The organism is Streptomyces sp. NPDC020983 (genome assembly GCF_044333485.1).
Taxonomy (GTDB): Bacteria; Actinomycetota; Actinomycetes; order Streptomycetales; family Streptomycetaceae; genus Actinacidiphila.
Genome location: NZ_JBIRRA010000007.1, coordinates 395,178 through 449,587, shown reverse-complemented (window position 1 = coordinate 449,587; position 54,410 = coordinate 395,178). Strand labels below are relative to the sequence as shown.

The window sequence follows — 54,410 nt, the reverse complement described above, 5'->3', positions numbered from 1 at the left end:
CACTGCCTTGGTCATAGTGAAGACTCCCGAGGTGATCGTGGTGGCCCGTATCGATGTGGACCGAGCGGCGAGTCTTGAGACTATGAGCCTGCGAGCGAGACGCTCAATAATCGATCGTCCGCCCTGGCCAAGCGATCGTCTTCACCCGCAGACCAAGGGCATCGCCCTCCGTCAATGGCCTTCGCGTCGTGGGACCCGGCGACCCGTCGGGGACACCGCCGGTGAACGAGCGGGCGCTGAGCCGGTCGTCGGAGACGTACGTGCCGGTGCCACGGCCCTCGGCCGGCGCCTGCTGTGCGTCGCCGCTCGCTGCGAGTCCGCCGATCGGGGGTGTGCGCCGAGCCGGGCTGCCCGCCGGCAACGCACTTCAGCACCCTGCGCAGGGAATCGCCGATGCGCACCGTCGGCGGGAGGAACGGCGGCAAGCGCTGCTCCCTCTTCGGTACAGCGACCTGCACAGGCGCTGCCGCAACCGTCGTCGGCGCAGGCCTGCGGGCTGCGGGCTGCGGGCTGCGGGCTGCGGGCTGCCGCAGACTGAGCGACGCGGCGTCAGGCGGGCTCGGGCTCCGCGTCCGCGTGGCGCCGGTACCGGCCCGGGCTGACGCCGTACTCCCGCTTGAATGCGGCGGCGAAGGCGATCTCCGAGCCGTATCCGGCCTGACGTGCCACGACGCGCAGTGGGGCGTCCGATTCCCGCAGCGCCCGGGCGGCCGTGATCATCCGCCACCAGGTCAGGTAGGTGAGGGGCGGTTGCCCGATCAGAGCAGTGAACCGCCGGGCGAACGCGGCTCGCGAGAGACCCGCCCTGATGCCGAGTTCCTCGACCGTCCACGGGTGGATCGGGTCGTGATGAATGGCCGCCAGTGCCGAGCCGATCGCGGGATCGCTCAGCGCCGCGGCCCAGCCTGCCGTCCTCTCATCGTGTGATCTCTGGTCGAACCAGGCACGCAGGATGTAGAGCAACAGCGCGTCGAGCAGCGACGGCACGATGGCACCCGTACCCGGCTGCGGTCGGTCGATCTCGCTGCCCAGCAACTCCACAGCGGCGCGGAGCGACGAATACCGCCCGAGGTGCGCCGGCAGGTGGACGACGGGTGGAATCCCGGACAGCACCGGGTGTGCCCTGGTCCGGTCCAGCAGGTAGGCGCCGCACAGAACCACCGTGCTGGGGCCGGAGCCTTCGTGCCGCACCTCGCGGTACGGCGCCTCACCGTTGCTGAGCGGGAATTCGACGAGTGGCGACGACGGGTCGTCGGCGAGCCCGTGGACGCGGTCGCCGCGGACGAGCGCCACGTCGCCGGTGTTCAGCGCGATCGGTGGCTCCTGCGCCGGGATGAGCCAGCATGAGCCGCGCAGCACGACGTGAAAGCCCGCGCCCTCACCTGTGGGGAAACGCATGCCCCAGGGCGCGGGCAGCTCGTGCCTGATCGCGTGCGGCCTACCGGTCCGCATTGCGACGACCGCGTCGCTCAGGACGTCCACGTCGCCAGTATATGAACGGCAAGCGCGGTCGAGCGGGGAGAGCCTGGCCTCCGGCGGCCGCTGTCCCCCACCGGCCCAAGCTCTTCCGCACCCGCACCGGTGTCCTCGGCAACGGTCCGGCGCACGGCCCGCACGTGGCCGCACGCACGTGGTGTTCGCTGTCCGAACCGGCTGGGGCGTCCCGTTACCGCGTGCGGTGTGTCAGGAGGGCGGTAAGCCGCGCGGCGCCTCCCGCGGCAAGCCAGGCGTCGAAAGTGAGGGCACCCGGGTGGCGCCGTCGTGCCTCGGTGAGGTCTGCCCCGTATCCGCCGCCGTCGTTGAGAAACGCGATGACGGCTCCGAGGACAGGGTTGTGCTCGCGGAGTGCCGCAAGCGGTACGGGCAGGTAAGAGACCTGCTCACCTGTCGCGCGACTGATCGCGGCGGCGATCTCCGGCGGAGTGAGTTCGTCACCGGCGAGGGTGAGCGTACGCCCCAGGTACTCGCCCGGGGCTGCGAACGCCATGGCCACGAAGGCCCCCACGTCGGCGAGGGCGATCAGCTGCTCGGGCACCGTTGCCGCGAGCGGGGTCGCGAGCGTACCCGACCCCAGGCCGAAGGCCGGATCGGCGTAGTTCTCCACGAACGAAACCGGCCGCACGACCGTTGCGGGAAGGCCGAGTTGCCGGATGTACCGCTCGATGACCAGCTTGGCTTCGAATGCGGCCACTCCCGCGCTGCGATCCGCGCCCGCCACCGAGCTGTAAACCACGTGGCCCGCCCCTGCCGCCGCCGCGGCCTCCGCGACGGCACAACCCCAGCGGATCTCCGTCTCGTACGGCACGGGCGGGCTCCCCAGCGCACCCGGCTGCACACTGAAGACACCGTAGACCCCCTCCATCGCAGCTTTGAGCGATGCCGGGTCGGCGGCACTGCCGGCAGCGATCTCGGCACCGGCCCGGGCCAGCTCCCGCGCTGCGCGGCTTGCCGGCGTCCGGGTCAGCGCGCGCACCTGCCAGCCGCGGGCCAGAAGCCCGGCGACAACCGCCCCTCCCTGGTTGCCGGTTGCGCCGGTCACCAGAATCGTGCGCCGCGTGTGTGCGTCTGTCGTCGTCATACCCTTCCTCGATCTCTGGCGCGTAGGTCAGTGCGGGGCACCGGCAGTGGTCCGCACGGGATCACCACAGCCCCGGCGTCGAGCCTCGTCGCTGCCGCCCCGTCACGGAAGGTGGCAGATTCGCCGACGAGCGCGGGTTTCCTGCCATACGCTGAATCGCATGACGAACGGCCGTCCCGGCTTCATTCGCGTGGCGGCATACGCGCCGCAGGGCGTCACAACCCTCGCCCTGGGCATCGTGGCGGGCGTGTTCGGGCAGCGGCTCGGCACTCCGCCCTTCGAAACCCGGATTTGCACGGACCTGCCGGGGCCTGTACGCACCGACCTCGGCGTCGCCATCCCGGTGGAACACGGCCTTGAAGCCCTGTCCTGGGCCGAGTTGGTGCTGCTACTCCCCGGCGACGGATTCCGCGACGAGCCTTCCGCGCAGCTCCTGGACGAGCTGCGCGCCTCCTGCGGACGCGGCGTCACCGTGGCCGCGCACTGCACCGGCGTCTTCACCCTCGCGGCGTCCGGGTTGCTGGACGGTCTGGACGCCACCACGCACTGGCAGTTCTGCGACGCACTCTCCTCCCGCAGGCCCGCCGTACGCGTCCGCCCTGAAGCCCTGTACATCGACCACGGGTTGGTCGCCACCGGCGCCGGCGCCACCGCCGGACTGGACCTGTGCCTGCATCTGGTCCGCCGGGACCACGGCGCGACCATCGCCAACACCATCGCGCGCGGTCTGGTCAGCCCTCCCCAGCGCCATGGTGGGCAGGCGCAGTTCGTGAGCGCGCCCGTCCCGCAGGATGTCGACGACCGGCGGCTGGCCGATGCCGTCGACTGGGCACGGACCAACCTCCACCAGCGCCTGTCGGTGCCGGCTCTCGCTGCCCGCGCACTGATGAGCCCGCGCACCTTCGCTCGGCGGTTCAAGGCCCTGACCGGGACCACTCCGCACGCCTGGATCGTCATGCAACGCCTCGAACGGGCCGAACGCCTGCTGGAGTCGACGGACATGCCGATCCAGGAGATCGCCCGGCACGTCGGCTACGGCAGCGCGGCTGTCTTCCGCGCACAGTTCGCACAGCGTCGGGGCGTTCCACCGGGCACCTACCGGACGACTTTCACAGTGAAGCCCTGACCCCGTCAGGCCGTAGTGGCCGACGCAGTCGTCGCGCAGGGTCACCTGCGGCATCAACACATTCACGGCCACCGGCCGACTCACCCACGACGAGCAGTTCCCGCCCGCACCACATTGCGGGAGTGGCCGGAAAGCTGAGCGATTCCGACCTCGCTGAGAGCCGCGTCCTGGGCTCTGTCCGGCGGGTCATGTGACGGCCACCGCGCGCCGGGGTCATGGTTCGGTTCGTGGGGCGGGGCGATCCGGGACGAGGCCGAGCGCACGATCGACCGGCTCAAGCACTTCCGCGCCGTGGCCACGCGATCCGACTAGCGCGCCTTCGTCTTCCACGGCACTGTCACCGTGGCCTCCATCCGAACGTGGCTCAGCCCGTGCTCGGGCGGACAAAAGCGGTGGTCGTCCGATGGGCTTCCCTGCCACGATCTGGGTGTGACCACGTTGTTCCTGATGGTCGGCCTGCCAGGGGCCGGAAAGACCACGCGGGCTCGACAGCTCGCCGCGGAGCACGGCGCGCTGCGTCTGACGCCCGACGACTGGATGATTCCCCTCTTCGGCGAGGCGGAGCCCGACGGGAAGCGCGACGTGCTGGAGGGTCGCATGCTCTGGCTCGCCTTGGAGGCGGTCAAACTCGGCACCAATGTCGTTGTGGACTACGGATGCTGGTCACGGGACGAACGGTCTGCGGTCCGCTGGTTGGTGGAGGCCGAGGCGGCGTGTTTCCGCATGGTCTACCTGCCGGTGGACGACGAGACCCAGCGTGCCCGTATCGCCCACCGCTGGGCGACCACCCCCGAGCAGACGCTGCCGATGTCCGAGGCCGACATCCTGCACGGGCGTGCGCATTTTGAGGAGCCCGATGCGGCGGAACTGGAGGGTCGCAGGGTCGCGGGCCCCCCGCCCGGCTGGATCGACTGGCGGGAGTGGGCCGCCGACCGGTGGCCGTCGTTCGCCTGACGGCTGCGGCCCACAACAACTCAGCCGCGCCGAGTCTGCCTGCACCAGGCCGTTTCTTTCCGATTGCACCTGCCCGCTAACGTCCAGCAGTTCCTTCGCAGCAGGTCCGACACCAGGCCGAGCAGCAACCGCGCCGCCCGCAGGCGGGGTTCGTCACGGGCGAACCGGCATCACCGCGATCGGCGTGGCGAGTTTCGCGGCCGCCGTCACCAGCACCTACTGCCCTACTTCCTGCTGACCCGCCTCCACTGCGGTCCGACCGCCCGCGCCGGGGCTCGGCCCGCCTCGCCGGGCGGGGCCGAGGTCTCCGTGGGCGCGGGGCACCTCCTCAGCTTCGGCCGAGGAGGCGCTTCCAAAGGCTCCCGGCGGGCGCGGCATCCTTGGCGCAGGTGCAGCGCTGGGAATCGGGGACACCGGCCAGCACCTGGTCGATGTGCATTCCGCAGCCGCGGTAGGTGAATTTCCGGCACTTCTTGCAGACGGCTCGCTGGCACATGGGTACTGCTCCTTCGGTGTGTGTTCGGGTTGTCGGACCGAAATTCGGTTGAATCCGGTTCGCGGTTGGAGTGGCTGGGGCTCGACAGGCGCGGTGCGCGGTTCCACGGCCTCGGGCCCGGCATTCCGCGGCATGGCGCGCCGTCAGGCGAGCGCGTCGGTGAGCATGAAGCCGGCCACGGCCAGCAGGACGAACGCGAAGGTCCGCTGCAGCGTGCCGCCGCTGACCTTCGCTGCGAGGCGCCTGCCGTCCCAGGCCGCCAGGACCGCCGCTGCCGCGAACGGCCCGACCACTTCCCAGCGCAGGTCCCCTCCGGTACCGGTGCGGGCGGCCAGTGCGGCGAGTGAGTTGACGCTGATGACCAGCAGACTGGTACCCACGGCCTGCCTCATCCGCAGGCCGAGAACGCCGACCAGGGCAGGCACCGTCAGGAACCCGCCGCCCACGCCGAGGAACCCGGTCACCGCGCCGAGGCCGGCTCCGGCGGCCGCAGCCTTCCCCGGCCTGGCTCCGTGGGGCGCGTCGGGAGCGGGTGGCCGCAGCATCCGCAGCGCCGCGAGGGCCGCAAGGACGGCGAACGCGCCGATGAGCACCCCCTGCGCAAGGTGCGCGGCGGCCGCACCGGACACGAAGGCGGGGACGACGCCGGCGGCGGCGAACAGCGTTCCCGTCCGCCAGGCCACGTTGCCGTCGCGCGCGTGGGCCACCAGTCCCGTCGCGGAGGTGACGGTCACGATGATCAAGCTCGCGGTGGTGGCCGCCGCCGGGGTGAAGCCCATCAGGTAGATCAGCGCCGGGACGGCCAGGACACTGCCCCCACCGCCCAGTGCTCCGAGCGCCAGACCGACAACGGCTCCGGCGGCGAGGGCAAGGATCAGGACACTCACGCTGTCGAGCCGTGGTTCCCGTGCTCGTCGACGACCGGGTAACCGGCTGCGACCCACGCGTTCATGCCGCCTTCGACGTCCACCGCATCCGCGCCCTGCTGCGCGAGCAGCGTCGCGGCGTACTGTGAGCGATGCCCGCTGCGGCAGATCACTGCCAGGGGACGGCCCTGCGCCGCCGGCGGCAGCGCACCGCCCGCGGTCAGTCCGGACAGCGGCGCGTGCACGGCTCCGGGCGCGTGGCCGGCTGCCCACTCCTCCGCCTCCCGCACGTCCAGCAGCAGGGCCCGCGACGGGTCCCCGCTGGTCCGGGCGCGCGCCTCCTGCACGGGCAGGCGCTGGTCACTACTGCCGTGGAAAGACATCACGGTCCTTTCTCCTCGGGATCGTCCGACGGGTCTTCGCTCCGGCGTCGGCCGCGGTGCGACCCGGCCCGGAGCGGCCTGCCTGCGGGCAGGGCCCCGTCAGCGGGTGGTGATGGTGAGACCGGCCTCGGAGGCGGCGTCGAAGCTGTCGTCGACGGCGACCACCTCGCGGCCGGCCGCGTGCAGCAGCGAGGCGGCGAGGGCGGCCCGCATACCGGCAGCGCAGTGCACCCAGACGGTTCCGCCGGGCACCTCGCCGCTTCGGCGGTGCACCTCGTGGACGGGGATGTGGACCGAGCCCTCGATCCAGCCCTTCGCACGCTCGGAGTGGCGGCGCACGTCGAGAACCACGATGCCGGCGTCGTCCTGCTGCGCGAGTCCGGCGAAGGTCGAGCGGGGGTAGGACACCGGCCGCTGCCCGTCCCGTACCCAGCGCCGCGGTCCGCCGGTGGCCGCGGCGGCCGGGCGGTCGATGCCGACCCGGACGAGTTCCCGCTGGGCCGCCGCGAGCTGCCCGGCCGACTCGGCGAGCAGTGTGACCGGCTTGCCCCAGGGAAGCAGCCACGCCAGATAGGTGGCGAGGCTGCCGTCGGCCTCGAAGTTGAACGAGCCCTCCACATGCCCTTCGGAGAAGGCGACGCGGTTGCGCAGGTCGACGACCCACTCCCCCGCAGTCAGCCGCTCCGCGATCTCCTGCGGATCGGCGACGGCCGGCGCCGTCAGGTCCACGGGCGCCGGGCCTGCCGCGTTGATCGGGCCCATGTGCGCGTAGTAGGCGGGAACGTCGTCCAGTCCGGCCAGCAGACCGGCGACGAAGGTGTCCACGTCGGTGGTGAGGGCGGTGTTTCCCGCTTTCTCCCGGCCTATCGTGCTGTCCTCGGCGTCGGCCTGCGCGGAGGAGCAGAAGCTGCCGAAACCGTGCGTCGGCAGGACCGCCGTGTCGTCGGGCAGGGCTTCGGCGAGCCGGTGTGCGGAGGCGTGCTGGGCGCGCGCCAACTGCTCGGTCAGCCGTGGCTCGACCAGGTCGGGCCGTCCGACCGTGCCGATCAGCAGCGAGCCGCCGGTGAACGCCGCCACCGGACGGCCCTCGTCGCTCAGGACGTAGGCGGTGTGGTGCGGTGTGTGACCGGGTGTCGCGACGGCGGCCAGCGTCAGGTCCGCGTCGATGTCGAAGGTGTCGCCGTCCGCGACCGCGGTCCTCGGCACGGAAACCCGCGCACCAGCCGGAACCAGGTAGTGGGCACCGGTGACCCGCACCAGATCCAGGCCGCCGGAGACGTAGTCGTTGTGGACGTGCGTCTCCACCACATGGGAGATCCGCACTCCCCGCCGTGCAGCAGCAGCGATCACCTGGTCGATGTCGCGCGGCGGGTCCACCACGACCGCGGTGTGCCGGCCGCCGGCCAGATAGCTCCGGTTCCCCAGACCCTCCAGCGCGATCGTGTCGACGAAGAACACCTGGACGCTCCCTTCCGTACGCATTACCCCCCGGGGTATGTCCACCAGGCTAACATGTGTACCCCCTGGGGTATATTTCGATACGTTCACCTGCCGTCTCCCGAGAGCGGCACCCGCCGTCACGTCGCCCCCGCGGTCTGCGACCAGCCGGCGATGGGAGCGGCACGCCGCCACCGGCGCGCTCTTCGGCCACCAGCGATCCGCGCCACGCAGCGTGACCGACGGGTCGCACTGCGGCTGAACCGGCGTGTGCCGACCACCCCGGACGAGCACGTTGCCGTCCACGGAGCCGTTGACGACTCCAGATACCCCCGCGGGTATTTGCACCCCGAGCGCACCTCCCTTTACGGTGGAAATACCCCTAGGGGTATCTAGACGGTCTGACAGAGCATGACAGGAAGGCTTGTCCCATGACCACAGCGTCCTCCCCCGGAGTCGAGTCGTCGCACCGGCGACCGCCCTCCCGGTCGCCCGGGCCGTTCGGCCGCCTCGGCACCTGGTCGGCCACCCACGCCAAGTCGGTCTTTCTGCTCTGGGTGGTCGCGGTGGCCGTCCTCGGCGCATTCGCGCCGAAGGTGCAGTCCGCGCTGTCGGGCGCGGGGTGGCAGGCGAACGGATCCCAGTCGGTGGCGGTACGGCAGATCGCCGAGGAGCACTTCGGCGGCAACGCCTCGTCGGCGATCCAGATCGTGGTGCACGCCGACAAGCCGGTGAGCGACCCCGCGGTCCAGCACGTCATCGGCCAGGCCGAGGACATCGTGCGCGCCGACTCCCGCGTCGCGGCCGTGGTGCCGCCGCAGTCCGGCGCGACGATCAGTCCCGACGGGCGGACCGCGGTCGTCCTGGCGGGGGCCAAGGCGGATCCGAACGAGATGGTGCGCGCGGCCGACGACCTCAAGGGGCAGCTCGCCGCGCTCTCCGGACACGGCGTGACAGTCGACGCCACCGGTGCGTCCGTGCTGTGGAGCGACTTCAACAAGGCGAACCACGACGCGATGATGCACTCGGAGATCCTGTCCTGGCCGGTGACCATGATCATTTTGGTGCTGGCCTTCGGCTCCCTGGTCGCCGCCGGGCTGCCGCTGCTGCTGACCATGGCCGGGCTGGGCGCGTCGGCGGGCTCCCTCGTCCTCCTGACGCATCTGACACCGGTGTCCGTCTGGGCGATGAACTTCGCGATGATGTTCGCCCTCGCGCTGGGCATCGACTACGCCCTGTTCATGGTCATGCGCTTCCGCGGCGCACGAGCGGGCGGGGCCCGCAGTACCGTCGACGCGGTCGTGGAGACCATGGACACCGCCGGCAAGGCCGTCGCCCTGTCCGGTGCGACCGTCCTGGTCAGCCTGTCCGCGGTGATGCTCGTCCCCTCCCCCGCCTTCCGCTCCATGGCCGGGGGCATCATGCTCGCCGTCGCCTTCGTCCTGGCCGCCACCCTCACGCTGCTGCCGGCGGTACTGGCGAAGCTCGGGCCCCGCATCGACGCCGTGTCGCTGCCGTGGGTGAAGCCGGGCGAGCCCCGGTCCCCCCGGTTCACCGCCTGGGGCGAGCGCCTCTGGCGCCGGCCCGTCGCCTACGGCGCCGCCGCACTGGTCGTCCTGCTCGCGCTGGCCGCCCCGGTGATCGGCCTTCGCACCGCCATGCCGTCGATCAACGTGCTGCCGCACGACGCCTCGGCCCGCGCCGGCTACACAGCCGTGCAGCAGGCATTCGGCCCCGGCGCACCCGGGGCCCTGCAGATCGCCGTGCCGTCGGCCTCGGCCGACCAGGCCGCGAAGATCGCCCAGCACACGCCGGGCGTCGCCGCCGTCATGCCGCCGCAGGCCGCGGCCGACCACTCCGGGTGGTCGATGTTCCAGGCCGTCCCCAAGGTGGACCCGTCCGACCCCGCACTGTCCGGGACGGTGCACACCCTGCGGGCCGACCTGCCCCACGGCAGCCTGGTCGGCGGCGCCGCGGTGGAGAACCTCGACCTGCAGCACCTGCTGACCAGCAAGACGCCGCTCGTGATCGGCGTCGTCCTGGGCCTGGGCTTCCTGCTGCTGCTCATCGCCCTGCAGGCGCCGCTGATCGCCGCACTCGGCACCGCGGCCAGCCTGCTGTCCACCGGCGCCGCCTTCGGCGTCGCGCGCCTGGTCTTCCAGGACGGACACGGCGCCGGGCTGCTCGGCTTCACCTCGCAGGGGTTCCTCGACGGCTGGGCACCGGTGTTCTTCTTCGCGATGATCTTCGCCATCGCCATGGACTACACCGTCTTCCTGCTCGCCTCTGCCAAGGAGCACTACGAACGCACCCGCGACGTCAAGGACGCGATGGTCGGCGCCATGGCCCACTCCGGCCGCGTCATCTTCGCCGCCGCCGCGGTCATGGTCGCCGTCTTCTTCACCTTCGCCATTTCCGGGCCCCTGCCCCCCAAGGAGATGGGCATCGTTCTCGGCGTGGCCGTCCTGCTGGACGCCGTCCTCGTCCGGCTCGTCCTGCTGCCGGTGCTCCTGCGACTCACCGGGCACGCCGCCTGGTGGAGCCCGGACTGGCTGCGGCGGATCCTGCCCTCCGTGCGGTTCTCCCACGAGTGAACGGCCGTCGGCAGAAACGGACATCGCGCCTGGCCGGGTACAGGGCGACCGGGCGCAGGACGGGACGACAAGCCCGTCCGTATACCCCCTGGGGTACGATGATTGCAAGCGAAACTACCTGAGGAGGTGCGGTTATGGGGATAGCGGTGGATGAAGAGTCGATGCAGTCGGTACTGAATCGGCTGCGCCGCGCGCAGGGGCAGTTGTCCGGAGTCATCGCCATGATCGAGGCCGGCCGCGACTGCAAGGACGTCGTCACCCAGCTCGCCGCCGTCTCGCGCGCCCTGGACCGCGCCGGATTCAAGATCGTTGCGAGCGGTATGCGCCAGTGCATGGCCGTGGCCGACGGCACCGCGCCGCCCATGACCGAGGCCGAACTGGAAAAGCTCTTCCTCACGCTCGCCTGACCGTGGCGACCGCAATCGTGCGGCACACAGCGCACCCTTGCGGTCGCCACGCACCGTGTCCGGTTTCGGGCAGCCGTGGGCGCCCGGGTGACCCTACGGGCGGGGCAGCACGGGCGGGGTGCAGACGCGCCACCGGACGTCTGCCGTCCTACGCGCTCGAGCCCCCGGGCGGGGTGATGCCGTGGTGGATGAGGGCGAGGGTGCGGTCGGCGACGTCATGGGGATCGGCGCCGTGCTCGACGGCGGTCATGGCGGCCTGGACGAGGCCGCCGATGAGTCGGCCGGTGAGGTGGGGGGCCTCGGTGCCGAGCTCCGCGACGGCCGTGAGCAAGGGGGTGTGGTGGAGGTGGTGCAGTTCGTGCACCCGGCACCGGCTTCAACCGGCCGGCGGGCGACGGCGGTGACCACGGCCACTGCCCGGACGACGGTCACCACCCCGGCTAGGACCACGATCCGGCAGGCTGCGCCCGCGAGCCCTGACCGGCACCGTCAGGCCGAGCCGCAGCGCGAAAGGGTGCGACTCCCGCGTGAGGTGCCGCATGTCAGTTCCATGGACGGCTCACGGCCGACCGTGCACTCAGGGCTGGAGATCTCGCGTCCGCCTGCGGACTGTCGCACCTGCCACGTCAGGTGACGGGCGCCCGGCCGGGCAGGATTCCTGCCGGCCGGGCTTTCCCGTGCCGAATCCGTGTCCGGCTCCTGCGCCGCGTCGCGGACCGCTGTTCTCCCCCGGGTGTCCGGCGGGGAACAGCGGATGTCACCGCTCCCCCGAGGCCGACGCGGCCGGGGCTCAGCCGACGGCGATGAGCAGCGGTCCGCCGGGGACGGGCAGACCATGGCCGCCGGGGTAGCCGTACTGCGTGCGCAGGCCGCCGGCGTCGGTGAGGGTGAAGCCGACCGCGTACACGCCCGGCGCGAGAGCGGCGCGCAGAGGGACGTTCAGGACGAGCGGGTTGCCCGACGCGGACGAGACGCCGCTGGATTCGCCTCCGACGGGTACGCCTTGCGGGTCGTAGACGGTGACGCTGTACCCGTTCACGCCCACGAGGGACGTGACGTCGAGGGTGAGTCGGGCGGTATTCGGCAGCAAGTCCGCGGGGAACACCGTGCGGTCGAGTTCACCGCTGGCGCCGCCGTGTCCGGGATCTGCGTCGCCACCAGGTCCAGGGCGGGTCCGTGGAAGACCGTGCCGCAGGCGGCAGCGTCACCGGCGCCGTCGGTGAGGCCGATGCCCGAGACGGTGCACGCCCTCCCTGCTGCCAGGCCATTCCCCTCCCCGGGGCCTTCGGCCCGGCCTGGGTGTACTGCTCTGTGAGATCGGGGGCGCGGCTTGGACATCGTCTGAGTCGGTGCTTCGACGGTCGGCTTCCGAGACGGGTTGCGGACAGGACCCGGAGCGGACGGGCGGAGGGGGCCTACTCGTCGTCAGGGGCCCACTCTGCTCGGTATCCCGGGCGATCGGAGTAGCTGGTCAGCGCGAGGACGCGTACCGCCCAGTCACTGCGGAGGGCTTCGTCGTAGCCCCCGGGATCAGCGTGCTGCGGGTCGCGCCAGGCGGCGAGAAGGTCGCGCTTCATGGCCGTTGTGCGGGCCGGGGCGTAGAGCGCGGCGAGCGGGTTGCCGGGGGTCAGCCCTTCGGGCAGCCACGACTCGGGGGGCCGGCCCGCGGCTGCCGCCTCGTCGGCGTCGATCTGCTCGTGCAGCCAGGTGATCAGTTCAGCGGTCATGTCCGGCATGATTCCCTGTGCCACTGACAGTGGGTCTCGTCCACGTCTCAGTCATGGCACGTCGAGAGGACCCGGTGTCCCGCGCCCCCGCCTCGGCCCGGCAACCGCCGCACACCCGCGGGTGCGCCTGCCTGCCGCCTCGGCTCCCTTCCGCCCGCCGGCGCCCATCGCCGGCGGCCCGGGTCACAGCCTGTGCGTCCCCCTTGCCCGCGCCCTGCCCTGCCCAGGACACGTCGGGGTCCGTGGCCGAGCCGATCGCAGCAGAGGGGGGCGACGGCAGGCCGAGCCCTGCAGGCACCGATGACGCACATTGAGCTACCACTCGGTCATATTCGGTCAGATCGTCCCATCCGGCATGTGCCGGAGCAGATTGCTGAGAACATGCCAAGGGCTTCGCCGTAGCCGATCCTTCGGGCGTGCGGGTCGCCGGCTACCGCGGGGCCCACAGCCGGGTTGCGCGGTGGTGTGCGAGGACGGGCTCGGCCGGGTGTCAGGATCCCGCGGCAGAGCCTGTCGTGTGTGACCCGCACCAGTACCGGTTCCCGGGGCGCCTGCCGGCTCCCGCCGACGTGGTGCGGCCCGGAAGGAGAGACAGTGGTGTCTTCCCGCGTTCGACACAAAGGCCGGCCTTCGTCGCGGATACCGTTACGCCGTTTCCGGTCCTGGGCTGCGGCGGTGTGCTGTGCCGCTCTGGCCCTGACCGGAGTGACCGCACTTGCCGCACCGGCGCATGCCGCGACCGGAGACCGGCTGGCCTACGTCGCGAACCTGCGCGGCAACTCGGTGTCGGTCATCGACACCACCACCGGAGCGGTCACCGCCACGGTGCCTGTCGGCGCGGCTCCGAACTCGGTTGCCGAGTCCCCGGACGCCTCTCGTGTCTACGTCGCCAGCCAGGCCGCCAACTCCGTGTCGGTCATCGACACCGCCACCAACACGGTGGCTGACACCATCAACATCAACCGGCTCCCGAATGCCGTGGCCGTCTCGCCGGACGGCTCCCTGCTCTACGTGGGCCGGTTCATCAGCCCCGGCGTCGGCGGCGTCGATGTGATCAGCACCGCCACCGACACCGTCCTGACCACCGTCGCGGTCGGTAACCAGCCCACCGCGATCGCGTTCACGCCCGACGGTGCCAAGGCGTACGTGGCCAACTTCGTCGGCAGCTCCGTGTCGGTCATCGACACGGCCACCGCCACCGTCACCGCGACCATCAGCAGCCCCGACGCCCGTACGCCCGCGGCCGTGGCCGTCTCCCCGGACGGTGCCCACGTCTACACGGCCAACTACAACAGCAACACGGTCTCGGTCATCAGCACCGCCACCGACACCATCACCGCCCTCATCCCCTCCATCGGCGGACCGGAGGGCGTCGCCATCGCCCCTGACGGCGCACACGTCTACGTCACCGCCGCCGGCAGCAACACCGTCGCGGTCGTCGACACCGCCACCGGCACCACCACCGCCACGGTCCCCGTCGGCCCGAGTCCCGTCGGCATCGCGGCCGACCCGCTCGGCGGCAGCGTCTACCTCACGGAGGCGCTCGGCAACACCATCGGGGTCATCGACACCGCCACCAACACCGCCGCCCGCCACCTCCCGGCCGGCGACACCCCCTACGCCATCGCCCTGACACCCGCGCCGGTCGCCGTGACCTCAATCAGCCCGGACCAGGGGCCGCCCTCCGGCGGCGGTACCGTCACGCTCCACGGCACCGGCCTGGCCGGCACCCGTTCGGTCCTCTTCGGCGGCACACCGGCCACCGACGTCACCGTCGTGAACGCCTTCACCGTCACCGCGACGGTCCCGGCCCACGCCGGCGGCACCGTCGACGTCCAGGTCATAACCCCGGCCGGCACCAGCCCCACCTCGACGGCCGGCCAGTACACCTACCTCGCCCCGCCCACCGTGACCGCGCTCAGCCCCGGCAGCGGACCCACCGACGGCGGCACCGCAGTCACCGTCACCGGCACCGACCTGACCGGCACCACCGCCATCACCTTCGGCCCGGGCCACGCGGCCACCAGCGTGTCCTGCACGAGCGACACCACCTGCACCGCCACCTCCCCGGCGAACACCGCAGGCACCGTCGACGTCCAGGTCAGCACCCCCGCCGGCACCAGCGCGACCAGCGACGCCGACCACTTCACCTACATCGCGCCCACCGCCGACATCGCCGTCACCACCACCGGCCGGCCGCACCTGGGCATCCTCGTGCCCTACCTCACCTACACCCTCACCGCCCGCAACAACGGCCCCGCCGCGGCCACCTCGACCACGATCACCGCGACCCTGCCGCCCGGCGCGAGCGCCACCGACCTCTCCTCAGGCTGCACCACCGCGAGCGGCACCGTCGTCTGCACCTACGGCACCATCGCCACCAACACCGGCACCACGAAATCCTTCCGCGTACCCCTGAGCCTGCTCACCCTCGGCCCCGTCCCGGTCACCGCCACCCGCACCGCCTCCGCGCCCGCCGACCCCAACCCGGCCAACGACACCAGCACCACCACCTGCACCGCCCTCTCCATCGTCCTGGCCACCTGCCCCTGACCCCGCCCACGCCCGGTGGCCGGGCCCGCACCCGGCCACCGGGCACAGCCGGCGCGTTCCCGTGCCGCCCGCTCAGCAACTCCGGGAAGCGGCCCTCGGAGTGGCCGGCACGCACGGCCAGGTCATCCAGGCTCCTGTCGCTGACCAGCAGTTGGGACCGGAGCGGAAGGAGCCAAGCCCTGTGGGCGGGTGCGTCGCGGCTCACCCGCGAACGCCTGCATCGTCTGCTGCAGCGGAACCAGCGCCGACGACGCCCGCGGCCCGCCCGAACGCTGCCCTCACCGCACTCCACGCGACGACCACCGTCAGCACGACGGTGGTCGGAGATCGCGTGCGGTGGCTCGGTCCTCCCTCCGGGTGGTCAGTCGCCGGTGGACTTGCTCTGCGACGTCAGGATCGTGCCGTCAGCGGCTCGGACGGTGACGCTGACGGCTGACCCGCTCCCGGCTCCTACCGGGCCGCCGCCGGTGAAGAAGGCGACCCACCCGGGCGCGCCGGGCAGGGTGACGGTCTGCGTGTCCAGCGTTGTGCCGCCGAGGGTCGCAGTGATCGTGACCCCCGTGCCGGGGCCACGGTAGATGCCCACGCAGAGACTGCCGGAAGTGTCCCCGTACGAGAGGGTGGAGACCGTCCCCTCGGGCACTTCGGCCGCCTTCAGGGCGGGTTCCTCGGACGTGCCGGAAGGCGGGGAGGTCGACAGGAAAACCCCCTGCCCCGTCAGCCGCATGGTGTGGGACCGGTCCAGCGTGATCTTCTCCCCCGAGGCCACCACCCGCGCCTGCGACGCAGCCGAGGCCGAGGCGGCGGGGGCCGTGGGCGTACCGGAACCCGACGGACCCAGTGACAGGACGATGACGGCGGAGGCGGGGACGAGCACGGCGGCGGCCAGTACCGTGGAAAGCGCCGCCCGGTGACGGCGCATTCTCCGGCCCAGGTGAACGACCGTGTCCACGGGGGCCGGTCCCACGGGCAGGCCGGCGGCCGCCTGCTTCAGTGCGGCGCCCAGCTCCTCGTCCTGGTTCATCGGATCGTTCCTCTCTGCGGGACGGGACGTCTGCGCCCGGCCGGGGGCGCCGCGGGTCGTTCGGCCAGAGCGGTCAGAACGCCGTCTTCCCGCAGTTTCGCCAGTCCCCTGGTGATCTGGCTCCGTACCGTGCTGGTGCGGGTGCCCAGGGCCGCGGCGACCTGGGCGTGCGTCATGTCCTCGAAGTAGCAGAGCACCACCGCGGCCCGCTGCCGGGCCGCCAGCCGTCCGAGCGCATCCATGAGCGCGCTGCGGCGATCGACGTCAGCGGTCCCGTCGGCCACCGGCGTCTCCGGAAGGCGCGGCGTGAACCACTCACGTACGGCCCGTCTGCGGAACCGGTCGGCGTGCACGTGGACCATGATCTGGCGCACGTACGCGGCCATGTCGTCGCTGTGCCGGACGCGGTCCCACTTCACGTACGCGCGCGCCAGCGCGTTCTGCGCCAGGTCCTCGGCGTCGTGGTGGCTGCCGGTCAGCAGATACGCCGTACGCAACAGGCTCGGCCAACGGCCCGTCATGAAGGCGTGGAACTCGTCGTCACTGGTGTTGCTCATCGGACCTCGCCAGGGCTCGGCGGATGGCCGGCCTGCGGTGTTCCCGCGGTCATCGTCACGGCTGGACCTCGGTGCTGAGGAGAGGGGCGGCAAGAAGCGGTGCACGCGTCTGCCGCTGCCGTCTCCCCGTGGACGGCAGCGGCAGCCGTGACTAGTTGTGGATGAGGATCGCCGGCTTCGCGTCCGCCGTGCCCTTCGTGTCGAAGGCGTAGAAGGCACCCCAGCCGGGCTTGCCGGCGAGCGTGATGACCTTGGCCTTCACGCTCCCGACGGTGACCGAGGTCGTCGAGGTCACCGGGAGGCGGAAGACTCCCGCCCACACCACGCCGGAGGAGCTGCCGCTGGCCACCGTGGACACCTTGCCGGGCAGAACGCCCGCCACCGGGACGACGGTCGGACTGGCGGAGCCCAGGTCCTTCGGGGCGAGGGCCAGGCCCTTCGACGTCAGCCACACGCTGCCGCCGCCGACGGAGATCTTCTGCCCCGGCGACACCACCTGCACGGTGAGGGCCTCGGGCGCGGGCTTGGCGGTGGCAGCAGCGGCCGGCGCGGCATTCACCGGCGCCGCACTCCCGGTCGCGGCAACCGCCACCCCCGTGCCCGTCGCGAGAGTCGCGGCGCTCGCGACAGCGGCCAGCCAGCCGCGCCTGCGCCTGCGCGAACCGTGGGAAGCCATCATTTCACTCCTGTGGATCAAACAGCACCGGCCTCCGGCCACCGGGACCGGAGCAGACAGGCCCTTGCGTCCCGTCCACCCTCCAGACGGACTCCGGGGCGCAGAACGCTGCTCCCCGAGCACGTGACCGCGTGTGGCGCCCGTCACACCCCTCGCGGAGCCGGCGTCGACGTCACCCGGTCAGAGCGCACGTGGCCAACCTCGGTGAGCCACCGTCACTCTTGAACAGCTCCAGGCCAGCTGCGTGTTGACGGCCTGGACGGTCCCGGTAGGGCGGGTGGAGCACCAGGCGCGCCGTAGTGGCCGCCAGGGAGCGCGGGCCGCGGTGGCGAGGTGGGTGCGGCCCGGCGTCGCGTGGGAGAACCGGAGCGGGGTGCCGTCCGGCCGGGCGATGACCTGCACGTGCCTGCCGCGCTTGTTGTGTTTTTGCGAGTGGTACGGCTCCTCCGCGGTCGATGCGATCTGACCATTCGGAGAACGGGTCCACGAGGAACGCCTACCAGCACGACGACGACAGCCGCGTCTTCAGCCAACGCGGGAGAAACGAACACATCAGCAACGGCGCCATCGGATTCGCCCAGGACGGGCGGGGTGGCCTGCCCTGTCCCCCGGCCCGGCCACTCGGTCCGGCCGTCAGCTCAGGAGTGCGTCGAGGAAAGGGGAGGACAGCACGTGGTGCGGGTCGAGCCTGCCGAGGACCGCGACCGCCTCGTCCCACCCCGGACCGCCGCCCGCGCGGTGCGAGTCGGGGATGGCGCCGGTGAGAACGTCCTGGTCCGACCAGGCGGCCGTATCGGTGTAGGCCCAGCCCTTGGACCACTCCACACGGACAGTCGCCCGTTCCCCGTCCAGGCCCAGCAGGAACTGCTCGACGTCACGGTAGAAGCGGGGCAGGGCGGGTGTCGCCGGCAGGGAGAGGATGTCGATCCACACGGCGGTGTCGACGTCCGGACGGTCAGGGCGCGGCCGCAGGGCGGACAGCAGCGGGGGCCTCGCGCCGGGGACGCCGCACACGGACGGATCCTCCAGGCCGGTCACCCGGATTTCCACCTGGCCGTTGACCGGGTATTCGCTGCGGGCCGCGTACTGCGCGAGGAGCGTGCGGTAGAAGTCGGCGAACCGGCTGACCACCCACTGCAGATCGGCACGGCGCACCAGGACGGCGTAGCCGTTTGCGGTCTCGCGCAAGGTGGTGGGCCGCACGTACTCCAGCAGGTTGCGGGAGGCACCCCACAGGTCCGAGCGCAGCCCGTCCAGCAGCAGGTGGGTGAGCACGTCCCCGGTCAGCACGTCCTGCACGAGCGTTCCCGAGAGCAGGACATCGGTGATGTCGCCGGTCAGCGCGACCTTGGCGAGCAGGTACTGGACCTGCCCGAAGAGCGGCGCGCTCGCCCAGGCCCCGGAGACCAGGTCCCCGGCGAGCCGCGCCACCGGTTCGGGGAGCGAGTCGGAAAAGGGGTAGTTGTACGGCCCGGAGACGGCGCGGGCGGCGAGCGGTCTGTCCGGGGTGACGGCCCAGGTCTTCAGCCAGGGCTTGTCGGTGAAGGCGAACCAGATCGCCTCTGCCCGGCCGGTGCCGTCCACGAATCCGGCCAGGGTCCGCGTGCCGGCCGGAGCACCGGGGGCGGCGAACAGTTCGGCAGCGGGGACGTCCAGGTAGGACCGGCAGCGCAGGTTGACGTCGGCCCCCACCCGCAGGACGGCCTCGGTGACGAGCGAACGGCCGAGGTGGGTGAGGAGCGCGTCGCAGTCCGGCTCGGCACGGCCGACGGTCCGCAGGACGTAGCGGCCGGCACCGCCGTCCCACACGACCGCGGTCAGCTCGGTGACCAGGTTGCTCAGCGACCCGTAGCCGTGGCCCGGTGACGGGGTCTCTCCGACGGCGGGCACGGCGGTGCCGTGTGCGCCGACCGCGAGTGCGCCGCCGACCGAGAGGTCGCCGGGTGCCGGCGCGGCGGTGACCCCGTAGCCGCCGGCGCCGGCGAACGCGAGCAGCGATTCCAGCGAGGCGCCCGTCTGGACGCGGACGGTGGCGGAGCCGTCCGCCGCCTGCCCGTCCACTGTCATCGCGGTCAGGTACGCGGTGGTGTCCAGCAGGATGACCCGGGTCGCGGCGGGCGTGCCGTCGGCCACCGTGAGCGGCGCCCAGCCGTGCCGCCTGCCCTGCGCGCGGACGGTCCACCCGGCGCCGTACGCCCAGTTGACGACGTCGAGGACCTCCTGGGGAGTGCGCGGTGCGCACGTCCACAGCTCGTCGGTTCGAATCTCGCCGGCCCAGTTCTCGTAGGCGCGCTGGTAGACGTCGAGCCCTGCCGGCAGACCGGGCGGCGCTCCGGGGGCCGCGTGGGCGCTGCCCGGACGGACCAGCCCGCGCAGCAGCCAGACCGCGCCGCCCGCGGCGGCCGACGACGCGAGCAGCCTGCGCCGCGACAGGGCGCCGTCCTGGTCCGAAGGATCGTCCGCCATCCCCGCCGCCCTCCCCTGGCTTGCGCGCCGAACCGGCCCTGCCGGGTCGGTCGGGCACGCATGCTACCCGTCGGCAACGCGCACCACAGCCGCGCATGCGGGCGATTCGCGCGATCGAGTGGTCACCCTGCGAACCGGCCCTCCCGGACCGCTCCTGCTGTATAAGGCCATGCCCTACGTGGTGAGGCGGACGAGCCGCTTGTGGCAGCAGAGCGCCGCGGCGAGTCCGGGCAAGGCCGGGCAGTTGCGGGATGACGCTCACAGTCAGGGCTGAGCGCCTGCGGTAGCCTGACGGCCACAGTACGGTCCCCTCGATACGTCAGCACAACCCCGCTGCCACGCCCCGACACTCGACGAAGCCCCTTGCGGATGCCGCAATCACGGCAGGACTCCCCCACCCCGACCGAACAGCGGCAGCGGCAGCGGCAGCGGCAGCGGCAGCGGCAGCGGGACGGTCCACCGACGACGCGGCCGTGCCGGGGTGACGAAACGCGGGGGACGTCCGGTGGCAATTCGGGTCGCCACCGGTCGGACCCGCTGATAGACAGAAGCGATGGCGGATGACGACGCGCGAGGATTCCGGGCAGGACGGTCGGGTCTGATCGTGAGGGTTCCGGAGGCGGAGCCTTTGGTGCGCGCGTGGCGTGACCGGCTTGACCCCTCGGCCCACGCCGGTGTTCCGGCGCATGTGACCGTGCTCTTCCCGTTCCTCGACGCGACCGGTTCCGGGTGAGGCTCCCCCACGTGATCCTCGACGAACCCGGAGCGCGAAGCGAGCTGGACCGGACGCGGGTGCGCGGCCGACTCCATGAGCCTGCGCGCCGCAGGAGGGCCACTGACGCAACCGTCGTCCCGCGCCTGTATCTGCTGGAGGAGGTGGGCCCCGGTACCGTCCCGCCGCCAACGGCGAACCGCTCGTGAACCGTCTGCCACGCCCCTGGCGTTCCGGCAGGTCACGCCACGGATCGGCTGTTCGCAACCGCCGCAACACACCGTTGACCACCTGCTGGTGGTCGCGTCCCCGACGGCTGGGTCCGTCGATGGCTGGCGGTAGGGGCTTCAGCGCCTCCCTGCGGAGTCCGTCGGTTCACCGCGTCCTGGCATGTGATCGGCCATGAACTGGGGGTCATGCAACCGCGGGCGTCCGCCTCTTGGACTGGCGCACGCCGCGCAGCGCGCCGGACCAGGCGATCACCTGGTCGAGCATGCCCCCCACGGCGGTGTCGAGGCCCTGCTGAGGGACGAAGGTGCCGGTGTGGAAGGAGGGGTGCGTCGAGATGGTGGGCTGGGCGCGGACCGTGGCCACCTGGAGTTCGGCGAGGACGAGCCGCAGCGCTTCGGCGGCCCGGGCCCCGGCGACCCAGCCGCCGTAGCTGATGATCCCGGCGGCCTTGTCGTTCCACTCCCGGTAGACGTAGTCCAGGGCGTTCTTGAGGGCTCCGGGATAGGAGTGGTTGTACTCGGGGACGAGGAAGACGTAGCCGTCGAAGCTGTCGATGAGGGCGCCCCAGGCGCGGGTGTGGTCGTGCCGGTACTGCTGGAAGTTCGGGTTGCCCGGCTCGTCGAGGTTGCCGAGGTCGTGGTCGGCGAGGTCGATGAGTTCGTAGTCGGCGCCGCCGTGGGCGCGGGCGGCCTCCAGCGCCCAGGCGGCGATCTGGTCGCCCCGACGTCCGGGGCGGGTGCTTCCGAGGATGAGCGCAATGCGGAGTGTCATGGTCCTCCTTCGGGAGAGTTGATGTGTCAACTCTAGATCGACGGGAGTTGAAGTGACAACTCCGCTGGTCGCGGTATCCTCGGCGACATGACGGACACTCGATCGCTGGATCCCGAGGAGTGGGAGTTCTGGGACACCTGGATGCGCGCCCAGCGCTTGCTCACCAGGGAGCTGGAACGCGGTCTCCAGCGTGACTGCGACATCTCGAAGGCCGAGTTCAGCGTGCTGGTGACGCTGTGGCAGGCCGCCGGCCGCGAGATGCGTGTGGGCGAGCTCTCCGAGTCGCTCGACTGGGACAAGAGCCGGGTGTCACATCAGCTGACGCGCATGGAAAAGCGCGGCTTCGTCAAACGCACCCAGTACGGGGCCGACGGTCGCCGCGCGGGGATCGGGCTGACCGCCGAGGGCCGCCGCGCCGCCCGGAGTGCCGTCCTCGTGCACGGCGGCAACATCCGCCGCCACTTCCTCGACTCACTGACCCCCGAGCAGGCGTCAGTCATCCGGACATGGAGTGAGCAGGCCGTCGATCGCCTCGAGCCGCGCCGCAGCGAGGCTGCCGGCGACGGCACGTCCTAGAACCAGTCTCTTGTGGCCGGTGAGTGCCTTGTTGCGGGGCTGGTTGGTCTGCTGTGACGAGAGACGGCGAGACGGTCGTTGACCTGCGTGGTCGGCCCGTCGAAACACTCAACGGCTTCTGGGACGCGGTAAGTGAGCCGTGCAGGCCGCCGGAGCGGTTCGGCCGGAACCTGGACGCGTGGTCGGACACGATCGCGACCGGGGGCATCTCCGAGGTGATCGACAGCCACGGCTCTCTGATCGCGCACGTCGACCATCGCGGTCTCTTCAGTGGGGACCGGCGGGAGGGCCGTGTCCCGGCCGGCATCTTTGACGGAGAGCGGAAACGTCTCGTCGGAGTCGTTTCCTGGCCTGCCGCGGCGTCCACCCGGCGTCCCCGGGCGGGGTGGACGTTCTCGGGGCGGTTGGGGCAGCAACGAGGTGCCGCGGGGGGGAGTCGGTGGATCCGGTACCGGTCGGGAGGTGGCGGCGGATGTCCCGCTGGGCGCAGCGGGCCGGTGGCGGCATCCGGTGCGATGGCTGCGTACGCGGGCTGATGCCTCGTCCGTCGACGCGCCGGTGTTCGGAGCGGGCCACGAGCCGGCCGGGGGCCCGCTCGCGCTGTCCCGAAGGTGGCGCCCGACCGCCCGGGGGGGGATGGACGGTCGGGCGCTTCCGGGCGGCTGTGCCGCCGGTCCCCGAGGGGACTCGGCCCCCTGCGGGGCCAACAGGTCGCGTACCCAGGACCGGTGCGCTCACACGTCCCGCACCGCCGGCAGCCGGCCGGTGCTCACGCCTTCGCCTCCGGTGCGATCTCCTCGATCAGGCCCTCGACCAGTGCCCTGATCTCGTCACGGATGGGGCGGACGGCCTCGACACCCTGCCCGGCCGGGTCGTCCAGGCTCCAGTCGAGGTAGCGCTTGCCGGGGAAGACGGGGCAGGTGTCGCCGCAGCCCATGGTGATGCACACGTCCGACTCGCGGACCGCGTCCGTGGTGAGGACCTTGGGGACCTCGGCGGAGATGTCGATGCCGACCTCGGCCATGGCTTCCACCGCGGCCGGGTTGACCTCCGTGCCCGGGGCGGAGCCGGCGGAGCGGACCTCGACGCGGTCGCCCGCGAGGTGGGCGAGCCAGGCGGCGGCCATCTGGGAGCGGCCGGCGTTGTGGACGCAGACGAACAGGACGGACGGCTTGCCGCCGGATGTCTCGGGCATGGGCTGCTCTCTCGTCTCGTGGGCGGCACCGACCGCCAACGGCATCAGTACCCGCTGGTATCAGCAGGCGCTGATGTGACAGTATCAGCGCATGCTGACTTCAGTCGATCCTGATGTGATCCGGGTGCTGGGCGATCCGCTCCGCCTGCAGATCGTGACCCTCCTGGCCCGCGAGACGCTGTGCACCACGCACCTGGTCGAGGAGACCGGGGCCAAGCAGACCAACCTCTCCAACCACATGAAGGTCCTGCGCGAGGCCGGCCTGGTGGAGACCGAGCCCTGCGGCAGGTTCACCTACTACAAGCTCAAGCCCGAGGTCCTGGCCGGCCTGTCCGAGCAGTTCGCGCAGCTCGCCGCCTCCGCTGTCGCCGCCGGGCAGAACAAGAGGGCCTGCCCGTGACCTCCGCCGAACCCGCCACCGCCTCCACCGACGCGCCTTCGGCCACGGCCGGGGAGGCCTCCGTGGCGAAGAAGCTCTCCACCCTGGACCGCTACCTGGCGGTGTGGATCCTGATCGCCATGGGCACCGGGATCGGACTGGGCCGGGCGATCCCCGGCCTGAACAGCGCCCTGGCCAAGGTCGAGATCGGCGGGGTCTCGTTGCCGATCGCGGTCGGCCTGCTGGTCATGATGTACCCGGTGCTGGCCAAGGTCCGCTACGACCGCCTCGACCGCGTCACCGGCGACCGCAGGCTGATGGTGTCCTCGCTGCTCATCAACTGGGTTGTCGGGCCGGCGGTGATGTTCGCGCTGGCGTGGGTCTTCCTGCCGGACCTGCCCGCCTACCGCACCGGGCTGATCATCGTCGGACTGGCCCGCTGCATCGCCATGGTCATGATCTGGAACGACCTGGCCTGCGGCGACCGCGAGGCGGCTGCCGTGCTGGTCGCGCTGAACTCCGTCTTCCAGGTCGTCGCGTTCAGTCTGCTGGGCTGGCTCTACCTCGACGGCCTGCCCAAGTGGCTCGGGCTCGGCGACGGCCAGGGCCTGAACGTGCCGGTGTGGAAGATCGCACTGAACGTCGTGGTGTTCCTCGGTGTGCCGCTGCTGGCCGGGTTCCTGACCCGCCGCATCGGCGAGCAGAAGAGGGGCCGCGAGAACTACGAGGCGAAGTTCCTGCCGAGGATCGGGCCGTTCGCGCTGTACGGACTGCTGTTCACCATCGTCGTCCTCTTCGCCCTGCAGGGGAAGACGATCACCCACCAGCCCGGTGATGTCGCCCGCATCGCGCTGCCGCTGCTCGCCTACTTCGCGATCATGTTCTTCGGAACGTTCGCGCTCGGCAAAGGCCTCGGCCTGCCCTACGACCGCACCGCGACGCTGGCGTTCACTGCGGCGGGCAACAACTTCGAGCTGGCCATCGCGGTCGCCGTCGCCACCTTCGGCGTCACCTCCGGCCAGGCGCTGTCCGGCGTGGTCGGACCGCTCATCGAGGTGCCTGTCCTGATCGGCCTGGTCCACGTCGCGCTCGCCTGGAGGCGGAAGTTCGCCGTGAACGCGGTGACGGCCGCCCCGTGACCCGCCCCGGGTACGCGCCGGTGATCGGTGGCGGCCGGTCCGGATTCGCCGCCGGCCATCACCTGCGCCGCCTCGGCATCGAGTCCGTCATCCTCGACGCCGAGGCCGCCGCGGGCGGGACCTGGCAGCACACCCGGGACTCGCCGCGCCCGTTCCTCCCGGCTCGGTGATCGTCCCCGCCCGTTCGGCCCATGCCGCCCCCAGCGGCGTCAGTCGCGCAGATCGAGCATCGCGGACATCGCCGCGACCACGGAGGGAGCGACCTTGTAGTACACCCACGTCCCGCGCCGCTGCGAGGTCAGCAGACCGGCCTCCCGCAGCTTCTTCAGGTGGTGGGAGACCGTGGGCTGGGACACGCCGACGTCGGCGATGTCGCACACGCACGCCTCCCCGCCCGCGTGCGAGGCGACACGGGAGAACAGCCGCAGGCGCACCGGGTCGGACAGCGCCTTGAACATGGCGGCCATCTTCTCCGCGTCGGCCTGTGACAGCTCGGCCGACGTGATCGGCGGGCAGCACGGCACCACGGCCCCGGCGTCCAGGACGGGCAGTTCCACAACCTCTGACTTCGACATACGTCTATGTTGACACTCGTCGATGCGAGTGGCAAGCTCGATCACATCGACAGCGATCGAAGTAGCGGTCTGTAAGGGCCGCGTACCCCGGAGGACGGATCTGCCATGACCACCACCACCTCGGACCTGCCGGTCGTCGTCATCGGCGCCGGGCCGGCCGGCCTCGCCGCAGCCGCCCACCTGACCACAGAAGGCCTCGCCGTGCTGGTACTGGAGCGTGGGCCGGCCGCCGCCGACGCGGTGCGCCAGTGGGGGCACGTGCGGCTGTTCTCCACCTGGGCCGAGCTGACCGACCCCGCCGCCGAGAAGCTGCTGGCCCCCACCGGCTGGGTCAGGCCCGACGCCTCGGCCTACCCCACCGGCGCGCACTGGGCCGAGCAGTACCTGCAGCCGCTCGCCGACGTCCTGGGCGAGACCGTGCGCTACGGCGCGACCGTCACCGGGGTCTCCCGCGTCGGCCGCGACCGGATCGTCGACGCCGACCGCGCGGAGCAGCCCTTCACCGTCGACTACACCACCCCCGACGGCCGGGAGCAGCGCGTCCTCGCCCGCGCCGTGATCGACGCCTCCGGCACCTGGACCCTGCCCTCACCCGCAGGCAGCAACGGCCTGCCGGCCCTGGGCGAGCGCGCGGCGGCCGACCGCATCTCCTACCGCGTCCCCGACCTGGCCGACCCCGCCGTCCGCGCCCGCTACGCGGGCAGGCGCACCGCCGTCATCGGCTCCGGCGCCTCCGCGTTCACCGCGCTGGCGGCACTGGACGAACTGGCCGAGGACGCCGAGGGCACGCACGCGCTGTGGGTGCTGCGCCGCGGTATCTCCGGCTCCACCTTCGGCGGCGGCACCGCCGACCAGCTCCCCGCCCGCGGCGCACTGGGCCTGGCCGCCAAGGCCGCCGTCGACAACGGCCACGCCGACGCCGTCACCGGCTTCCGCACCGCCGCGATCGAGCCCGGGGACGCGGGAGGACTGGTCCTGGTCGGCGACGACGGCACCCGCTTGGACCCGGTCGACGAAGTGATCGTCCTGACGGGCCTGCGCCCCGACCTGTCGTTCCTGTCCGAGATCCGCCTGACTCTGGACGAACGCCTCCAGGCCCCGCCCGCCCTCGCCGAGGAGATCGACCCCAACCAGCACTCCTGCGGCAGCGTCCGGCCTCACGGCCACCGCGAACTCGCCCACCCCGAACCCGGCTTCTACATGGTCGGCATGAAGTCCTACGGCCGCGCCCCCACCTTCCTGGCCATGACCGGCTACGAGCAGGCCCGTTCGGTCGCGGCCGCCCTCGCCGGCGACATCGAAGCCGCCGACCGCGTCGAACTCACCCTCCCCGAAACCGGGGTGTGCGGCGGCTCCGGCCTGTTCGACGACCCCAACGCCCAGACCGGCGGCGGCTGCTGCACACCCGTCCCGCAGCTCGTGCAGATCGGCGTCGGCTCAGCCGCGGCCCTGCAGATCGGCGACGCCGACCAGCCGTCCGGCGGCTGCTGCAGCTGACCGCCCGCGTCCGACACCCGCACCACCGGGGCCGCGACCAGTACCGGGGACTGGTCGCGGCCCCGTGCCGCGCTTCCGGCGCTGTGCCTGACGCAGATCGTCCCGCGCGGCCTCCGCGGCGCCGGACAGCCCGCCGGCCGCACCCTGGCGCCGCCCGGGCCTCACCGCGGGGCGGCTACCCGCACCTGTTCCCCGTGCCGGCCGCCGTGTCGCTGATCGGCGCCGTGCTGTCCCTGGCCGCCCGGGCGCCGGACGCTTCGCGCGCGATCCCCGCATGAGCCACACGGAGAACGAGCCCCCGGGGTCGTGAACGGCCCTCGGAGCGAGGCGGGGTGCCGCCCGACGGGAACAGGCCCGGGGGTCCGGACCGTGGTCCGCAGGAGACCACCTGCGGGTCTCAGCCTGCCGACGTGCGTGCCGTGTCCCCGGTGCGGATCCGCTGACGGAGGAAGAGAGCGGCGCGGTCCAGTGCCTCGTCGGCTTCGTCCAGGACACCGGCGAACGCCTGGAAGACATGGGGAACATCAGCGGTGACGTCCAGGATGACGTCCACTCCGGCTTCCCTCGCGCGCGCGGCCATGCGTGTGGAGTCGTCCAGGAGTATTTCGTTGGTGCCCGCCTGCAGAAGCACCGGGGGGAAGCCGGTCAGGTCGGCGAGGGTGGCGGGGCTGAGCATGGGCTGGTGCGGATCGTGTCCGGCAAGGTACATGGCCCCGGTGTGTTCCAGGCCCTCACGCGTGAAGAACGGGTCGATGCCCGCCTTGGTGTCCATGCTCTCCCCTGTCCGGGTCATGTCGAGCCCGGGAGAGAACGCCACGACTGCGGCGGGCACAGGCAGGCCCGCGTCGCGGGCGGCGAGGCAGGTGGTGACGGTGAGGCCGCCGCCTGCGGAGTCCCCGGCGAACGCGATCGCCGAAGGGTCCTCGCCGCTGTCGAGGAGCGCGCGGTAGGCGCTCACTCCGTCCTCGATCGCGGCCGGGAACGGATGCTCAGGGGCGAGCCGGTAATCCAGGGAGAACGCCCTGAACCCCGTCCTGGTCACCAGGTTCCCCGTCAGCGACATCGCCGTCTCCGGTGAACCGACCACGTAAGAGCCGCCGTGAAAGTAGAGGATCGTCCCGGCCTTCGGAGTGCCGACCGGCTCGACGAGCACCGCCGGGCGATCGCCGAGCGTCGCAGTCCGGGTGCGGATCCCCGCCGGGACGATCATTTCCGCCATCATCGCCCTGAACCCGGCGCGGATCTCCTCCACCGACCGAGGGGCCTCCGGCTGAGGCCGCCGGACCATCGCGTCGATCTCCGCGCGCTGCTGCCTGCTCATTGTCGCCTCCATCGCGAATGCATGCCAAGGAACTATATGCCTAGGCAGTTACGTTAGAATATATGCCATGGCATCCACGTCAAGCCGTGGCCCGATCGACCTCCCGGGCTTCTTCGCCGATCTCGTCCGCTGCGAGACACGCCTCTACAACGCGCTGAACGACCGCCTTCGCGAGCGGCACGGGATCGTCACCTCGCAGTTCGAGTTCCTGCGCTTCCTGCGCGACCACCCCGGGGCCCGGGTCGCGGACCTCGCCGCCGAATTCGCCATCGGGATCGGCGCGACCAGCAAGGGCATCGACCGCCTGGAGAAGCAGGCATGGGTCGTACGGCGAACCAATCCGTCGGACCGCCGCTCATCACTGCTGGACCTGACCGCCGCAGGCCTGCAACTCGTCGAGGCGGCGGAGGCGACCTTCACCAGGACACTGACCGAGCTGACCGCGGACGTCCTGGGCGGCCCCTCGGGACCGGCCGCCGCACAGATCTTCTCGGAGTTGCGCTCTGTACTCGAACGCGACCAGATCGGCCTGCCCACAGGCTGACCGGGGTGCGCATCCTGCGCGACTGCCCGTAGGGAGCTGATGGACCCCTTGATCACCGACGCGGCCGCGCGAGGGAACGCCGGCCCGGAGTCGGTCGGCGTGGACTCCGCCATCGTGCGGGCCCGTCATCCGGACCGGACGGCGGCAGGAAGGTGTCGCGGGGGCAGGCCGGATGCCGCCGGGCCCGGCCGGTCGCGGGGCAGGGCGGGCTGAGCAGCAGGACCCACAGCGCGACAGCGCAGGCCTGCCCCTGTCGTTCGTGCTCACCCCCGGACAAGCAGGGGCCCGTTCCCTGTCGTGCGGGACAGGATCCGCGTTCCCGGCCCCGCGGCCGCCCCCGGCCACGGGCAGGGCCACGGCCACGGCCACGGCCACAGCCACGGCCACGGCCACAGCCACGGCCACGGGCACGGGCACGGGCACGGGCACGGGCAGGGCCTACCGGTCCGGGACCAACCGGGTCCCTGTACGCCGGCGCCACACCACCGCGGTGATCCCCGGGAAGATCGGCCGGCAGGCCCACCGCAGGAAGAAGGGCTCGGCCGGCGGACGGCCGGTCGCCTGCGACCCCGAACGCCACACACAGCGCGACACCGTCGAACGCCGCTTCCAGAACATGAAGACCTGGCGGCGGACCGGCCACGCGCTACGACAAGGCCCCCGGCACCTACGGAGCCGGCCCGCCCTTCCACGGATCGGTCATGTGGCTGGAGTTCCTCGCCGCAGCCACATGATCCGGATCCCACCCAGCTCCTAGCAGTAGGCCGTAAGGATCAGCAGGTCGATCTGGACCTCCGTACCGCAGGGCAGTCCGGCGTCCAGCGCGGAGAGTTCCGGTGCGACCGGGCCGTTCGGCACACAGGTGTTGCCGTCGGACGCGACGGTTCCCGGGAGGCTGACGAGGAGGACCTCGCCGGCCCCGCTGTTGATGTCGCAGCGTGCTCCGGGGACCGCGGCGGAGGCGGGAGCGGCCCACCCCAGGCCGAGCGTGGCGGTGACGAGCGCCAGCGTGGTGCCGACGGTGGCCAGGGCCCGCTTCTTCCGGGACACCGGGGCAGACCGGCCGACGGAGCCGACGGACGAACGGGTGCTTTCGGATGTCGCGCCGAGGGCGCGGCGGAAACGTTTCGTCATGATCGAGCAGTCCTTTCAGACGAAGGGGAGTGTTCCCATCCGGCAGAAGACACCCGGCGGGGCTGTCGCACAACGGCCCGCGCAGCCGCAGGTGCGCGAAGCGCGCACCGGCGGGAGCGCGCCGGAGCGCCCCGGCGCACGGGTTTCACGGGTGGGGCGCAATTGCGAGCCACGGCGCGTGATTCCGGGTGCCCCAGCGGGTGGGTCCGGGGGACGTGGCAGGGGCGTGCACGCGACCGCCGGTGGCGGTGGTGCGGCCCCTCCGGGGGGTTCAGCCGGCGGTGACCGGGGGGCCGGGGCCCGCGGCGCGCGCTGCGCTCGGTGACGGCCGGGCCGGCGCTTGCACCGGCCTGCCGAGCGGCGGTCCCCTACCTCCGCAAGCCTCCTGGGCCGCCGCTTCGCCGACACCCCGGCTCTCCCGGCCCTCGAACGACCACGTCCGGGAGAAGCGCGCGGTGGTGGCGGTGCCCGTGACCACCACCACCGCGCCGGCAACCGCCGCGCCGCCGGCCGGAGACAAGCCTGCGGCGCCCGCGGCGGTGCCGCGCGGCACCTACGGTCAGCCTGCTGACCGCCGTGTTCGCCACCAGCGGGGCCGGGCGGTGCAACGCTTCCGGCGTAAGGCCCGGCCAACCCGACGCGAACGGGACGGACGCGTCAGCAAGGCTGCGTGACACGCGCGCGCCCCGGAAGACGTTCAGCACCGGGCACGGCCAGGGGCAGTGTCAGCTGCGGATCATGTGGTGGTGGTGAGGACCTTCAGCCACCTGATCCGACGTCAGGCAGCCCCTGGCCGGCCTCGGCCGCGTGGAAGGAGACGAGGGCGGACAACAGGGCGCGGGCGGGCTCTGGGAGGCCGTCCACGGGGACGGGGCCGCCCGCGTTGAGTGCCGTCAGGAGTGCGGACAGCTGGTCCGGCGGGAGGTCGGTCGCCGTGACGTGGCCGTTGGCCGCCACCAGGCACCGTCCGGCACCCTGCGCCCACAGCACCCGGGTGGTGGCGCGGGCGGCGGCGCCGTCGGGAAGGGGCGGCCGCGGGGCGGGGGGCGGCGCGGGCGGGAAGCCGCCGACCGTCCAGTGGCTCAGCGACCGCTCGGTGATCCGCGCGGCGAGCTGCTCCGGCGACACGGCGGCCCGCACCCGGGCCAGCTGCCGCTCCGCCACGTACGGCAGCCCGCCCGCCGGACCGTCCTGCGCCGCGGCCGGGTGCGGGCCGGGCACCGGCCGGAAGGCGTCCTCCCACAGTCGCGGGATCTCGGCCGCGGCCAGCCGCCCCTCGCACGGGACGCCGACGTTGACGCTCGTCGCGGCGCTACCGTCGCCGCAATTCTCCCCCACGTGGTAGAAGCGCGAGGGCCAGTAGAGCAGGTCGCCCGGCCCCGCCTCCACCGCGAACGAGCTGTCGAGGTGGGCGCCGTAGTCGAGCATCGTCGTCACGGACTGCGGCCACGGGCGCTCCGCCCAGAAGCGCATCCGCTTGCGCCCGCGCAGGACGAACATGAACGTCGCGTACCGGTCGCGGTGCACTCCCGCCGGGCTGTGCTCGTAACTGCCGTGGAAGAGCGCGGTGATGGCCCCTTGCAGCGGCTGGCCGACCCGCTCCCACAGGCCCGCGTAGAAGTCCCGCTCGCGTGCCCACTGGGGCGGGTGGAGCTCGTGGAAGCGCTGGGCGACGAGCGCGTAGCGCCGGCCGTGCAGGGCCTCGCGCATCCGCCGCTCGTACCCGTCGAACGAGCCGTCGGCAGCCGCCGGGAGGAGGCCGGCCGGCTCCGCGCGCTGGTCACGGTCCACGGTGAACTGCGTGAACGCCGGCATCGCGTCCGGGCCGCGGCGGGTGCTCACCGCCACGGCGGCGGCGAACACCTCGTGCTCGGCGAAGGGCTCCCCCGCGCCCCGCACCAGCACCGGCCGCCGGTCCCAGGACTCGGCGGCGAAGCGTTCCCAGTCGAGGCCCTCCTCCACGCCGTAACCCTCCTGCGCGGCCCCGGTCATCGGGTCCCTCCCCCCTCGGTCAGGTCGACCGCCCGCATCCGGTGGAGCGTCCCCACCAGCGAACGCAGTGCCGCGCTGCCGCCGGGCAGCCCGGCCGCGCGGCCCAGGTCCTCGACCGTCACCGTCCCGCCCCGTCGCGCCGTCAGTTCCGCGCGGACACGGTCGGCGGCCGCACCGGAGATCGGCAGGGCGTGCCCGTTCACCGCCCACAGGGCGCCGCCCTCACCGTCCGGTACGACCTCGATCTCCGCCACCGGCCGCACCCGCCAGCCGTCACCGAAGTCCACGGCCTGACGCGGCGGCGGTACGGGCTCCAGGCCTGCCGCCGAACGGCACGCCGCCCACCGGCGGCGCAGGGCCCGCTCCGGACCCGGGCCGCCGAGGACGCGCAGCAGCGCGGTGGCGCCCTCGCGTACGGGCCCCGTGTCCTGCACGCGGCCGTCGGCGCCGGCGGGTGCGGGGAAGGGGAGGTACGGGGTGCGCCCGCCGAACTCCGGCTCCCGCTGGACCAGGTCCGTCACCACCTGTTCCACGCTCACGGCCGCGGCGGCCTCCACGTCCGGCAGGACGAGGCTCACCGCCAGGCAGCCCCCGGTGCTGTGCTCGGTGTACGGCGCTCCCGCCGGCCGGTACACCAGCTCGCCCGGCCCCGCCCGCAGGGCTTGCCGCCCGGGCCCGGTGCCCGCCGCGCGCAGCGCGAGCGCGCCGTCGAGGACCCAGGTGAGGACCGCCGGCGAGCCGGAGCGGGCCGGCCGCCCGTACCCGTCGCCCACGGTCAGTTCCACCGTCAGCGGCAGCGACGGCCGTCCCACACGGTCCCACAGGCCGGTGACGAGGCCGCGCGTCGAGGACCACAGGCCGAAGTCCAGGACGAGGGGGTGGGTCACCGTCAGCTGCCAGCCGGACCCGGCCAACTCGCCGCGGACCCGCTCCCGGTAGCCGGCCACCGCGCCGTCGCCCGCGTCCGGGAGCAGCGGGCCGGGGCTGCGCAGACGCCCCTCGGCGGTGTCGAACCGCACGTCCGGGACGGCACCCAGCCGCGTCCCGGAGCGGAAAGGTGCGCTCGCCGTGACGGCGAGCCGGAACCACTCCGCCGCCTCCGCCCTCACGCCCGCCGGAAGGACCACCGGCTCGCGTTCCCAGTAGCGCTCGGCAAAAGCGGCCCAGTCGGGAGCGGCGGGCCCGCCGTGACCGGGCGGCTCGGCGGTGCGGGGCAGACCGGCGTCACCGGAGGGACCGGCCCCGGCCTCACCGGCCTCCTCGGACTCGTCGGCCTGGTTCACGGAGCCGGCGGACGTGTTCATGAACCCCCCTCTTCCGGTTGCGGGCCCATGCCGAAGCGCCTCCGGACCCGTTCGGTGTACGCGTGCAGAGGCTCCAGACCGAGTGCCGCGCGGCGCTCGTCGACGCCGTCCGCGTCCTCGATGGCGCAGGGCTCCAGCACGCCGCCGACGTCGGCGAACTTGGTCCCGTACACCTGCGCCAGCCCCTCCGCCAGGCGCAGCGTGTCCGTCAGGCGCGCCACCTCGTCCCACGGCGCACCGCCCTCCCGGGCCGCGGAACGCATCAGTTCCAGGCAGTGCTTGCGGAAGTCCGGCTCCCCGGTGGCGTGCTGGAGCAGCCGGGCGGCGGCGCCGGCCGCCCGCGGGCCGACGGCGGCGATGTCCGGCCAGCCCCGCTCGGCGACCGCCACCCGCAGGCGCCGCATGCCGGCCCGGGTCAGACGGTCGAGACGGCGTTGCAGGGACGCGTCGCGCATGCCGGTGGCGGCCCACCGCTCGCGCAGCGGTGCGTCCACGCGCTCCAGCGCCAGCAGCCAGGCGCGTACCTCCTCGGCGGGCTCGGACGGGCCCGGCGGCCACGGGTCCGTGAGCGCGTCGACGCGCAGCCGTATGCGTGCCGCGTCCCAGGTGAAGGTGATCCGGCGGCCGGTCTGCGGCCAGTCGAAGCACGCCTGGCCGTGCCGGGGGCCGCGCACCCGCAGCCGTACGCCAGCGGCCCGGTCGTGGACGTCGTGCGGGCAGTCGCCGTGGACGTACCGCACGGCGTCGCGCAGCGCCGGGCCCAGCCCGGCGAGCGTCAGCCGCGCGCCGGCGGAGACGTCCGCCGCGGGCGGCCACCAGGGCTGCGCGCACGGTCCCGCGCCCGTGGGCCCGAAGGAGGTGCCGGGCGCGTCGCCCGGTGGCCGGACCGCGAGCAGTTCGCCGCCCGCCGCGGAGCGGAAGAAATAGGGGACGTCACCGCGGGCCATCTGCTCGCGCTCGGCCGGGGCGAAGCCCGGCGAGCCGGCGAGCTCGTCCGGGTGGAGGCCGTACTCCGCGCTGTCGCGGGCGACGACCCGTACGCGGTGGTCGGGCAGCCGCTCGGCGAGGAATCCGGCCAGCCGCTCCCGGGAGCGGCACATCAGTGTCCAGGCGTCGAACATCCCGCGCAGCATCGCGGGCAGGTACGGGCCGTAGCCGGTGCGGCCCCGTGTGTCCCCCACCACCGAGCGGGTGGCGGTGCGGGCCAGCGGGCGGGAGCGCCGTTCCAGGGCGAGGCTGCCGTCCGCCCGCTCGCGCCAGTGCAGTCGGGGGCCGTCGGGCGCGCACCACCGGGCGGTGCGCTCCAGGCCGACGTGGTGGGTGCCGCCGGCCTCCGGGTCGTGGACCAGCCCCGTGTCGTACAGCCCGGTCAGGCCGGTGAGGAAGACCTCCAGGTCGACGGGGTAGAGCGCCGGTCCGGGATGGGCGGGCAGGGCGCCGACGAGGACGTTCTCCCCGATCAGGTCCGACATCCCGAACGCCGCAGCGGCCGCCGCCAGGGATCCGGCGCGGTGCCAGAAAGCCGGCGCCGCGGCGCTGTCGAGGACGGTCCCGGTCAGCTTCCAGCGGCCCGACCGGCGGAGCACCCCGGGCTCCGGGGGCGGCTCGACCCATTCCTGCCAGGAGTAGGCGTCCCGGTCCGCGCCGGTGCCGCGCCAGCAGCGCAGGGTGGGCAGCCACACCTCGCCCGACGCGGACGGGAGGCTGTTGAGGAGCGCGAAGACCGACGCTTCGGCGTCTCCGCCGGCGAGGAAGAGCACCTCGCCGGACGCCGGGCGCGGTTTGTAGGCGACGGCGCCACCGCCCGCGAAGCCCACCCGCAGCACTCGGTGGCCTCCGTTGTGGGTCTCGTCGCCGTGTGCCCGCAGCGAGGTGACGGCCCCCCGGAAGCGCGGTTCTGCGGGCCAGCAGGTGGCGGACGTGTCACGGTGCAGCCGCGTCAGGAAGAGGGTGAGGGCGGCCTGCCACTGCGCCTTCCGCAGGGCCAGCAGCCGCCGCGCCTCGTCCGCCGGCCGGAGGGCGCAGGCGGTCAGGCCCTCCAGGACGAGCGGCCCGAACAGCTCGGTGTTCGACGCCGCGAGCACGCCGGGCGCGAGCGCCGCGGCGGATTCCCCGGCGGGCCCGGCGCACCACACCGCCAGCGCCGCGAGGGCCTCGGCCAGCGGGCGGAAGCGGGGACGGGCGAGCAGGCCGGCGACCTGCCGGGCGTCCGCCGCCCCGCTCAGCCGGCGGGCGACGGCGATCGTGCCCTCGGGCCCGTCCCTGACGACCGGGGGCAGGGCCCGCCCGGCCTCCCCCCGGGCGACCGCATCGACGAGCCACGCGGTCGGGGAGGAAGACCGGGCGGATGCCGGCGCGGTGTCCGCGGGAGCGGTCAGGTGCCCGGTCGGGTACGGCCGATCCGGTGCGGACGCCATGTCGGCGTCAGAAGCAGTACAGGTGGATGGCGCAGGTGCTGGCCGCCGCGGACTCGTGCTCGGGGACTTCGGTCTCCAGGTCGCCGAGGACGAGGTCGAGGGGTTCGGTGGCAGGTGCGGCCTGTTCTTCTGTTGCCAGGTTCATGTCAGCCTCCCGGATGCAGTGATGTGTCGTTGCGGAACGCAACCTGCCGGAGCTGAAAGGGGAAGTCAAGGACCCCCGGGCAAGTGTGCCCCAAAGGGCGCCCTTGCCGAAAACCTCATCCGCCCTGGTCAAGCCGGTGCAGCCCTCCTCCGGGGATTCCCGGCCGCCGGATGGTCTGGCCGGATGGCTTCGCCCGGCCCAGCGCAAACGCAGGTGTTCTCCGGTGTACTTGAGCCCGGTGCCGCCGATGTTCCCGGCGTGCCCGAGCCGGTCGGACGAACCCGGCCGGGACCGTTCCGGCCGCGCGCCTGCGAGCGGGGGCACGTACCTGGGAGCACGGAGGAACGGCACGCTGGTGGCGATGACGGGCGAGCGCTTCCACCCTCCCGGGTGGACGGAGATCAGCGCGGTGTGCCCCCGGACCGCGCGCAAGCGCGGTCACGCCGCCCGCATGGTGAGCGCGCTCGCCGCCCGTCGGGCACCGAGGCGGGCGTCCCTTCCGGCGCGTGGCCAGGACGAACACCGCATCGGTCGCCCTCTGCCAACGGCTCGGGTTCGCGACCCGAAAGCACGTCACCTTCCGCGGGTACCGCACGCCGTGACGGCAGCGGGCCGGCCACCGTGTGCCCCCGGACGCCCGCCGACCGGAACGGCGATGGAGAATGAGCCGTGATCGGTGACCGATGGGGTGTGAGCACCAGCGAGACCTCGCGTCCCTACCCGTGCGACGACTTCGTCGTCTCACCCGCGCTGCAGGCGTGGCGTGGTGTGACCGTCCGGGCTCCCGTCGAGGCGGTGTGGCCGTGGGTCGCGCAGGTGCGGCTCGCCCCGTACTCGTACGACTGGATCGACAACCTCGGGCGACGCTCGCCCCGCGAACTGGCCGGCCTTCCCGAGCCGCACGTCGGGGAGAGGTTCACCACCGTCGGCGGGCGCGAGCTCGGCCGGATCGTCGCGATCAGCCCGGGCCGGCACCTGACCGGCGTCATCATGGGCGCCTTCATGTCCTACGTCCTCGTCCCGGCGGACCCGGGCACGACACGTCTGCTGCTCAAAGTCGTCATGCAGACGAACCGCTGGGCAGCCGCCGCACTGTCCGTCGGTGATCTGGTGATGGCTCGACGACAGCTGCTGAACCTGAAACTGCTCGCCGAGCGCCGCCGGTCCTGAACGGCCCCGGAGCGGCCGGACACGCGTCCGATCCGTCGCGGTCACGAGGTCGACACGGTGGCCGCCGCACACCTGGCCCGCTCATCGCTCCCGGGCAGGCCGACGACGGGAGCACGTTCAGGCAGGTCGTGGCCGAGGTCCGAGTCCCCCGCCAGGGCGGCGGCCGGTTTCCTCCCGCGGTTGTCGATACGGGCCCCCGGGTGTTCGTCGTAGGAGCAGGACGGCCCATCAGGGGTCCGCACAGAGGGATGGTCGACATGGCGAAGTACCTGGTCCTCATCTACGGCGACGAGCGCGAGTGGGACTCGATGTCCGCGTCCGGGCGGCAGCAGCTCGCCGAGGGCCACCGCGCCCTGGTCGCGGCGGCCGGCGGAGCGGTCCTGGACACCCACGAGCTGGAGCCGGCGAGCACGGCGACCACGCTGCGCACCGACGCCGCAGGCCGGCCCACCACGACCGACGGGCCGTTCCTGGAGACCAAGGAGGCTGTGGGCGGCTACTACCTGATCGAGGCATCCGGCCTCGACGAGGTGACGGGACTGGCGTCGAAGCTGTACGAGGCCACGGCCGGCCACAGCGGCGTGGAGATCCGGCCGGTGGTGGAACGTGGATGAGTGACGAGGTCGCCGCGGCGGTGGCGCAGGCGCACCGGGAACTCGACGTTCCCGGGCCGGTCGATGCGCCGTCTCGGTTCTGGGCCGCGGTTGCGGCGTCCGGCCGGGGAGCCGGGCGCCGCAACCGCGGACGTCAGGCGGACGCGGTGACCGCTCCGCCGAGGTGTCGGGCGAAGAACCGGACCGCGCTGTCGGCCTCGAACCGGGGCAGCTCCTTGTGCCGGCCCGAGTTCACGTGCAACGACTTCTCCTTCGAGGCGAAGGCGTCGAACAGCGCGAGACCCTCCTCGCGAGAGATGTGCTCGTCGTCCCACTGCAGATCGAACTCGATCGGGATGGTGATCTGCTTCGCCTTCCGGGCCAGGGCGTCGGGCCAGTGCTGGCCGAAGACGGCAGCCGTGATGCGGGGTTCGGCGGCCACGAACGGCACGCCGATCGCAGTGCCCATGTTGATGCCCCAGTAGCCCACCGGCCCGTCGCCGCCAATCTCCGGAAGCTCCTGGAGGGCGTCCAGGAGCGCCTGGTACTCGGGCACGGCGAGTTCCGCCAGGTGGTCGTTGTAGCGGACGACGATCGGGCCCTCCGGCTCGCCCGCCGCCCTCGCCCGGAACAACTCCGCGATTTCCGCTTCGTCGTGCGCCGTGCGCGGCCGGTCACCGTGACCGGGCGCGTCGATGACGGCGACGTGGAAGCCGCAGCCGGTCACCAGGAGGCGGGCCCGACCCGCCATCGCCGGGTGCTTCTTGTGGTTGCCGCCGCCGTGGCCCATCAGGACCAGGGGCGCACGGTCAGCGCCGGAAGCCGGTGACCAGAGGACTCCGGGGACATCGCCCACGGTGAAGTCACGCTCGACCATGCCGTTCGCCGACGATGCGGCGTTGAACTTCAAAGAGTGCACAGGTGTTGCCTTTCGGGAGTGCCATGGTGGCGAGGCGCTCCCGGCGAGACCTACGTCAATCGCCCGACCGTGACGGGTAGGGGGAGCACCCACAGCGTTACAGCGTTCATGGGTCTCACCTCCTCCGGTGGCGTCACGGGCAACGGAAAGCTATCAGATCGATCACCTGCCGCCCACGCCTTTTTTCGCTGGCACGTGATCTCGTCTCAGAACAGGCGTAAGGGTGCCCGCACAGTGGGTGCGGGCGCCACGTGGCCTCTCGTCCGAGTGAGGGCCTGCGCTTGCGCGGGCGGCCGACCGGACACCGAAGCCGGCGCCACCAAGCCCCGCAACCTCGTCCGACCCGCACGAACGCGCCCCGCACCCGCCCATGGCCAACTTCCGGCTGGGAGCCCGTCGTACGTGGAGCCGTTCGTGGAGCCTGACGGATACCCCGACCCTGTACGGCACCAGGCCGCCGGCACGAACCGGTCGTGCGCGCCTGCGAGTTCGTCCCGCGCCGGCCTGCCGCCGCCGAACGAGCGGCGCTCCGGGTACACGATCGAGTCGATGCCGCAGTGGGCCGGGGCAGCCCCGCAATCCCCCATCCCCTCCGGAACCATCCGGCTCCACGTCCCCTGCCGCACGCCCGGACCAGCCGTGGCCGCACCGCACCGCACCGGACCGGACACGGTCTCAGGCGACTGCCTGCTCGCGGGCCTGGGCGGCGGAGATGAGTCCGGCCAGGGATGTGCGGGTCTCCGACAGTGCGCGGATCCGCTCGTCCAGGCCCTGGAGGTGATCCTGGAGGGTCGCCAGTTGGCATTCGGCGATCGTGCCGTCCCGGCGAACGCAGGGCAGCAGGTCGCGGATGACCCGCGTCGGCAGGCCGGCGTCCAGAAGCGCGCGAATACGGCGGACCACAACGGGCGCGCTGTCGTCGTAGCGGCGGTGGCCGCTGTCGAGGCGGTAGGACCCCAGGAGGCCCTGCTCCTCGTAATAGCGCAGCAGCCGGACCGAGGTGTCCGTCGCGGCGGCGAGTTCGCCGATCTTCATGTGGCGCTCCTCACAAACCCTTGAACCTCACATTGATGTGAGATCCTAGCCTCCTGATCATGACGAACACAGAGCGTCCCATCGCCCTCTACGGTTTCCTGCGGCCCCGGCCGGAGCGCACGGACGAGGTCCGGCGCATCCTCTCCTCCTTCGTGGAACCCACCCGGCAAGAGCCCGGCAACCTGCAATACCACCTTCACGAGCACGAGGACGGCCGCTTCTTCCTGTACGAAGTCTGGCGCTCCCAGGAAGATCTGGACCGGCACAACGCGACGCCCCCGCTGCGCGCCTTCCTGGAGAACCTCTCGACCTTCCTGGAAGAAGCCCCACAGGGCTACTTCGACACCATGCTGAGCCCGTACCCGTACACCGAACCGGCTCCCGCCTGAGGCGGACGCCCGCGACAGAGGCCGTACGGCGAACCGTGCGCGGAACAGAACCCAACGGCACGCCCCCAGGTGCTGCAACGCAGCTTCGGTCGCGCCCCGCTCTCGCGCGGCGGGGGTGCGGCTCTCGTGGTCCGGCGAGACGGCCTGTCGGATGAGCCGCGGGCGGGGGACGCCGGTGGAGCCGCGCGGCCCGGAACCCGAAGCGGACCCGGGCCGTCCCCTGCGGGAGGGGGTGCGTCAGGGCTGAAGGTTTTCCAGGTCCTCGAGGAGGCCGGGGCGGGTCGGCCGCCACCCGAGGGCATCGCGGGTGTGGTCGCTGGACGCAGGCTGGTCCATGGCGAAAATCGGGCCGAACGGGCCGAAGCTCTCCTGCGGGACCTCCTCGACCGGCAGGCCCAGTCGCCGGCCGACGACGGTTGCGATGTCCCGCACCGCGTCGCCCTCGTCGGCGACGGCATGCCAGGCCGTCCCGGCCGGTGCCGACTCAAGGACCAGACGGAACAGGACCGCTGCGTCAAGCGCGTGCACGGCCGGCCAGCGCTGGGTGCCGTCGCCCGGGTAGCCGGCCACCCCGGTGCGGCGCGCCGCGTCGGCCAGCAGGCCGGCGAATCCGCCCCGACCCTCGTTGTGGACCGTGCGCGGCATGCGGACAGCCGTGCTGCGCAGACCGCGCGAGGCAAGGTTCAGCAGCGCCGTGACCGAACGGCCCCGACCGCCCACCGGTCCGTCGGTCGGCAGCGGATCGGCCTCGGTGGAGGCGCGTCCCGGCACCCAGGGCGTACCCGAGACCGTGACGATCGGGCGGTCGCTTCCGATGAGTTCCCTGCCCAGCGCGCCGAGAGCGGCACTCTCCTCGGCGATGGCCTGCGCGAGCGCATCCGGACTGCCGTAGTCGCGCCCGAACGCCAGACTGATCACACCGTCGGACTGCGCGGCGCCGGACCGCAGGACGTCGAGGTCCGCCAGATCCCCTCGCAGCACCTTGGCACCAGCCCTCTCGAGGACCTGCGCGGAGCCGTCCGAGCGAGCCAGGGCGAGAACGGTGTGGCCGTTGCCGAGCAGTTCGGTGACGACGGCGGAGCCGATGGTTCCCGTACCGCCGGTGACAAAGACGTGCATGAGCTCTCCTCGCCAGTGATGGGACTCTTGTCCCATCACTGACCCTACACGGTGATGGGACAAGAGTCCCATCACCTATCCTGGTCCCATGGGTAGATGGCAACCGGGTGCGGCCCAGCGACTCGTCGTCGCGGCCGTCGACCTGTTCACCGAGCAGGGGTACGACGCCACCACGGTGGCGCAGATCGCCGAGCGTGCCGGTGTCACCAAGAGCACGTTCTTCCGGTACTTCTCCGACAAGCGCGAGTTGCTGGTCGCCGGCCAGGAGACGCTCAGCAGGCTCCTCGCCGACGGCATCACCGAGGCACCTGCGAGCGCCAGCCCGCTCCAGGCGGTGGCGGCCGGCCTCGAGCGCGCATCGAGCGCCATGGGGCCCGCGAACCGCGAACTCGGCCCCCGCCTCAGGGCAGCCGTGGCCGCCAGCACCGAACTTCAGGAGCGCGACGCCCTCAAGAGCGTCGGGCTCGCGGCCGCCATGACGGCTGCGCTCGTCGCCCGCGGTGTCCCCGAACCGACCGCGCATCTCGCGGGCGAGCTGGGAGTCCTCGCGTTCAAGCGAGGCTACGCCCAGTGGTCCGAAAGCGATCGTGACGACGCGGAAGGCCTCGCCCCGCACGCACTGGCAGCCTTGGACGACCTGCGTGCGGCAACTGCGTCGCTGGGCTGACGGATGCCGCTCGGCTGTCACCGACCGGGCCCTGTCGGCCCCGTCGACCGTCTCGTGCACGCCCTGCCCGTCCGGCCGTCCGGCCGGCACCACGCCGCTGCGCTCCCGAGGTGCAGCGCCGTTCCCGTGCCTGCCGGGCGGAGCAGGTCGTCACCTCCCCCCGGCGGGAAACCCGCAGGCAGCAGGCGACTTCACCACCGCCCGGGCAGCGGCCGCCGGGCAAACGGCGGGTGGCGCCTCCCCCGGGAGGGTGATCCGTGAGCGTGGGACTTTCCGCTGCTTTCCGGATCTCGGTTTGGATCCGGTCATGAACCTTCGTCGTGTCACCACCGTGCTGGGTGCTGCCGCTGCGGCAGTCGTCCTCTCCGTCGCTGTTCCCGCCTGCGCGCAGGCCGCGGAGGGAATCCTCACCATCGACGCCACCACGTATCTGGACCCGGCAGACGGCTGCCTGGACGTCGGCGGTCCTCCCGCGCCGGCGCACTTCGTGGCCAACGACACCGACGCCCCCGTGCTGCTCTACGCAGACCCCGGCTGCCAGGGCCGCCCGGTTCACCTCGTGCCGCCCGGAGACGGCGACTTCACGCCGTTCGAATCCGTGTACATCGGACTGCCCGGCTGACCTCGGGCGCCGCCAAGGTGACCAGCACCGGACCGGAGGCGACGATCGCCCCGTCCGCCACCGCATCCACACCAGCGCCACCGCGGCCGGCACCGGCTGCACGCCGCCCGGCGCGCGGCTTCACGTCCCGGCCGCCGTCCGGGCGGGTGACCCCGCTTCGCCAGGGGGTCACCCGGCTGGTGGCCCTCCCCGAGCCGAGGTCGGGGAGGGGTGCTGTGCTCAGTCCTCGTACTGCCGCAGGGCCAGGCCGAGCGCGAAAAACGTCGGCGCCCACTCGCCGACGAAGATTCCCCACCGGTCCGCGCGGGACACCCCCGCGTCCTCCGCCTGGATCGACACCACCCAGGACACGATCGACAGACCGATCGACGCGAGCCCCGCGTCATAGCAGTGATCGGACCGTACGCCCTTGTCGTGCAGCATTTTCACGAGCATGGAAACTCCTCGAATCGGGTCTCCAGGCTCACCCGCCGGCCCGCGGTCCGCGCGCGGTGCGGGCACACGGGTGACCGGCGGTCCTCAGCCGGGGGGGCCGGGCCGGTCAGGACGCGTCAACCGGTCGGGGGCCTTGCCGGCTGCCGGATGCGTTCTCTCCTCACCGCGTGTGAGCAGGCGCCTCTGCGGCAGCCCGGAGATCCGGCCCGAGCCGGACGCGTCACCCACCTGGCCACGAGTGCGAGGCCGGTCGGGCCCGGTGTCAGTCGAGGACCGCCGCCGAGCGCCCCTCGTCCACCGTGTACGTGCCCGCGGAGATCGCGCCGAGGCTCGCCGGGGTGAGGGTCAGCGAGACGACGCCGCCCGGCAGTACGCGCGAGCGCTCCTCGGCGGTCGTGAACGTCGCGGGCGTCGACCCGTCCGGGAACAGGCGCTTCCCCTTCCCGACGACGACCGGGTACTGGAGCAGCCGGTAGACGTCGACGAGTCCTGCCCGGTGCAGCGTCTGCACGAGCTTCCAGCTTCCGTGGACCTGCAGCTCCTTGCCGGGAAGCTCCTTGAGGCGGCGGACCTCGTCCACCAGGTCACCGCGCAGGACCGTCGTCGGGCTCCAGTCGGCTTCCTCGTCGGTCAGCGTCGAGCTGACGACGTACTTCGGCAGCGTGTTGAGCTTGGCCGCGATCAGGTCTTCCGGTTCGGTGACCTTCGGCCAGTACCCGCCGAGCAGGCCGAAGCTCGTGCGGCCGAAGAGGAAGGCGCCGGCCTCGCGGAACCAGCCCTCGACGACCTCGTCGGTGGGCGCGGAGGCGAGCGGGACGAGCCACCCGCCGCGGTCGAAACCGCCGGAGCGGTCCTCGTCGGGGGCTCCGGGGGCTTGCATGACGCCGTCCAGACTGACGAACGCGTTGACGCTGAGCAGCACGGTTCTTCTCCGGAACTCTGTTCGCGAGACAGCCGGCCAGGACCGGCCGACAGGCGGACGCTAACTGCCGGGCCGGGGACGGGTCTTGTACAGGAACGACATCGCGGCACGGTCGCCCGCCCGCAGCTCGCGCGCGGTGCGACCGATGTAGCGGCGTAGCGCATGGGCGAGATGGGCTTGGTCGAAGTACCCGAGCGTCCCGACGACCGTGGGCCAGTCGTGGCCGTCGCGCAGCATCGTGGCCGCGGCGTTCGCGCGGTCGATCTGCGTCACGGCGGTTTGCGACAGTCCGGTGATCGCGCGGTAGCGACGCTGGCGGGTGCGCGCGCTCGGACCGGCCTCGGGACGCCCGCCGACGTGCTCCTCGTCCCCGAGGCGCTGTCGCACCAGCAGACCCGCGCCCTGCAGCCGCCGGACGAAGTGCTCGACGTTCTCGTAGGTCGGCGCCTCCCAGTCCCCGCCACCGATGACGATCCTGCCCGAATCCGTCACGGGGAACGGCGCATAGCCGTCGACGACCGAGGCTGCGGGATGCGGGCGAAGAACCGTGCCGAGGGCGAGCCGGACCCCGAGGAATTCGGTGTCCGGCGGGACCGGCGCGATGGTCGCTCTCGTCTCCGGCCCGCGCAGGCCGGCGAGCAGGCGTCCGTGAGTTCGCGAGATGATCAGATGGTGCGAAGTGCGTGCTGCGGACGTCATCGTGTCCTCGGCGTCGCTGCGGGTGCGCCACACACGGTCGACGATGGTCGCGTCGATCTCGGTGTCACGATGCTCGAACCGCAAGGCCATCGCCCCCACCGTCTCCCCTCCGCCCGGACTCCCCCGGACCTCGAAGCTCGTCCCCTTGTGATCCCGCTCTGCAAGGATCTTGATGGTGCCAGGCGTGTCACGGCGTCGGAACCGTCCATGACAGCCCCGTCTCCCGGGCTGGGCCCCGCGTCCTCGACGCGTTGGCAACCGCGCTTCACCGCCAGGACGGGCCCCTTCTCCTCCACGTGCCCCGACCGGCGGCTGCGCCCATGCGGGCGGGCAGCACGCCGGACTTCGCCGTCAAGGCCGCGCAGCAGCGGCCGGCCCCTACCGCCCGGTGGGCCTCGGCCCGCCCCTCAGGGGATGTCGCCTTCCCACAGCCAGACCCACGGCCGCGCGAACGCAGGCCGGTAGCACGCCCGCCCTCCAGCCCCGTACCGCCCGATCTCCGTGCTCAGCGCGGCACCTTCACCGCGGTCCGCCCCCGGAATGGCGGTGACGTCCAGAAGCAGGCCGTCCAGCGGCCCACCGGACAGCTCCACGTACTCGTGCCCGTCCCTCGGGCCGGGATCGGGATCGTCATGGTCGGCGCCGTACACCCGCCGCTGCAGCCACCTCGCGTCCATGACCCCTCAGCCTGCCACCCACCACCGACAGCCCTCCGTGGAGCCCTTGTGCACTGCGCGCACGACCTCGACGGCCGGGAAGAGAGCTGGGGAATCTCCACCGGGAACCCAACGAGGACGCGGTCGGAACGGCGGAGCAGTTCCTCTGCAGGAGGTCGGCAGCCGACGCCGGGGACTGCCCCGTGGTGCGTTCCCGCCGGCAGGACCGGTCACCTGTGAGGTGATCGCCTCGCTCAACATGTCCGCACCACTGGTCCGGAGCCGGAGCCCGGTCTCATCGAGGAAGCCCGCCGTCAGCCCGCGCACGCACACCGGGGATCGTCGGTCATGCGACGGATCGACTCCGCAGGCGACCGCGGCCCTCGGACGGCCGACGCGCCTCAGGCCGGAGTCGGGCACCGACCGGACCGGCGGAGCCCGTCCTCCCGCGGGTGCCCGCCCGTCGGGCGGCACCCGATCGCATGCGGGATCACGCACCCGTCCGTCCGTTTCATCGACCGATACGGCGCCGAACACCGTCGATCCTGCCCGATGCCGGGCAGAATTCTGGCAGTTCCGAGCCGATGCGCCCTAGGGTGCCGGTGGTGATCACCCGCCCGGGGCCCGCCCGCGCAACCCCACCCCCACCGAACCCGTTCAAGAGTGCTCCCTGGTGCGCACCACGCGCCCTGACGTGAGAGGACATCGACATGCTCGCGCTCCCCACCGACGCCGAGGCAGTGGTCTTCGACTGCGACGGCCTGCTGGTCGACACCGAGTCGTGCTGGACGGCCGCGGAGACCGCGATCTTCGCAGCGCACGGCCACCCTTTCGGCCCCGAGCAGAAGGCACTCCTCATCGGCCGCACTCTCGAAGCCGCAGGAGAAGCGATGGCCGCCTACCTCGGACGCCCCGGCTCCGGAGCCGAACTCGGCGCCGAACTCCTCCAACGCGTCCGCAAGGAGCTCGCCCGGGGTGCCGCACCTCTTCCGGGGGCGGCGGAGCTGGTGCGGGCGTGCCGCGCAGCCGTACCCGTCGCCGTGGCCAGCAACAGCCCCCGGGAGTTGCTGGACGCAGCCTTGCGGTCGGCCGGACTCGCCGACTGCTTCACCACCTCCTTCGCTGCGGACGAGGTGCGTTCCCCCAAGCCCGCACCGGACCTCTACCTCACCGCGTGCGCCGCGCTGGGTGCCGCCCCTGAGCGCTCCGTCGCTTTCGAGGACTCGGCCACGGGCGTCGCCGCGGCACGCGCCGCCGGGCTCTGGGTCGCGGTGGTCCCGTCCCTCCCGGGGGTCGACCTCGACCACGACTGGCTCGGCACCAGCCTCGCCGAACCCGCCCTGCAGCAATGGGCCAGGGCCTGTCTCCGGCCGTGAGACCGTCGCGGTGGTGCTGTTCGGCCCGCTGCGGTGACAAGCAGTGGGCTGATCACCGGCTTCCTCCGCCGGCCCGTCGAGAAACCCGACGGCTTCTGAGCTTGTCCTTCAAGGTCTCTCTCCTGGGGGTCGCCGCACACGGGCAGGGTCTCCCGGACACTCCGCTACGACACGGCCCAGGCACCACTGCTCGCCCGACCGCGCAGCCTCGCCGGCAGGCAGCCCGCCACGGGTTCGGCCGGCTCCACCCGATCAGTATCGGATCACCACCAGGTCGCACGAGACAGTCGTGAGGGTGCTGCGAGACGCCAGCCGCACATTGCGCGAGAAGAACGAACGGCTCCGCAACCGGACTCGCAGTTGCACTCGGACGGCTCCGCGGTCTCCCGTGGGGCATTCCGGTCGGATGAGGGCGTTCAGGGCCCGCTCGGAGTCCCGATCAGCGTCCGCAGCGCCTTCACCAGCCGTGCCGCGTCCTTCTCGCCGAGCGGGGCGAGGAACTCGCGTTCCGCCGCCTCGCGGGCTTCCTCCGCATCAGCCCGCACCCGCCTGCCGCGCTCCGTCAACTCGACGACATTGCGGCGGCGATCCTCCTCGCTACGGCGCCGCTCGACCAGCCCCTCGCCCTCCAGCGCGTCGATGAGACCGACCATCGTCGTGCGGTCCACACCCAGCCGGCGCGCGGCCTCCAGCTGCGAGAGCGGGCGGCCCGCCGCCAGCACCGCCAGCACCGCCAGCTCCCGTGCGCCCAGACCGAACGGGGCCAGTGCGGGCCCGGCGTGCTCGGCCAGCCGCAACTGCGCGTGCTTGAGCAGGTAGCCCAGCCGGGTGCCGAGCAGCTCCTCGACCGCGGCCCCGCCCTTGTCATCCTCCGCCATGCCAACATCTTAGCCATCGGCTGATCGTCAGCGCGGCTGACGATCAGATACTGTGACGACTATGCCTGTTGATGCACCTCACTCCACGCTCCGCTTCGGCGTCAAGACGACACCCATGCACCTGACCTACGACGAGATCCTCCGCGTCTGGGAGGAGGCGGACGAACTGCCCGAACTCGACGACGCATGGCTGTGGGACCACCTGATGCCGCTGGCCGGGCCGCCCGGCGGCGCCGTCCTGGAGGGCTGGACGCTGCTGGCCGCGCTTGCCGCCCGCACCACTCGGCTCCGCCTCGGCCTGCTCGTCACCAGCAACAGGCTGCGCTCCCCCGCCCACCTCGGAAAGATCGCCACCACCGTGGACGTGATCTCCAAAGGGCGCCTGGCCATGGGCCTGGGAGTCGGCGGCACCCGACAGCCTGACGGCCCCAACCCGGCCGTCGCCGAATACGCCGCCTACGGCCTCCCGCTCCCGAGTCCCGGTGAGGGCCTGGCCCGCCTCACCGAGACGATCACCATCCTGCGCCGCATGTGGACCGAGGAGGTCTTCGACCACGACGGTCCCTTCACCACACTGCGCGGCACCCGCAACGGTCCCGGCCCGGTCCAGCCCGGCGGCCCCCCACTGCTGATCGGCGGCTGGGGCGACCGGACACTGCGCATCGTCGCCGAACACGCCGACATCTGGAACGTCCCCGGCCCGCCGCACAACACCCCCGGCTGGATCGCCGAGCGCGCCCGCGTCCTGGACGCGCATTGCGCCGCGATCGGCCGCGACCCTGCCGAGATCACCCGCTCCGCGCAGATCATCGTCGACTACGCCGACCCAGCCGCCACCCGCGCCCAGGTGAGCGCACTCGCCGCCGCCGGCATCCGGCACGTCGTGCTCGCGCTGCCCCGCCCCTATCCGGACAATGCCGCCCGCTGGCTTGTCGAACGGATCGTCACCCCTGTCCGCGAGCAGGGCGCCTGACGGCATCTCCACTACTCGGCCACGTCTCAGGGAAGCCTGCATCCGCTGCCCCGTCCTTCCGCCGGGTTGAAGGAGACCCACGCCACGCCGCTCGACCGGCCGTCCGCGCCATGCCCGCGGCAGCGACGCGACGACGAGACGGACGACGGCGAGGACGGGCGGCCGCGGGCCCGTAACGGCGAACAGCGGTCCGGCCCCGGAGTCACATCTACGCCTCCGGGCCGGGCCGTCTGGTGCGCGTGGGCTTCAGCCGGTGGGCAGGATGCGCAGGTACGGGCCGCCCGGAAACCGAGCGAACGCAGGGGGCGTAGCGGGCCGCCGCCGTGGAACGGGATCCGGGAAGCTCCACGTCCGAGCCGACGCGCACCGAGCGGCCGCAGTCCGCCTGACGCACCGCCCAGAGGAGGCCCGGTCGTCGTGAGCGGTCCCACTCGCACGGCACTCACGGACCACAAACAGAATCGCCACTCTGCTAACGTTCCCCGCACGCAGAATGGCCGTTCCTTTTGTGGAGGTGCTGTGCCTCGGCTCACCGACGCGCGCAAGGAGCTCCGGCGCACCCAGATCGCCGAGGCCGCCGTCCGCTGCTTCAGCCGCAACGGCCTGGAGCGGACCTCGATCGCCGACATCACCACCGAGTCCGGCCTCTCGGCCGGCTCGATCTACACGCACTACCGCAACAAGGCCGACCTCGTCCGAGCCGCAGCCCGCGAAGTGCTCGCCAAGCGCGCCGATGTCCTCGGCGAGTACGCAGCGGCCGACGCCCCACCCAGCCCCGACGAACTGCTCTCCCGCTTGATCGCCGCGATCGACCCGATCGAGGCTCGCGTCGGCGTGCAGACCTGGGGAGAGTCGACCACCGACCCGGCCATCCGCGACATCGTCGTCGACATGACCGACCGGATGCGCGCGATGCTGCACGACTGCGTCACAGCCTGGCTCGTCAAGGTCGAACACCACGAGCCGACCCGCGCCCAGGAGCGCGCCACTCCGATCGCCCACCGGGTCATGGCGCTCTACCAGGCCGAACTGCTGTACACCGCCCTGCAATCACCGACTGAGGAGACAGCGTCATGACCACCACCGCGACCGCTTCGTTCGCCGGCCGCGTCGTTCTGCGCGTCGGCTACGGGGCCTTGCAGCTCGAGCGGCTGCACGACCGCCGCAGCGAGGCCGTCGCGCTGCTGCGCCGTGCAGTCGAGTTGGGCGTCGACCACGTGGACACCGCCGAGTTCTACGGCTTCGGTTTCGCCAACGCCGTGATCCGCGAGGCACTGCGCCCCGAGGACGACGTCCTGGTGGTCACCAAGGTGGGGGCTGACCCCAACCCGGGCGGGCGCGTGCCGTTGCGTCTGGCGCAGCAGCCCGGGCAGCTGCGCGCCAGCGTCGAGGACAACCTGCGCAGCCTCGGCGTCGAACGGCTCGCGGTCGTCAACCTCCGCCGCCTGGACACCGGCCCCGGCCTGCGTCCTGAGGGCGATCAGGTCGTCGACCTCGACGACCAGCTCGCGGTGATGACCGCCCTGCGCGACGAGGGCAAGATCGGTGCGATCGGCCTGAGCAGCGTCACCCTCGACGGCCTGCGCCGCGCCCTTCCGGCCGACATCGTCTGCGTGCAGAACGCGTACAGTCTTGTCTCCCGCGACGACGAGGACATGCTGCGGTTGTGCACGGCCGAGGGCATCGCCTGGGTACCGTTCTTCCCGCTCGGCGGGGCCTTCCCTGGCCTGCCCAAAGCGACGGACGAGCCGGCGGTGCACGCCGTCGCCGAGTCCCTGGGCGCCACACCCTCCCAGGTCGGCCTCGCCTGGCTGCTGCACCACGCCCCGAACGTGCTGCTCATCCCCGGCACCGCCAACGCCGCCCACCTGGAGGCCAACATCGCGGCCGTCGAGATCACCCTCGACGCCGCGGCCCTCGCCGCTCTGGATGCCGTCGAGTCCCGCTCCAACGACGTCCCTATCGGCTGACCGGGAACCACCGCGCCCCGGCTCGCGACCGCACCACACGCCTGACCCCCTACGCACCGCCGGGGCCGGTGCGCGGCCCGGCGGCTCACCGCTCCCGCGGATCCCGTCCCGTCCGATCACGCCTCGTAGGGCGGCAGGTTCCTCCGCCGACCGGCGGCAGCGTGATCGAGGCGAGCACGCGCCCGGGCCCCGGACGCCGGGCGGTGGCCGTGGCAGCGGCCTACGGCCGGGGCCGTCCGGCATCGCCTTGGTGCACCACCCGGCGTGCGAGCACATGGGAAGCGGTCGCCCTCAGGGTCGTCCTGTGAACGATCTGCGTCTCGGGGGCGTCGCCGGCAGTCAGGGTGATCGGCGTGAGGGGACGCCAGGTCGAGCTCCTGGCAGTCATCGCGGTTGTCCCACGGTAGTTCGGAGTCGCCCGTGGAAGGACTGAGGACGTGGCGGGCGATCACGCGTCGTCTTTGGGCCCCGACCTCCCGCAGGATGCGAGCAGGACTGCCGTCTCAGAGGTGATGGTGTCCATCACGCGATGCTCGGCATCCCCCGGATGCACAACCTCCACCTCGCCGGACGGGCGAGCGGTTCTTGTTGACCACGGGTGGAGCTGGTCGACCTCGCGCAGGTCCTTCCGGCGGTGTTCGTCGGGGAGGATCTTGCGCAGGGCCCGGAGGGAGTTCAGCCGTGGTGGCCGCGCCGAAACCTCCAGCGGCGCTCCCACAGGTCCCGACGTCCTGAGTAGTCGAAGAGGGCGACCAGTCCGTTCACCCAGATCACGAGGAACGCAAGGACCGCCACCAGGCATCCGGCCCCCGCCAGGAAGTCGGTGACGGTCTTCCACCTGCTGTCCGGCTTCTCGCCAGACGGCACGGTGTCCCAGTCGACGGGGCGTCCCATGGCATCGGAGCACTCTGCCCGCACCGACGCCAGTTGCTCTCTGGCGAAGGTGGTTCGGGCACGCGACTCCGGGCCCTGCCAGGCAAGGGCCCGCATTCGCTGCGGGGCTGTGTGGTACCTCGCTTCGAATGCGGTGGTCTCCACCGCGTCCCGGTCCTGTTCGAGGTACATCCAGCGGCCCGCTTCGGCAGGCTCTCCGTACAGGCGGTACACCTCTGCCAGGCGCCGGCGAAGCAGCAGGTCGTCCGGGAAGGACGACACCAGCCCGCGCAGACGCTGGCGCGCGACAGGGACCCGGCCGGCGGCCAGGTCTGCATCGACGCGGGCAAGAGTGTCTCTCAGAGGCATGACCGCATGATCGGGCAACACAGTGACCGCCGTCGACCTGTTTTGTCCCTCAGTACCCGCTCGCCCCCCGACGGCATCGGGTGAGCTTGGCCGAGGCGGGCCACCGGCAGATGCGGGACAGCGCTCAGGGGCGTACCTGCACCGTTTGCGAGACGGTGCTGCCGTTGTAGGTGTCGTCACCGGAGAAGGTGACGGTGTAGACGGCCGGACCCGCTGCCATGGGGACGTCCGCGATCTGGAAGGTGCCGTCGGCGGCGACCGCGCGCGTGCCGACGAGTGCCGGGACCGGGCCGGTGCCGTCCTGGCGGGTGACGGCCACGGTCGCGCCCACGGGAATCGACTGCGCCGCGCTGAGCCTGCCGTCCATCTTCAGCTTCCTGCCGACCTGTGCGCGGTTCTCGAACGCGAGGTACAGCGTGGTGTCCGCTTTCGGGTCCGCCGTGACGGATAGGGACGTCGACGCCTGTGCCGGCTGATGCGCCGGGTCGCCGTCATAGGTGGCCCGGTAGGACACCGCACCCTCGGCGGTGACAGCGTCGGTGAAGGAGAACGTGCCGTCGGCGGCCACGAGCGCGTCCGGCAGCGGCACACCGTCAGGATCCGCGGCCTCGGTACGCGTGACGTGGACGCTCTGCCCGGCAGCGAACGGGGCCGCCGACGTCAGCGAACCCTGCACGGTGAAGGGTGTTCCCGAGGTGGCGGCGGCCGGCGCCGTGAGGCCCATGGCGGTGTCGCCCCGTTCGGGGTCGTGGAAGACGTTGAGGACCGGGTCGGTTTCGCCCTGACTCGTGGTGCCCCCGGAAGCCGCGTAGAGCCGGGTGCCGTCCGTGGACCACGCCAGCCCGCTTCCGTTGACCTGCGGGGCGTATGTCCGGCGCGGCCCGGACTCGCCGGGCACCGTCACGGTCACCCCGGCCGGGGACACGGACCAGTAGCTGAAACTTCCGACCGCGACAGTGCCGTCATCGGCGACCGCCACAGCCGAAGCGGTGTCGGTGTCCGGCACGGTCAGGGGCGGGCCGTCGGGCTGCAGATCGGACAGCCGGTAGTACTGCACCGAGTTTCCCAGCGGAACCACCACGTCCCTGCCGTCCGCGGTGACGGCGGCGTCGAACAGCAGCGTGCTGAAGTTGGTGTTCTGCTGCATCAGCACCGGGGTGGAGGTGGTGACGTCGAAGACGCCGAGCCCGCCGTTGCCGCCGTCACCGGTGACGACGAGCTTGTCCGGGTCCGCGGGATCGGCCAGGACGTTGGGCGCCCCGTCGGTCCACAGCCACTGGCCCTCCCGGGTCACTGTCGGAGTCTGCGCCCGCACGTCCACCGAGCCGATACCCGCGTCGCCCGGGCTGTAGATCTCCCGGTAGCTGAACCACAGACGGCCGCCCGCGAACGCCAGACGCTCGGGTGCGACGTCCGTCCGGTACAGCGCGCTCTGCTGGAACGTCGTGGTGCTGACCGCCGAGATCGTGCCCTGTTCGGCATGGGCGATGTACAGGGTGCGGCCGTCGGGCGACAGGGCCATCCCGCCGGCGCTCGGCTGGTTGTCGATCGTGCCGACGCGGTTGCCGTCCAGGTCGAAGACCTCGACGTACGTTTTCTGGCCCTCGGTGCTGAGGTAGACGTGCTGGTTCGTCTCGTCCAGCAGGATGCGCGGCGACGGCGTGGCCGTGTCCGCCACTGCCGGCGTCGCCGGCAGTACGGTCAGTGCGGCTCCCGCCAGCACTCCTGCGGTCATGGCTATCGTGATCTTCTTCAATCGCATGGAACCCCCCGAGAAAAATGACGCGCACGCACGTCCACGGAGCATCGATCGGCTCCGTCGATCCCCGCGCCCCCCCACGGCTGCGCTTCCCCAAGCGCGCCCGGCGTTACTTTAGTTGATGGACAATCATCGAACAAGAGCATCCCGAAGACGTGGGCCGACCGCACACGGGGCAACTGTCCCGCACACCCCTTGCCGCGGCAGGTCGGACCGCTCCCGCCGGCTGCACGTCCGGACCGGGATGACGGAAGCGCTCGCAGGGACATGCTCCGACCAGGTGCTGCGCCCTTGCGGCAGCCGGCCGGTACTCCCGCCGTAGCGCACCTACCTGTACTCCCTCGGCAGTCAGCAGGGCAGTGCGCACCTGCACCGGCACATCGCTGCGCTGCCCGCGGGTGTCCCCTACGAGCAGCAGCAGTTCCACGCTCTGATGACCGGGAACGGGGCCCTGTCCCTGCCACCGCAGGAGGCGGCCGACACGGCCGGGCGCCCGGCGCTTCCAGGCAGCGCCCTGGATGCAGGGCATCCCGCCCCGAGCGCTTGAATACCGTCATGGACTCCCCCATCTGGGCTGAACTGCCTGCCGCTGACCGCTCCGCCGTGGACAGCTTGATCGAAAAGGACCATCGCCTCGCGGCAGTGCAGCGCCTGCGTGAGGCGTTCCCGGTCGATTCCAGGCCGGGCCTGTACGAGGCGCTGGACGTGGTGGCGGAACGCTACCGGGAGCTCGGCCGGCGGTTCGAGCGCTCCCCGACCCCGCCGCTGAACCTGCTGACCCTTACGGAGCAGGTGAACGCTCTGCCCGGCCGGACAGTGGCCGTCGAGGCACTGTGGGACGGCGACACCGACGGCTGGTGCGTGAGCCTGATGGCACTGACCGACGACCCCCCTGCCGAGCACCGGCTCGCGATCATCCGGCACGGCAGCGACATGCGGCTGTTCAACGGCACGGTCCCCCCATGGCCCGAAGCACAGGAGGCGACCACGGTCGGCCGCGCCCTGGCCGATCACCTCGCCGTGCCGTTCCACTTCGCCAGCCCCGACGAGCCCGACCTCGACGCTCCCCGCTGGAGAACCACCCCGTGAGCCACCCCGCCGCCGGGGCCCGGCTGCCCCATGGCCGCGTCCGCCGCGGCAGCACAGGAAGCTTCCGCCCGGACGCGTACGCGCTGCGTGTCGGCTCCTCGTAGAGTTCCTTCGGACGACG

Annotated in this window: 55 protein-coding genes and 3 pseudogenes (1 of these 58 only partly in view); 22 read left to right on the top strand and 36 right to left on the bottom strand. The window is 72.3% G+C overall.

The annotated features are described in order from the left end of the window. The 3 genes from ACH4SE_RS18660 to ACH4SE_RS18650 all read right to left on the bottom strand — a co-directional run. On the bottom strand, positions 1 to 15 hold the start of the coding sequence (locus ACH4SE_RS18660) for a zinc-dependent alcohol dehydrogenase family protein (protein ID WP_398544487.1). Its footprint begins 984 nt before the window's first position; the window shows 15 of its 999 coding nt (coding positions 1–15); its start codon is at positions 13 to 15; its stop codon lies beyond the left edge, outside the window. 534 nt (positions 16 to 549) lie between these two features. Then, the gene (locus ACH4SE_RS18655; protein WP_398544486.1) at positions 550 to 1,482 is read right to left on the bottom strand and encodes an AraC family transcriptional regulator; all 933 of its coding nucleotides are present in this window, start codon (positions 1,480 to 1,482) and stop codon (positions 550 to 552) included. Positions 1,483 to 1,666: 184 nt separating this feature from the next. Then, the gene (locus ACH4SE_RS18650; protein WP_398544485.1) at positions 1,667 to 2,578 is read right to left on the bottom strand and encodes an NmrA/HSCARG family protein; all 912 of its coding nucleotides are present in this window, start codon (positions 2,576 to 2,578) and stop codon (positions 1,667 to 1,669) included. 160 nt (positions 2,579 to 2,738) lie between these two features. Here ACH4SE_RS18650 and ACH4SE_RS18645 point away from each other — a divergent pair, with 160 nt between their 5' ends. Both ACH4SE_RS18645 and ACH4SE_RS18640 read left to right on the top strand, forming a co-directional pair. Next, on the top strand, positions 2,739 to 3,704 hold the full coding sequence (locus ACH4SE_RS18645; protein ID WP_398544484.1) for a GlxA family transcriptional regulator: 966 nt from the start codon (positions 2,739 to 2,741) through the stop codon (positions 3,702 to 3,704). Between the two features lie 429 nt (positions 3,705 to 4,133). Next, positions 4,134 to 4,658 (top strand): AAA family ATPase, encoded by a 525-nt coding sequence (locus tag ACH4SE_RS18640; RefSeq protein ID WP_398544483.1) that lies wholly within the window; start codon positions 4,134 to 4,136, stop codon positions 4,656 to 4,658. A 639-nt stretch (positions 4,659 to 5,297) separates the two neighbouring features. On the opposite strand, the gene ACH4SE_RS18635 is transcribed toward ACH4SE_RS18640, so the two are convergent. From ACH4SE_RS18635 to ACH4SE_RS18625, 3 genes are all read right to left on the bottom strand, one after another. Beyond that, positions 5,298 to 6,041, bottom strand: coding sequence for a sulfite exporter TauE/SafE family protein (locus tag ACH4SE_RS18635; RefSeq protein WP_398544482.1), 744 nt, complete (start codon positions 6,039 to 6,041; stop codon positions 5,298 to 5,300). Next, positions 6,038 to 6,403, bottom strand: a complete 366-nt coding sequence (locus tag ACH4SE_RS18630; RefSeq protein ID WP_398544562.1) for a rhodanese-like domain-containing protein — start codon at positions 6,401 to 6,403, stop codon at positions 6,038 to 6,040. Before ACH4SE_RS18630 ends, ACH4SE_RS18635 begins: the two co-directional genes overlap by 4 nt. A gap of 99 nt (positions 6,404 to 6,502) precedes the next feature. After that, entirely contained in the window at positions 6,503 to 7,861 is a 1,359-nt protein-coding gene (locus ACH4SE_RS18625) for a rhodanese-like domain-containing protein (RefSeq protein ID WP_398544561.1), read from the bottom strand. 410 nt (positions 7,862 to 8,271) lie between these two features. Between ACH4SE_RS18625 and ACH4SE_RS18620 the strand changes: the two genes are divergently transcribed. Both ACH4SE_RS18620 and ACH4SE_RS18615 read left to right on the top strand, forming a co-directional pair. Further along, positions 8,272 to 10,434, top strand: coding sequence for an MMPL family transporter (locus ACH4SE_RS18620; protein WP_398544481.1), 2,163 nt, complete (start codon positions 8,272 to 8,274; stop codon positions 10,432 to 10,434). Positions 10,435 to 10,568: 134 nt separating this feature from the next. Further along, the gene (locus ACH4SE_RS18615) at positions 10,569 to 10,841 is read left to right on the top strand and encodes a metal-sensitive transcriptional regulator (RefSeq protein ID WP_398544480.1); all 273 of its coding nucleotides are present in this window, start codon (positions 10,569 to 10,571) and stop codon (positions 10,839 to 10,841) included. Positions 10,842 to 10,989: 148 nt separating this feature from the next. Here ACH4SE_RS18615 and ACH4SE_RS18610 read toward each other — a convergent pair whose 3' ends face one another. The 3 genes from ACH4SE_RS18610 to ACH4SE_RS18600 all read right to left on the bottom strand — a co-directional run bounded on the left by ACH4SE_RS18610 (position 10,990) and on the right by ACH4SE_RS18600 (position 12,568). Continuing rightward, positions 10,990 to 11,205 carry a hypothetical protein gene (locus tag ACH4SE_RS18610; protein WP_398544479.1) on the bottom strand — a complete coding sequence of 72 codons (216 nt, stop codon included), beginning with the start codon at positions 11,203 to 11,205 and terminating at the stop codon, positions 10,990 to 10,992. 426 nt (positions 11,206 to 11,631) lie between these two features. Continuing rightward, the gene (locus ACH4SE_RS18605; protein ID WP_398544478.1) at positions 11,632 to 11,931 is read right to left on the bottom strand and encodes a hypothetical protein; all 300 of its coding nucleotides are present in this window, start codon (positions 11,929 to 11,931) and stop codon (positions 11,632 to 11,634) included. A gap of 325 nt (positions 11,932 to 12,256) precedes the next feature. Next, entirely contained in the window at positions 12,257 to 12,568 is a 312-nt protein-coding gene (locus tag ACH4SE_RS18600; RefSeq protein WP_398544477.1) for a DUF6221 family protein, read from the bottom strand. Between the two features lie 705 nt (positions 12,569 to 13,273). Here ACH4SE_RS18600 and ACH4SE_RS18595 point away from each other — a divergent pair. Continuing rightward, a complete protein-coding gene (locus ACH4SE_RS18595) occupies positions 13,274 to 15,121 on the top strand; it encodes an IPT/TIG domain-containing protein (protein ID WP_398544476.1) in 1,848 nt (615 codons plus the stop codon). 361 nt (positions 15,122 to 15,482) lie between these two features. Here ACH4SE_RS18595 and ACH4SE_RS18590 read toward each other — a convergent pair whose 3' ends face one another. From ACH4SE_RS18590 to ACH4SE_RS18555, 8 genes and pseudogenes are all read right to left on the bottom strand, one after another. Beyond that, positions 15,483 to 16,145: a hypothetical protein gene (locus ACH4SE_RS18590; RefSeq protein ID WP_398544475.1), complete on the bottom strand. Its 663-nt coding sequence runs from the start codon at positions 16,143 to 16,145 to the stop codon at positions 15,483 to 15,485. Continuing rightward, positions 16,142 to 16,702, bottom strand: coding sequence for a SigE family RNA polymerase sigma factor (locus tag ACH4SE_RS18585; RefSeq protein WP_398544474.1), 561 nt, complete (start codon positions 16,700 to 16,702; stop codon positions 16,142 to 16,144). The genes ACH4SE_RS18590 and ACH4SE_RS18585 overlap by 4 nt, the downstream gene beginning before the upstream one ends. A gap of 151 nt (positions 16,703 to 16,853) precedes the next feature. Then, a complete protein-coding gene (locus ACH4SE_RS18580; RefSeq protein ID WP_398544473.1) occupies positions 16,854 to 17,381 on the bottom strand; it encodes a hypothetical protein in 528 nt (175 codons plus the stop codon). Between the two features lie 177 nt (positions 17,382 to 17,558). After that, a pseudogene (locus tag ACH4SE_RS18575) lies at positions 17,559 to 17,861 on the bottom strand (hypothetical protein); the annotation flags it as partial. A 150-nt stretch (positions 17,862 to 18,011) separates the two neighbouring features. Next, entirely contained in the window at positions 18,012 to 19,844 is a 1,833-nt protein-coding gene (locus ACH4SE_RS18570) for a cholesterol oxidase substrate-binding domain-containing protein (protein WP_398544472.1), read from the bottom strand. A 174-nt stretch (positions 19,845 to 20,018) separates the two neighbouring features. Beyond that, positions 20,019 to 20,160: pseudogene (locus ACH4SE_RS18565) on the bottom strand (IS5/IS1182 family transposase); the annotation flags it as partial. 530 nt (positions 20,161 to 20,690) lie between these two features. Then, positions 20,691 to 20,948, bottom strand: a pseudogene (locus ACH4SE_RS18560) (transposase); the annotation flags it as partial. Positions 20,949 to 20,970: 22 nt separating this feature from the next. Further along, positions 20,971 to 21,558 (bottom strand): NADPH-dependent FMN reductase, encoded by a 588-nt coding sequence (locus ACH4SE_RS18555; RefSeq protein ID WP_398544471.1) that lies wholly within the window; start codon positions 21,556 to 21,558, stop codon positions 20,971 to 20,973. An 87-nt stretch (positions 21,559 to 21,645) separates the two neighbouring features. On the opposite strand from ACH4SE_RS18555, the gene ACH4SE_RS18550 reads away from it, so the two are divergent. Then, positions 21,646 to 22,134 (top strand): MarR family winged helix-turn-helix transcriptional regulator, encoded by a 489-nt coding sequence (locus ACH4SE_RS18550; protein ID WP_398544470.1) that lies wholly within the window; start codon positions 21,646 to 21,648, stop codon positions 22,132 to 22,134. A 23-nt stretch (positions 22,135 to 22,157) separates the two neighbouring features. Continuing rightward, entirely contained in the window at positions 22,158 to 22,670 is a 513-nt protein-coding gene (locus tag ACH4SE_RS18545; protein ID WP_398544469.1) for a barstar family protein, read from the top strand. 233 nt (positions 22,671 to 22,903) lie between these two features. Here the strand turns inward: ACH4SE_RS18545 and ACH4SE_RS18540 are convergent, their stop codons facing one another. Further along, positions 22,904 to 23,329, bottom strand: a complete 426-nt coding sequence (locus tag ACH4SE_RS18540) for an arsenate reductase ArsC (protein ID WP_398544468.1) — start codon at positions 23,327 to 23,329, stop codon at positions 22,904 to 22,906. Positions 23,330 to 23,420: 91 nt separating this feature from the next. On the opposite strand from ACH4SE_RS18540, the gene ACH4SE_RS18535 reads away from it, so the two are divergent. The 3 genes from ACH4SE_RS18535 to ACH4SE_RS18525 are packed head-to-tail and all read left to right on the top strand — an operon-like array spanning position 23,421 to position 25,017. Next, positions 23,421 to 23,729, top strand: a complete 309-nt coding sequence (locus ACH4SE_RS18535; protein ID WP_398544467.1) for an ArsR/SmtB family transcription factor — start codon at positions 23,421 to 23,423, stop codon at positions 23,727 to 23,729. Next, positions 23,726 to 24,847, top strand: a complete 1,122-nt coding sequence (arsB, locus tag ACH4SE_RS18530) for an ACR3 family arsenite efflux transporter (RefSeq protein ID WP_398544466.1) — start codon at positions 23,726 to 23,728, stop codon at positions 24,845 to 24,847. Before ACH4SE_RS18535 ends, arsB begins: the two co-directional genes overlap by 4 nt. After that, positions 24,844 to 25,017: an NAD(P)-binding protein gene (locus ACH4SE_RS18525; protein WP_398544465.1), complete on the top strand. Its 174-nt coding sequence runs from the start codon at positions 24,844 to 24,846 to the stop codon at positions 25,015 to 25,017. Before arsB ends, ACH4SE_RS18525 begins: the two co-directional genes overlap by 4 nt. A 39-nt stretch (positions 25,018 to 25,056) precedes the next feature. Here ACH4SE_RS18525 and ACH4SE_RS18520 read toward each other — a convergent pair whose 3' ends face one another. Beyond that, entirely contained in the window at positions 25,057 to 25,422 is a 366-nt protein-coding gene (locus tag ACH4SE_RS18520; protein WP_398544464.1) for an ArsR/SmtB family transcription factor, read from the bottom strand. Positions 25,423 to 25,527: 105 nt separating this feature from the next. On the opposite strand from ACH4SE_RS18520, the gene ACH4SE_RS18515 reads away from it, so the two are divergent. Then, complete coding sequence (locus ACH4SE_RS18515; protein WP_398544463.1) at positions 25,528 to 26,919, top strand: FAD-dependent oxidoreductase; 1,392 nt, start codon at positions 25,528 to 25,530, stop codon at positions 26,917 to 26,919. A 397-nt stretch (positions 26,920 to 27,316) separates the two neighbouring features. Here the strand turns inward: ACH4SE_RS18515 and ACH4SE_RS18510 are convergent, their stop codons facing one another. Beyond that, positions 27,317 to 28,240, bottom strand: a complete 924-nt coding sequence (locus ACH4SE_RS18510) for an alpha/beta hydrolase (RefSeq protein ID WP_398544462.1) — start codon at positions 28,238 to 28,240, stop codon at positions 27,317 to 27,319. Positions 28,241 to 28,307: 67 nt separating this feature from the next. Between ACH4SE_RS18510 and ACH4SE_RS18505 the strand changes: the two genes are divergently transcribed. Next, entirely contained in the window at positions 28,308 to 28,784 is a 477-nt protein-coding gene (locus ACH4SE_RS18505; protein ID WP_398544461.1) for a MarR family winged helix-turn-helix transcriptional regulator, read from the top strand. A gap of 753 nt (positions 28,785 to 29,537) precedes the next feature. On the opposite strand, the gene ACH4SE_RS18500 is transcribed toward ACH4SE_RS18505, so the two are convergent. The 5 genes from ACH4SE_RS18500 to ACH4SE_RS18480 all read right to left on the bottom strand — a co-directional run bounded on the left by ACH4SE_RS18500 (position 29,538) and on the right by ACH4SE_RS18480 (position 35,776). Then, the gene (locus tag ACH4SE_RS18500) at positions 29,538 to 29,918 is read right to left on the bottom strand and encodes a hypothetical protein (RefSeq protein ID WP_398544460.1); all 381 of its coding nucleotides are present in this window, start codon (positions 29,916 to 29,918) and stop codon (positions 29,538 to 29,540) included. 759 nt (positions 29,919 to 30,677) lie between these two features. Continuing rightward, on the bottom strand, positions 30,678 to 31,910 hold the full coding sequence (locus ACH4SE_RS18495; protein ID WP_398544459.1) for a JmjC domain-containing protein: 1,233 nt from the start codon (positions 31,908 to 31,910) through the stop codon (positions 30,678 to 30,680). Then, on the bottom strand, positions 31,907 to 33,214 hold the full coding sequence (locus ACH4SE_RS18490; RefSeq protein ID WP_398544458.1) for a hypothetical protein: 1,308 nt from the start codon (positions 33,212 to 33,214) through the stop codon (positions 31,907 to 31,909). The genes ACH4SE_RS18495 and ACH4SE_RS18490 overlap by 4 nt, the downstream gene beginning before the upstream one ends. Then, a complete protein-coding gene (locus tag ACH4SE_RS18485; RefSeq protein ID WP_398544457.1) occupies positions 33,211 to 35,631 on the bottom strand; it encodes a DUF4135 domain-containing protein in 2,421 nt (806 codons plus the stop codon). The genes ACH4SE_RS18490 and ACH4SE_RS18485 overlap by 4 nt, the downstream gene beginning before the upstream one ends. Before the next feature lie 7 nt (positions 35,632 to 35,638). Next, the gene (locus ACH4SE_RS18480) at positions 35,639 to 35,776 is read right to left on the bottom strand and encodes a hypothetical protein (protein WP_398544456.1); all 138 of its coding nucleotides are present in this window, start codon (positions 35,774 to 35,776) and stop codon (positions 35,639 to 35,641) included. Positions 35,777 to 36,445: 669 nt separating this feature from the next. Between ACH4SE_RS18480 and ACH4SE_RS18475 the strand changes: the two genes are divergently transcribed. Together ACH4SE_RS18475 and ACH4SE_RS18470 are read left to right on the top strand one after the other, a co-directional pair. Next, positions 36,446 to 36,946: a hypothetical protein gene (locus tag ACH4SE_RS18475; RefSeq protein ID WP_398544455.1), complete on the top strand. Its 501-nt coding sequence runs from the start codon at positions 36,446 to 36,448 to the stop codon at positions 36,944 to 36,946. Positions 36,947 to 37,203: 257 nt separating this feature from the next. Beyond that, on the top strand, positions 37,204 to 37,560 hold the full coding sequence (locus ACH4SE_RS18470) for a YciI family protein (RefSeq protein WP_398544454.1): 357 nt from the start codon (positions 37,204 to 37,206) through the stop codon (positions 37,558 to 37,560). A 133-nt stretch (positions 37,561 to 37,693) separates the two neighbouring features. Here ACH4SE_RS18470 and ACH4SE_RS18465 read toward each other — a convergent pair whose 3' ends face one another. Together ACH4SE_RS18465 and ACH4SE_RS18460 are read right to left on the bottom strand one after the other, a co-directional pair. Beyond that, positions 37,694 to 38,458 (bottom strand): alpha/beta hydrolase, encoded by a 765-nt coding sequence (locus ACH4SE_RS18465; protein WP_398544453.1) that lies wholly within the window; start codon positions 38,456 to 38,458, stop codon positions 37,694 to 37,696. Positions 38,459 to 39,133: 675 nt separating this feature from the next. Next, positions 39,134 to 39,493 carry a MerR family transcriptional regulator gene (locus ACH4SE_RS18460; RefSeq protein ID WP_398544452.1) on the bottom strand — a complete coding sequence of 120 codons (360 nt, stop codon included), beginning with the start codon at positions 39,491 to 39,493 and terminating at the stop codon, positions 39,134 to 39,136. Between the two features lie 59 nt (positions 39,494 to 39,552). Here ACH4SE_RS18460 and ACH4SE_RS18455 point away from each other — a divergent pair, with 59 nt between their 5' ends. Then, complete coding sequence (locus ACH4SE_RS18455) at positions 39,553 to 39,882, top strand: putative quinol monooxygenase (RefSeq protein ID WP_398544451.1); 330 nt, start codon at positions 39,553 to 39,555, stop codon at positions 39,880 to 39,882. A gap of 237 nt (positions 39,883 to 40,119) precedes the next feature. Here ACH4SE_RS18455 and ACH4SE_RS18450 read toward each other — a convergent pair whose 3' ends face one another. After that, positions 40,120 to 41,001 (bottom strand): SDR family oxidoreductase, encoded by an 882-nt coding sequence (locus ACH4SE_RS18450; RefSeq protein WP_398544450.1) that lies wholly within the window; start codon positions 40,999 to 41,001, stop codon positions 40,120 to 40,122. Between the two features lie 88 nt (positions 41,002 to 41,089). Between ACH4SE_RS18450 and ACH4SE_RS18445 the strand changes: the two genes are divergently transcribed. Both ACH4SE_RS18445 and ACH4SE_RS18440 read left to right on the top strand, forming a co-directional pair. Continuing rightward, positions 41,090 to 41,668: a TetR/AcrR family transcriptional regulator gene (locus ACH4SE_RS18445; RefSeq protein ID WP_398544449.1), complete on the top strand. Its 579-nt coding sequence runs from the start codon at positions 41,090 to 41,092 to the stop codon at positions 41,666 to 41,668. A gap of 307 nt (positions 41,669 to 41,975) precedes the next feature. Next, positions 41,976 to 42,290: a hypothetical protein gene (locus tag ACH4SE_RS18440; protein ID WP_398544448.1), complete on the top strand. Its 315-nt coding sequence runs from the start codon at positions 41,976 to 41,978 to the stop codon at positions 42,288 to 42,290. A 219-nt stretch (positions 42,291 to 42,509) separates the two neighbouring features. On the opposite strand, the gene ACH4SE_RS18435 is transcribed toward ACH4SE_RS18440, so the two are convergent. From ACH4SE_RS18435 to ACH4SE_RS18420, 4 genes are all read right to left on the bottom strand, one after another. Then, a complete protein-coding gene (locus ACH4SE_RS18435) occupies positions 42,510 to 42,725 on the bottom strand; it encodes a hypothetical protein (protein WP_398544447.1) in 216 nt (71 codons plus the stop codon). A 262-nt stretch (positions 42,726 to 42,987) separates the two neighbouring features. Beyond that, complete coding sequence (locus ACH4SE_RS18430) at positions 42,988 to 43,647, bottom strand: dihydrofolate reductase family protein (protein ID WP_398544446.1); 660 nt, start codon at positions 43,645 to 43,647, stop codon at positions 42,988 to 42,990. Positions 43,648 to 43,707: 60 nt separating this feature from the next. After that, positions 43,708 to 44,436: an AraC family transcriptional regulator gene (locus tag ACH4SE_RS18425; protein WP_398544445.1), complete on the bottom strand. Its 729-nt coding sequence runs from the start codon at positions 44,434 to 44,436 to the stop codon at positions 43,708 to 43,710. A 317-nt stretch (positions 44,437 to 44,753) separates the two neighbouring features. Beyond that, positions 44,754 to 45,023 (bottom strand): hypothetical protein, encoded by a 270-nt coding sequence (locus tag ACH4SE_RS18420; protein ID WP_398544444.1) that lies wholly within the window; start codon positions 45,021 to 45,023, stop codon positions 44,754 to 44,756. A 689-nt stretch (positions 45,024 to 45,712) separates the two neighbouring features. Here ACH4SE_RS18420 and ACH4SE_RS18415 point away from each other — a divergent pair. Continuing rightward, entirely contained in the window at positions 45,713 to 46,378 is a 666-nt protein-coding gene (locus ACH4SE_RS18415) for an HAD family hydrolase (RefSeq protein WP_398544443.1), read from the top strand. A 416-nt stretch (positions 46,379 to 46,794) separates the two neighbouring features. Here ACH4SE_RS18415 and ACH4SE_RS18410 read toward each other — a convergent pair whose 3' ends face one another. Then, positions 46,795 to 47,256, bottom strand: a complete 462-nt coding sequence (locus ACH4SE_RS18410; protein ID WP_398544442.1) for a MarR family winged helix-turn-helix transcriptional regulator — start codon at positions 47,254 to 47,256, stop codon at positions 46,795 to 46,797. A gap of 61 nt (positions 47,257 to 47,317) precedes the next feature. On the opposite strand from ACH4SE_RS18410, the gene ACH4SE_RS18405 reads away from it, so the two are divergent. The 3 genes from ACH4SE_RS18405 to ACH4SE_RS18395 all read left to right on the top strand — a co-directional run bounded on the left by ACH4SE_RS18405 (position 47,318) and on the right by ACH4SE_RS18395 (position 50,199). Further along, positions 47,318 to 48,229, top strand: a complete 912-nt coding sequence (locus tag ACH4SE_RS18405; protein WP_398544441.1) for an LLM class flavin-dependent oxidoreductase — start codon at positions 47,318 to 47,320, stop codon at positions 48,227 to 48,229. A 519-nt stretch (positions 48,230 to 48,748) separates the two neighbouring features. Then, the gene (locus ACH4SE_RS18400) at positions 48,749 to 49,306 is read left to right on the top strand and encodes a TetR/AcrR family transcriptional regulator (protein WP_398544440.1); all 558 of its coding nucleotides are present in this window, start codon (positions 48,749 to 48,751) and stop codon (positions 49,304 to 49,306) included. After that, entirely contained in the window at positions 49,303 to 50,199 is an 897-nt protein-coding gene (locus ACH4SE_RS18395) for an aldo/keto reductase (protein ID WP_398544439.1), read from the top strand. The genes ACH4SE_RS18400 and ACH4SE_RS18395 overlap by 4 nt, the downstream gene beginning before the upstream one ends. A gap of 116 nt (positions 50,200 to 50,315) precedes the next feature. On the opposite strand, the gene ACH4SE_RS18390 is transcribed toward ACH4SE_RS18395, so the two are convergent. The 3 genes from ACH4SE_RS18390 to ACH4SE_RS18380 all read right to left on the bottom strand — a co-directional run bounded on the left by ACH4SE_RS18390 (position 50,316) and on the right by ACH4SE_RS18380 (position 53,176). Next, positions 50,316 to 50,651 (bottom strand): hypothetical protein, encoded by a 336-nt coding sequence (locus ACH4SE_RS18390; RefSeq protein WP_398544438.1) that lies wholly within the window; start codon positions 50,649 to 50,651, stop codon positions 50,316 to 50,318. A gap of 223 nt (positions 50,652 to 50,874) precedes the next feature. Beyond that, positions 50,875 to 51,441 carry a DUF6584 family protein gene (locus ACH4SE_RS18385; protein WP_398544437.1) on the bottom strand — a complete coding sequence of 189 codons (567 nt, stop codon included), beginning with the start codon at positions 51,439 to 51,441 and terminating at the stop codon, positions 50,875 to 50,877. Between the two features lie 124 nt (positions 51,442 to 51,565). After that, entirely contained in the window at positions 51,566 to 53,176 is a 1,611-nt protein-coding gene (locus tag ACH4SE_RS18380) for a YncE family protein (protein ID WP_398544436.1), read from the bottom strand. 579 nt (positions 53,177 to 53,755) lie between these two features. Here ACH4SE_RS18380 and ACH4SE_RS18375 point away from each other — a divergent pair. Beyond that, complete coding sequence (locus tag ACH4SE_RS18375) at positions 53,756 to 54,289, top strand: hypothetical protein (RefSeq protein ID WP_398544435.1); 534 nt, start codon at positions 53,756 to 53,758, stop codon at positions 54,287 to 54,289. Positions 54,290 to 54,410: the final 121 nt, after the last annotated feature.

Bases quoted from the DNA above. Each gene is read 5' to 3' on its own strand.
- ACH4SE_RS18440 (WP_398544448.1), top strand. From the start codon at position 41,976: ATGAACCTTCGTCGTGTCACCACCGTGCTGGGTGCTGCCGCTGCGGCA.
- ACH4SE_RS18520 (WP_398544464.1), bottom strand. From the start codon at position 25,422: ATGTCGAAGTCAGAGGTTGTGGAACTGCCCGTCCTGGACGCCGGGGCC.
- ACH4SE_RS18435 (WP_398544447.1), bottom strand. From the start codon at position 42,725: ATGCTCGTGAAAATGCTGCACGACAAGGGCGTACGGTCCGATCACTGC.
- ACH4SE_RS18570 (WP_398544472.1), bottom strand. From the start codon at position 19,844: ATGGCGGACGATCCTTCGGACCAGGACGGCGCCCTGTCGCGGCGCAGG.
- ACH4SE_RS18650 (WP_398544485.1), bottom strand. From the start codon at position 2,578: ATGACGACGACAGACGCACACACGCGGCGCACGATTCTGGTGACCGGC.
- ACH4SE_RS18460 (WP_398544452.1), bottom strand. From the start codon at position 39,493: ATGAAGATCGGCGAACTCGCCGCCGCGACGGACACCTCGGTCCGGCTG.
- ACH4SE_RS18395 (WP_398544439.1), top strand. From the start codon at position 49,303: ATGACCACCACCGCGACCGCTTCGTTCGCCGGCCGCGTCGTTCTGCGC.
- ACH4SE_RS18455 (WP_398544451.1), top strand. From the start codon at position 39,553: ATGACGAACACAGAGCGTCCCATCGCCCTCTACGGTTTCCTGCGGCCC.
- ACH4SE_RS18495 (WP_398544459.1), bottom strand. From the start codon at position 31,910: ATGACCGGGGCCGCGCAGGAGGGTTACGGCGTGGAGGAGGGCCTCGAC.
- ACH4SE_RS18375 (WP_398544435.1), top strand. From the start codon at position 53,756: ATGGACTCCCCCATCTGGGCTGAACTGCCTGCCGCTGACCGCTCCGCC.
- ACH4SE_RS18415 (WP_398544443.1), top strand. From the start codon at position 45,713: ATGCTCGCGCTCCCCACCGACGCCGAGGCAGTGGTCTTCGACTGCGAC.
- ACH4SE_RS18380 (WP_398544436.1), bottom strand. From the start codon at position 53,176: ATGACCGCAGGAGTGCTGGCGGGAGCCGCACTGACCGTACTGCCGGCG.
- ACH4SE_RS18490 (WP_398544458.1), bottom strand. From the start codon at position 33,214: ATGAACACGTCCGCCGGCTCCGTGAACCAGGCCGACGAGTCCGAGGAG.
- ACH4SE_RS18510 (WP_398544462.1), bottom strand. From the start codon at position 28,240: ATGAGCAGGCAGCAGCGCGCGGAGATCGACGCGATGGTCCGGCGGCCT.
- ACH4SE_RS18630 (WP_398544562.1), bottom strand. From the start codon at position 6,403: ATGTCTTTCCACGGCAGTAGTGACCAGCGCCTGCCCGTGCAGGAGGCG.
- ACH4SE_RS18555 (WP_398544471.1), bottom strand. From the start codon at position 21,558: ATGACACTCCGCATTGCGCTCATCCTCGGAAGCACCCGCCCCGGACGT.
- ACH4SE_RS18450 (WP_398544450.1), bottom strand. From the start codon at position 41,001: ATGCACGTCTTTGTCACCGGCGGTACGGGAACCATCGGCTCCGCCGTC.
- ACH4SE_RS18480 (WP_398544456.1), bottom strand. From the start codon at position 35,776: ATGAACCTGGCAACAGAAGAACAGGCCGCACCTGCCACCGAACCCCTC.
- ACH4SE_RS18600 (WP_398544477.1), bottom strand. From the start codon at position 12,568: ATGACCGCTGAACTGATCACCTGGCTGCACGAGCAGATCGACGCCGAC.
- ACH4SE_RS18535 (WP_398544467.1), top strand. From the start codon at position 23,421: ATGCTGACTTCAGTCGATCCTGATGTGATCCGGGTGCTGGGCGATCCG.
- ACH4SE_RS18620 (WP_398544481.1), top strand. From the start codon at position 8,272: ATGACCACAGCGTCCTCCCCCGGAGTCGAGTCGTCGCACCGGCGACCG.
- ACH4SE_RS18585 (WP_398544474.1), bottom strand. From the start codon at position 16,702: ATGAGCAACACCAGTGACGACGAGTTCCACGCCTTCATGACGGGCCGT.
- ACH4SE_RS18645 (WP_398544484.1), top strand. From the start codon at position 2,739: ATGACGAACGGCCGTCCCGGCTTCATTCGCGTGGCGGCATACGCGCCG.
- ACH4SE_RS18550 (WP_398544470.1), top strand. From the start codon at position 21,646: ATGACGGACACTCGATCGCTGGATCCCGAGGAGTGGGAGTTCTGGGAC.
- ACH4SE_RS18405 (WP_398544441.1), top strand. From the start codon at position 47,318: ATGCCTGTTGATGCACCTCACTCCACGCTCCGCTTCGGCGTCAAGACG.
- ACH4SE_RS18505 (WP_398544461.1), top strand. From the start codon at position 28,308: ATGGCATCCACGTCAAGCCGTGGCCCGATCGACCTCCCGGGCTTCTTC.
- ACH4SE_RS18385 (WP_398544437.1), bottom strand. From the start codon at position 51,441: ATGCCTCTGAGAGACACTCTTGCCCGCGTCGATGCAGACCTGGCCGCC.
- ACH4SE_RS18485 (WP_398544457.1), bottom strand. From the start codon at position 35,631: ATGGCGTCCGCACCGGATCGGCCGTACCCGACCGGGCACCTGACCGCT.
- ACH4SE_RS18500 (WP_398544460.1), bottom strand. From the start codon at position 29,918: ATGACGAAACGTTTCCGCCGCGCCCTCGGCGCGACATCCGAAAGCACC.
- ACH4SE_RS18470 (WP_398544454.1), top strand. From the start codon at position 37,204: ATGGCGAAGTACCTGGTCCTCATCTACGGCGACGAGCGCGAGTGGGAC.
- ACH4SE_RS18540 (WP_398544468.1), bottom strand. From the start codon at position 23,329: ATGCCCGAGACATCCGGCGGCAAGCCGTCCGTCCTGTTCGTCTGCGTC.
- ACH4SE_RS18515 (WP_398544463.1), top strand. From the start codon at position 25,528: ATGACCACCACCACCTCGGACCTGCCGGTCGTCGTCATCGGCGCCGGG.
- ACH4SE_RS18420 (WP_398544444.1), bottom strand. From the start codon at position 45,023: ATGGACGCGAGGTGGCTGCAGCGGCGGGTGTACGGCGCCGACCATGAC.
- ACH4SE_RS18425 (WP_398544445.1), bottom strand. From the start codon at position 44,436: ATGGCCTTGCGGTTCGAGCATCGTGACACCGAGATCGACGCGACCATC.
- ACH4SE_RS18590 (WP_398544475.1), bottom strand. From the start codon at position 16,145: ATGAACCAGGACGAGGAGCTGGGCGCCGCACTGAAGCAGGCGGCCGCC.
- ACH4SE_RS18580 (WP_398544473.1), bottom strand. From the start codon at position 17,381: ATGATGGCTTCCCACGGTTCGCGCAGGCGCAGGCGCGGCTGGCTGGCC.
- ACH4SE_RS18410 (WP_398544442.1), bottom strand. From the start codon at position 47,256: ATGGCGGAGGATGACAAGGGCGGGGCCGCGGTCGAGGAGCTGCTCGGC.
- ACH4SE_RS18445 (WP_398544449.1), top strand. From the start codon at position 41,090: ATGGGTAGATGGCAACCGGGTGCGGCCCAGCGACTCGTCGTCGCGGCC.
- ACH4SE_RS18615 (WP_398544480.1), top strand. From the start codon at position 10,569: ATGGGGATAGCGGTGGATGAAGAGTCGATGCAGTCGGTACTGAATCGG.